This window comes from Streptosporangium longisporum, assembly GCF_039534895.1.
Classification (GTDB): Bacteria; Actinomycetota; Actinomycetes; order Streptosporangiales; family Streptosporangiaceae; genus Streptosporangium; species Streptosporangium longisporum.
This window is the reverse complement of sequence record NZ_BAAAWD010000004.1, coordinates 1-56,233: the sequence shown is the minus strand read 5'-3', so window position 1 is coordinate 56,233 and position 56,233 is coordinate 1. Positions and strand designations below refer to the sequence as shown.

The window sequence follows — 56,233 nt, the reverse complement described above, 5'->3', positions numbered from 1 at the left end:
CTCGGCCACGGTCTCGGGGTTGAGCAGCGGCCGGATGACGATCTCTCCGGTGGCCTTGTCGATGACCACGCACCCGGCGCCCACGGTGTCGGGCAGCACGCCGGGATCGTCCGGCTCCGGCTCGTTCGCCCAGGCGACATAGCCCTCTTTGAAGGCATAAATACGGATGTCGGAGTTGGCGCCCGTGCCACGGACCCCGCTGAAGTACTCCTCCGCCACCGCCCTGGCCTGCTCCGGGTTCACAGCCGCCGCCCCTCCCTGTCGATCACGACGCAGAACACGCCGGTCACCGATTCGTACGGCGGCTCCACCGCCATGTGCCCCCGCTGCGCGTCGATCCAGATCACCTCGCCGTCGAAGTTGACCGCGTTCCACGCGTGGCTGCCCCCGGCCGGCCAGCGGTTGACGATCAGCGCGGCCGAGCCGTGCCCTCCGGCCAGCAGCGCCTGCGCGATCGGGATGTAGGAGTGCCGGCCCTGCCCCACGTACTGGAAGCGCTGCCCCAGCCAGCGTTCCGCCCTGGCAACTCCCCCGGCCTCGCCGCTGAGCAGCGGCTTGCCGACCCGGTCGTACTCGGGTCTCCGGGGTGCGGCCACCGCGGGGACGCCGTACCAGGTGGAGAGCACCGACAAAGCGCAGTCGATCGCGTTGGTGGCGCGGAACGGGTCGTCACCGGACCCGCTCCCGTTGATCAGCCTGATCCACATGCCGCGCGGGTCGGGGAAGCGCCGCGGGGTGCCCTGATCGGTGACCGGGACCGCCTTGAGCATGTCCTCCTCGGTCTGCGGGTCCGGCCTGGCCAGCCCGCCCGCCAGCCCGTACGGCCGGCACTGGTCCAGCCGCGCCGGCCCCCAGCGCATCGGTTCGCGCTCCCGCGGAGCCGCCACCACGGCCGACACCTGGACCTCCAGCTCGAAGTCCCGCCACCGCTGCCCGTCCGCGGTCACCACGGGGTTGTAGACCCCCGCGGGCACACTCCACTCGTTCACGGCTCCCCCGTCACCCGTCATCTGCGAGCCAGATCGTAGGACGGGGCTCACCGGGGCGACGAGGAGTTGACCATTTACAGGCCCCGCCTCCGGCATGGCGTGGGACAACGGCCGGTACCCCGCCGGTGTCCCGATCAGCCGGTCAGCCGGTCAGGCGGTCAGGCGGTCAGGTGACCTCCACGCGGACGGTGTGCCGGCCGGTGGCGCCGTCCGGGGTGATGGGGGCACGGTCGGCGGTCTGGGTGTAGCCGGTGGCGTCGGTGGCGCGGACCTCGATGGTGTGGCTGCCGGGGGTGGCGTCCCAGTCGTCGAGGACCCACTGGCGCCAGGTGTCGGCGGTGGGGGCCTCGGCGAGGCGGGCCTGGCGCCACGGCCCTTCGTCGATACGGACCTCGACGGCGTCCACGCCCTTGTGCTGGGCCCAGGCGACGCCCGCGACGGTGGTCCGGCCGGCCGGGACGGACGTGCCGGGCTCGGGCAGGTCGATGCGGGACTGGGTCTTGATCGGCCCCCTGGCGGACCAGCCCCGGGGCGTCCAGTAGCCCTCGTCCCGGTCGAAGCGGGTGACCTTGATCTCGGTGACCCACTTGGTGGCCGAGACGTAGCCGTACAGGCCCGGGACGACCTGCCGGACCGGGAAGCCGTGGTCGACCGGGAGCGCCTCGCCGTTCATGGCGAAGGCCAGCAGGGCGTCGCGGCCGTCCATCACGACGTCGGCCGGGGTCCCGGCGGTCCAGCCGTCGGCCGACGTGCTGAGCAGCATGTCCGCCCCGCTCTGGACGCCCGCGTCGCGCAGCACCCCGGCGAGGCTGACACCCAGCCAGCGGGCGTTGCCGATGTAGGGGCCGCCGATCTCGTTGGAGACGCAGCAGAGCGTGACGTCGGCCTCGGTGACGGCGCGCTTCATCAGGTCGGCGAAGGTGAGCTCGACGGGCCGGTCGACCAGGCCGTGGATCGTGAGGGTCCAGTCCCTCGGGTCCACCTGGGGGACGACCAGGGCGGTGTCCACCCGGTAGAAGTCGGTGTTCGGGGTGACGAACGGCGACAGGCCCTTGATCCTGAGGTCGGCACCGGCAGGCAGCGGGGCCAGGGGCTTGGCGGGCTTGGGCAGCGCGATGTCGCTGCGCGCCGCGGTCACCTCGGCCCGGCCGGAGAACAGGCGACCGGCGGCCCCTGCGGCCCCGGCGACGGCGACGCCGCCGAGGACGCCGGTCAGCAGGCCGCGGCGGTCGAACGCGCGCAGATCGTTCCCGGCCCGCATGACCGGCGGTACGGACGCGCCCGCGACCGGAGGCGCGGAGGCGCCCGTGGCCTGCGGGGCGGGGGTGCCGGGCCGGTCACCGGTCGGGAGCGGGCCCTCGGTGGCGGAGAGCGGTGCGGTCGCCTCCGGGACGGTCCGCAGGGCCGGGGAGGGCTCCGGGCGGGGCTCGGGCGGGCTCTCCCGCAGGGTGTGGTGGAGATCGTCGGCGGACACCCGGGCGCGGCGCAGAAGCCGGTGCAGGGCGAGCATGCCGGCGCCGACGCCGAGCACCGTCGGCAGCAGGTCGGTCACGCCCGCGCCGGGCCGGGTCAGCACGGCGGCGACCCCGAGCAGGCCGAACGCGGCCAGGCCGGCCAGGCCGTACCGGACGTCACGGGCGGCGGCGACTCCCAGCAGGGCGGCGAGGAGCGCCATCACCACCAGGATCCCGCCGATCAGGACGACCTTGTCGTTCTCGCCGAACGTGCGGATCGCCCATTCCTTGAGCGGCGCCGGGGTGAGGTCGACGGCGGAGTTGCCGACCGCGACGACCGGGAAGGCGGAGGGGTTCACCAGGCCCGCGACGAGCAGGGAGAAACCCACCGCGACCGTCCCGGAGACCAGGCCGATCAGCGCCGCGGCCCACGAGGGCATGCTCCTGTTGCTCTGCATACCCCGACGCTACGCCCTCGGCGGGCCGCCGGATCTTACGCCCCGATTACGTACGGAACGGATGATCTCCCCGGCCCCGGCCCGCAGGCCGGACGATCTTCCCTGCCGGGGATCGCACAGGGCGGTCCTTCCCGGATCTCATGGGCCGTCCTCACGACCGGGACCCCGAGGGTCAGGCGATCTCCTCGGCCAGGATCGGGACGAGCGCGCGGAAGGCGCGGCCCCGGTGGCTGATGGCGTCCTTCTCGGCGGCGGACAGCTCGGCGGTGGTCCGGCTCTCGCCCTCCGGGACGAAGATCGGGTCGTAGCCGAAGCCGTTCGTGCCGCGCGGGGCGTCGACGATCACGCCGTGCAGGGCTCCCTCGGTGACCCGCTCGTGCCCCGACGGCAGCGCCAGGGCGGCGGCGCACGCGAAGTGCGCGCCGCGGTGACCCTCGGGCACGTCGGAGACCTGCGCGAGCAGCAGGGCGAGGTTGGCCGGGTCGTCGCCGTGCCTGCCCGACCAGCGGGCGGAGAAGATGCCCGGCATGCCGTTCAGCGCGTCCACGCACAGGCCGGAGTCGTCGGCGATCGCGGGCAGCCCGGACTGGCGGGCGACCGCGTGCGCCTTGAGCAGGGCGTTCTCCGCGAAGGTCAGGCCGGTCTCGGCGACGTCGCCGATCTCGGGGAACTCCTCCAGGCCGACGATCTCGACCGGGACCGAGGCGTCGGCCAGGATCCGGCGGAGTTCGGTGATCTTCCCGGCGTTGCGGGTGGCGAGCACCACCTTGCGGCCGCTCACGCCAGCGCCTCCCGCTGCAGGCGGGTGAGCTCCGCGCACCCGGCGACGCCGAGGTCGAGCAGCGCGTCCAGGGCGGCCCGGTCGAACGGCTTGCCCTCGGCGGTGCCCTGGACCTCGACGAACTCGCCGGAGCCGGTCATCACCACGTTCATGTCGGTCTCGGCGGCGACGTCCTCGGTGTAGCAGAGGTCGAGCAGCGCGGTCGAGCCGACGACGCCCACCGAGACGGCCGCGACCGAGTCGATCAGCGGGTCGCCGCCGCACATCTTCTTCTTGCGCATCCACGCGACCGCGTCGGCCAGCGCCACGTACGCGCCGGTGATGGCCGCGGTGCGGGTGCCGCCGTCGGCCTGGAGCACGTCGCAGTCGATGACGATCGAGTTCTCGCCGAGCGTCTTGTAGTCGACGCAGGCCCGCAGGGAGCGGCCGATCAGGCGGGAGATCTCGTGCGTCCGCCCGCCGATCTTGCCGCGGACCGACTCGCGGTCGTTGCGGGTGTTGGTGGCGCGCGGCAGCATGGCGTACTCGGCGGTCACCCAGCCCTGGCCGCTGCCCCGGCGCCAGCGCGGCACGCTGTCCTGCACGGAGGCGGCGCAGAGCACCTTGGTGCCGCCGAACTCGACGAGCACCGAGCCCTCGGCGTGGGCGAGCCAGCCGCGGGTGATCGTGACGGGGCGGAGCTGATCGGGAGAACGTCCATCTGCACGGGCCATGCCGTTCACCCTAGGTCATACCGGGCCCCGCTCCGCGCCAGTTCCATCCGCCCGCCGAACCCCCCGCGCGAGGCGTCCGCGAGGACGTCGTCGCGGTCGTTCCAGGGCACCAGGTGGGTCAGGACCAGGGTCTCCACGTCCGCCCTGGCGGCGTGCTCGGCCGCCTGGCGGCCGTTCAGGTGCAGCCCGGTGGGCAGGCCGGGCCGGTCGATGTGGGAGGCCTCGCACAGCAGCACGTCGGCGCCGGAGGCGAGCTTGACCAGCTCGGCGCTCTCGCCGGTGTCGCCGGAGTAGACCACCGACCGTCCCCCGTACGAGACCCTGAACCCGTAGGTCTCCACCGGGTGGTTCATCGGCGCGGCCGTCACCTCGAACGGGCCGGCCTCGAACACGCCGGGCGTCAGGCCCACGAAGTCGAAGGCGGTGTCGAGCGCGGGCTCGTCCGGCATCGCGTAGGCCGAGTTCAGCCGCCGTCGCGCGTCGGCCGGCGCGTACACCGGGATCCGGGGCAGCGGGCCGTGCGGCGAGTAGGTGCGCACCACGTGGTACGGGCACATGTCCAGGCAGTGGTCGGCGTGCAGGTGCGACAGGCAGATCGCGTCCACGTCGTACAGCCCTATGTACTTCTGGAGGGCGCCCAGGGCGCCGTTCCCGAAGTCGAGCAGCATGCGGAACCCCTCGGCCTCCAGCAGGTAGCAGGAGGAAGGGCTGTCCGGGCCGGGAAAGCTCCCCGAGCACCCGACGATCGTTAACTTCATGGCGGCCTCCTACGGTGATTACGGCCGCGCGTCACGGCGCGGGCGCCGGTGGCCGGTGCCCGCCCGCCCTCCTTCGTCCGCCAGGCCCGGCGCTCCCCCTACGGAGCGCCGGGACACCCTCACGCGCGATGCCCGTTACTCGGAACATCCCCTACTGTCGCCACTTCGACCGCCTGGATCTCCGGCCCGAGGAACCGGCGGCCGAGGTCGGCGAAGAGGCCCGCGTCACCGGTGGCGCGGAAACGGTGGACCGGCTCGCCCCCTACGGCGGCCAGACCCCGGTCGTGCAGGATGCGGTACACGTCCTTGGCCGTCTCGTCGGCGCTGGACACCAGCGTGACCCCGTCCCCCACCACGTAGGAGATCGGCCCGGTCAGCAGCGGATAATGCGTGCATCCCAGGATCAGCGTGTCGCACCGGTCGGCGAGCACCGGTTCCAGGTAGCCGCGGACGACGTCGATGAGCTCGTCGCTCATCGTCTCCCCGCGCTCGACGAACTCCACCAGGCGCGGCGCCGCCACCCCGGTGAGCCGGACGTCGGGGGCCGCGGCGAAGGCGTCCTGGTACGCCATCGACTCGATGGTGGCCCTGGTCCCGATCACCCCGACCCTGCCGTTGCGGGTCGCCCGTACGGCACGGCGGGTCGCCGGCTGGATCACCTCGACCACCGGCACGTCGTAGCGCTCCCGGGCGTCCCGGAGCACCGCGGCGCTGGCGCTGTTGCACGCGATCACCAGCATCTTGACGTCGTGCTCGACGAGGTGGTCCATCACCTCCAGCGCGTAGGCGCGAACCTGCGCGATGCTCTTGGGACCGTACGGCTGCCGTGCCGTGTCGGCCACATAGAAGATCGACTCGCTGGGCAGCTGGTCGATGATCGCCCTGGCCACGGTGAGCCCGCCGACACCGCTGTCAAAGATTCCGATACTCGCTTGCGACACAGTTCCCAAGGCTAGGCGACCTGGGACGATCGATCACGGTAAGAATCCTCACAACGCTGATTACCGACGCAGACGTGTACTTTCCATGACATCTTTCGTCGGCCGTCCCGTGGGACACCCCTGCCCCGCACGTCCCTTCCGGTTCCGTGCGGGCCAGGACGCGCAGGCCGGGCTCCGCGCGGGCTCAGGACGCGCAGGCCGGGCTCCGCGCGGGCGAGGTCAGGACCCGCGCGGGCCGGACGGGGATCCGTCAGCCGCGTCCCACGCGGGCCAGCTGGCGGGACTGGGCGACCAGGCGACCGGCCGAGTCCCAGACCTCCACGTCCTCGTCGAACCAGCCGTCGCCGATCAGGCGGCCCGACCCGATCAGGGTCAGCCAGCCGGGGGCGGGCAGGGCGCGCAGGTGCCAGGTGAGGTCCACGGTGGGGGCCCAGCCGCGCTCGCCCGCCGAGAAGACCACGGGCGGCAGGGCGTCCACGGCCAGCGCCAGCACGTACGGGTCCGGGTCCTGCGGCTCGGCCATCCGGAAGTGGGCGCGGGCCTCGGGCCGGCCGGTGGGCTCTCCGGTGAGCCAGCCGATCGTGGGCGGGTCGAAGGCCATCTCCATCTGCGCGTTGAGCGTCATGCCGGACTCGGGCCTGGGGTCGGGCAGCCGGACGCACTCCTCGACGGGCGGCATCGTCACCGACGGGCCGTCCGTCCACCTCGGTTCGGCGCCCGTGAGGGTCGCGGTGGTGACGAGGGCCTCGATGTAGGCCGCGTCGTCCTGCAGCAGGGTCGCCCGCGCCATGGTGGCGGTACGGCCGGTCTTGATCTGCTCCACCCGCACCCGGGCGGGGCCGGGCCTGGCCGCGCGCAGGAACTGGACCGAGGTGGTCACCGGGTGCTCGTGCGGGGAGGCGTCCACCACCGCGCGCAGCAGCACGGCCATCAGGTAGCCGCCGTTGATCGGCCCTCCGATCGAGTACCCCGGGTCGAGACAGACGTCGTACATGGTCTCGTCCACCCGGATGGCCGCCGTCGCCTCGTCGAACTTTGTCATCCACGCTCCCGAACCTTGTTCTAGAGGGGACACTTTACCGATTCCGTACGCCCTCCGCCTCCCCGGCCCCCCGGCCCGGCCCCGCGGGCGGGCCGTCGGGATCGGCGGGACCGTGACACGACCGGAACCGGCGGGACGGCGACGCGGGAGCGCCTTCCCGGTCATCGGCGCGGCACGGCCGGGCAGGTCGGGGCCCCGGGGACGGCCCGCGAGGCGATTTAGACGTACCAAACGTGTAGTTAGTTCAATGCAAGCGGACTGCTAGCAAAGTGCACTAACTTCATCCATATCCGCGAAATCCACATTGTGAGTGAGCATGCCTGCCAACAATCCCCCCGACCAGACGCCCACGCCGGGGCAGCAGCCCGACAGGACGATCGCCTACCGCTGGAATGAGGGTGCGCAGCACAACGACCAGCCGCACACGCAGGCCCACCCGCAGGGCCAGTCCGGATACTCCCAGCCCGGCGGCCGGCAGGGGCAGCCCTACCCGCAGCAGGGCGGACCCTACGGGCAGCACACCCCCGGTCAGTCCGGTCAGCCCTACGGGCAGCAGGGGTACGGGCAGCAGGCGGGCCAGCCGTACGGGCAGCAGAACTACGGCCAGCAGGCCGGTCAGCCCTACGGCCAGGCCGGTCACCAGCAGCAGGGCTACGGCCAGCAGGCCGGTCAGCCGTACGGCGAGCAGACCTACGGCCAGCAGACCTACGGGCAGCAGACGCACGGGCAGCAGGCCTACGGCCAGCAGACGGGTCAGCCCTACGGGCAGCAGAACTACGGTCAGCAGGCCGGGGGCTGGCAGCAGCAGGGCCCCGACTTCCTGAGCGCCGGTCCGCCGGCCGGGCCTCCCGCCGGCAAGAAGCGCAGGGGCTGGCTGTTCGCGGTGATCGCCGCGGTGGTCGTGGCCCTGGTGGGCGGCGGCGGCGTCTTCGCGGCCAGCATGCTCAGCGGCGGCGGCACGCAGCCGCACGACGTCCTGCCCTCCAACGCCATCGGCTACGTGCGGCTCGACCTCGACCCCGCGGCGAACCAGAAGGTGGCGCTGTTCAGCATCGCCCGGAAGTTCACCGTCACCAAGGACTCCTTCACCGGCGAGGACCCGCGCCAGGCCGTCTTCGACATGCTGAAGAAGGGCAACGCCGACGACTTCGGCGCGATCGACTACGCCACCGACGTCGAGCCCTGGCTCGGCGACCGCATCGGCCTCGCCGCCCTGCCCTCGGGCAAGGGCACTGCGGTTCCCGGCGTCGTGGTGGCGGTCCAGGTCAAGGACCAGGACCAGGCCAAGGCCGGCATCGCCAAGCTGATGGGCAAGGAGAAGTACGGCATCGCGTTCCGCGACGACTACGCGCTGCTCACCGCCACCCAGCCCGAGGCCGACCAGGCCGCGACGGCCGCGCCGCTGAGCGAGAACGCCTCCTTCACCGACGACCTGGGCGCCCTCGGCGAGACCGGCGTGCTCTCCTTCTGGATGGACGCGGGCAAGATCGCGGCGCTGGCCCCCGAGCTGGCCACCCAGGACCCCGCCACCCTGAACCAGATCAAGAACGTCCGGGTCGCGGGCGCCCTGCGCTTCGACGGCGAGTACGTCGAGCTCGCGGGCATCAGCCGCGGCGCCCAGAACCTGGACATGGGCACCCCGGAGGCGTCGCGGATCAGCACGCTCCCGGCCTCCACCGCGGGCGCGGTCTCCTTCTCCGGTCTCGGCGAGGTGATCGGCAAGCAGTGGGCGCAGATCATGAAGTCGGCCGACCAGGCCGCGGGCGGGAACGCCGGCTTCCAGCAGTTCGCCGACCAGGCCCAGCAGAAGTACGGGCTGCAGCTCCCCGCCGACCTGGTGACGCTGCTCGGCAAGAACATCACCCTGGCCGTGGACGCAGGCGGCATCGAGAGCAACCAGCCCCGGTTCGGCGCGAAGATCGTCACCGACCCGGCCAAGGCCCAGGAGGTCGTCGGCAAGATCGAGAAGTTCCTCGTCGACTCCGGGGCCGCCACACCGCAGCTCGCCAAGGTCGCCGGTGACGGGACCTTCGTCCTGGCCGGCTCCCAGGACTACGCCGCCGAGCTCGGCAAGGACGGCGGCCTGGGCGACAGCGAGACCTTCCAGCTCGCCGTCCCCGACGCCGACAAGGCCACCTTCGCCGCCTATGTCGACCTGGACAAGGTGGAGAAGCTCTACCTCGGCACCCTGCAGGGCGAGGATCGGGCCAACCTCCAGGTGCTCCGCGCCGTGGGCATGAGCGGCACCCAGTCCGGCAGCGAGGCCAGCTTCTCGCTGAGGCTGCTGTTCAACTAGCCCTCACCGACACCGGAGAACCAAAAAAGGCCGGCCCCCGATCGGGGGCCGGCCTTTTCGCTTCTCTCCGGGCTCAGACCCGCCCTCCCAGGGCCTCCCCGGAGGGGACGGCCCGGCTCGGGGTCAGGCCCAGAGCTGGCCCTCCAGCCGCTCCTCGGCCTCGTCCAGCGTTCCCTCGTAGGCACCGGTGGACAGGTACTTCCAGCCGCCGTCCGCGACCACGAACACGACGTCGGCCCGCTCCCCCGCCTTGACGGCCTTGGCCGCCACGCCGAGCGCCGCGTGCAGGGCGGCCCCGGTGGAGACACCCGCGAAGATCCCCTCACCGTCCAGCAGCTCGCGGGTGCGGCGCAGCGCGTCGGCCGAGGAGACGGAGAACCGCGTGGTCAGCACGTCGGCGTCGTACAGCTCGGGGATGAAGCCCTCGTCCACGTTGCGCAGCCCGTACACCAGCTCGCCGTACCGCGGCTCGGCGGCGACGATCTTCACGTCGGGGACGTGCTCGCGCAGGAACCGGCCGACGCCCATCAGGGTGCCGGTGGTGCCCAGGCCGGCCACGAAGTGGGTGACCGACGGCAGGTCCGCCAGGATCTCCGGCCCGGTCGACTCGTAGTGCGAACGCCAGTTGGCCGGGTTGCCGTACTGGTAGAGCATCACCCAGTCGGGGTTCTCCGCGGCCAGGCCCTTGGCGACCCTGACCGCCTCGTTGGAACCGCCCGCCGCGGGCGAGGAAATGATCTTGGCCCCCCACATCCGCAGCAGCTGGCGGCGCTCCTCGGAGGTGTTCTCCGGCATCACGCAGATCAGCCGGTAGCCCTTGAGCCGCGCCGACATCGCCAGCGAGATACCGGTGTTGCCGCTGGTGGGTTCGAGGATGGTGCAGCCCGGCCGGAGCAGCCCGTCCTTCTCGGCCTGCTCGATCATCCACAGCGCCGGACGGTCCTTGATCGAACCCGTCGGGTTGCGGTCTTCGAGCTTGGCCCAGACCCGCACGTCCTGTGAGGGGGACAGCCGGGGCAGGCCGACCAGAGGGGTCCGGCCGACCGAGTCGATCAGTGAGTCAAAGCGCATGATGTACGGCTTCCGCCTCGGGGTGACATGCCTGGTGGTGCAGGCCGGGACCTGCGGCACGCGCCGACCGGCCCGCGAGGTGCGCGGGACGGGCGGCGTCGCGCTCCGCTAGCGGGAACCGCCGGCCACGGCGGGCAGCACGGTGACCGTGTCGCCGTCGGCGACCGGGGTCTCCAGCCCGCCCAGGAACCGGACGTCCTCGTCGTTCAGGTAGACGTTCACGAAGCGGCGGAGCGCGCCCTTGTCGATCAGGCGCTCCTTGAGGCCGGGGTGGCGGGACTCCAGGTCACCGATCAGCTCCTCGAGCGTGGCGCCCTTGGCGTCCACGGCCTTGGCGCCGTCGGTGTAGGTGCGCAGGATGGTCGGAATGCGAACCTCGATGGCCATCGCGGGTCAATCTCCTTGTGTCGTCATGGGAGTACAGCCCATCGGATCAGAACACCGGTGGGCACCGGGGGATTCCAGCGGAACCGGCCGGCGACACTCGTAGACGACGACGGAGGGCGTGTGCGCGAACAGGAAGTTCTGCACGGGTGCGACGCCCGCGTGCCGTGCCCGGGGACCGGGACGCGAGAGCACCACGTCCTCCTGGCTCGGGGCGGCGATCGACATGCGGACCAGCTTACCCAAAGGGACGATTCACCTCGCGTCCGTACCGGGTGAGGACCCCGCGGGGGTGATCGTCACCTCCTCCTCGCTCACCACCCCGTCGACGATCCGGTACGAGCGGAACTCGGCCTCCTCGCCCAGCTCCTCACGGGTGGAGACCAGCACGTAGTGCGCGTTCGGCTCGGAGGCGTAGGAGATGTCGGTGCGCGAGGGGTAGGCCTCGGTGGACGTGTGCGAGTGGTAGATCACCACCGGCTCCTCGTCGCGGTCGTCCATCTCCCGCCAGACGCGCAGCTGCTCCATCGAGTCGAACCGGTAGAACGTCGGCGACCGCTCGGCGTTCTCCATCGCGACGAACCGTTCGGGAGAGTCGGAGCCGATCGGCCCGGCGATCACCCCGCAGGCCTCGTCGGGGTGATCCGCCCGAGCGTGCGCGATGATCCGGTCGACCAGTTCCCGAGAGATCGTGAGCATAGGGGGAAGTTACCAAAGGGCCCGGACCAGGGTGTCCTGGAGGTAGGTCAGCCAGTCGTAGATGACGTACGCCGGATAGCGAGGGTCGTTCTCCGACATGTCGGCGATCTCGTCGTGCACCTCCTCGGTCACCTCCAGCCGGGTGCCGAGCGCGAGACGCACGTCGTTCAGGGCGCGCATCCACGCCTGCGCCTGCTCCCTGGTCAGCTCGACCCGGCCGGCCTCGGCGCTGTCCAGCATGGTCCTGGCGTCGGCCCGCTTGCCCTCGCGCAGCGTCGCCTCGGTGTAGCGGCGGAACTCCGCGGCGTCCTCCCCGTCCTCGTACGCCGAGGGGAACAGCCGGGCCAGCACCGGGTCGTTGGACTGCTCGGAGGAGCCGATGCCCAGGGCCTTCTCCAGGGGGTCGTCACCGGTCTCGCCCGGCTCGATGAGCCCCAGGATCTGCGTGACCAGCGAGCGCAGGATCGACACCTCGGCGGCGTCGAAGACCGTGATCACGCCGCCTTCCGGGCCCTGCCTGAATCCCGAACTCATCTTCCGCCCACCGTTCCTCGCGGACCGCGTCCGAGACCCGTCCGCCCCTCGGACCCCGTCCGCCCTTCGGATCCCGTCCGCCACAGAGGGCACGGGCGGCACCGGCCCCGCCGTCCGCTCACGAATCCCGCTGGACGGTCGCCCAGAGCCCGTAGGAGTGCATGATCTGCGCGTCGCGCTCCATCTCCTCGCGGGTGCCGCTGGAGACCACGGCCCTGCCCTTGTGGTGCACGTCGAGCATCAGCTTCTCCGCCTTCTCCTTGGAGTATCCGAAGACGGACTGGAAGACGTACGTCACATAGGACATCAGGTTGACCGGGTCGTTCCAGACGATCGTCAACCATGGCAGATCGGGTCGTACGTCGATTGACGGACGCTCGACCTCCGTTGGAGCGGTGCTACCCACATTCACCAGTCTGCCCTACCCCGGGCTTAGTCTTCGACTCGTGACAAAGAGCATGAGCACCGCGTTGCTTACCGATCACTATGAGCTGACGATGCTGGAGGCCGCCCTGAAAAGCGGCGCCTGGAGCAGGCGGGCGGTCTTCGAGGTGTTCGCCCGCCATCTCCCGGACGGGCGGCGCTACGGCGTCGTCGCCGGGACCGGCCGGTTCCTGGACGCCCTGGAGGCCTTCCGCTTCGACGACGAGACGCTGGAGTTCCTGCGCGCGAGCCAGGTGGTCGACGAGCCCACCCTGGAGTTCCTCGCCGGGTACCGCTTCTCCGGGCGGGTCGACGGCTACGCCGAGGGCGAGTGCTACTTCCCCGGCTCACCGATCATGACGGTGGAGGGCACGTTCGCCGAGGCGGTCCTGCTGGAGACCGTGATCCTGTCCGTCTTCAACCACGACTGCGCGATCGCCTCCGCGGCCGCGCGGATGGTCCACGCCGCCGGGACCAGGCCGCTCATCGAGATGGGCTCGCGCCGCACCCACGAGTCCTCCGCCGTGGCCGCCGCGCGGGCCGCGTACCTGTGCGGGTTCTCCGCCACCTCCAACCTCATGGCGGGCCGGACGTACGGGGTCCCGACCACCGGGACCGCGGCCCACGCCTTCACCCTGCTGCACGACTCCGAGGAGCAGGCCTTCCGGGCCCAGCTCGACTCCCTCGGCGCCGCCACCACGCTGCTGGTGGACACCTACGACGTGACCGAGGCCGTACGGACCGCGGTGGAGCTGGCGGGACCGGCGCTGGGCGCGATCCGCCTGGACTCCGGCGACCTCGCCCAGATGGCCCACGAGGTCCGCGAGCAGCTCGACGGGCTCGGCGCCCACAAGACCAGGATCATCGTCACCAGCGACCTCGACGAGTACGCCATCGCGGCGCTGTCCGCGGCGCCGGTGGACGGCTACGGCGTCGGCACCTCGCTGGTCACCGGTTCCGGCTCCCCCACCGCCGCCATGGTGTACAAGCTGGTGGCCCGTGAGGACGCCGAGGGTGTCATGCGGCCGGTGGCCAAGAAGTCGGTGGGCAAGCCCAGCCAGGGCGGGCGCAAGGCCGCCTTCCGCGAGCTGGAACCGGACGGCACCGCCGCCGCAGAGGTGGTCACCGTCTCCGGCGAGCACCCACAGGGCGCCCGCCCGCTTCAGGTCCCGCTGGTCAGGGAGGGCGAGGTCGTCGGCCGCGAGGGGCTCGTGACGGCCCGCGCGCGGCACCGCGAGTCCCTCGCCGAGCTGCCCCCCAACGCCCACCAGCTGTCCCGGGGGTACGCCGCGATCCCGACCGTGTTTGACTAGCCCCATGCCAAGCGCACTGATCATCGTCGATGTCCAGAACGACTTCTGCGAGGGCGGCAGCCTGCCGGTGGGCGGCGGCGCCGAGGTGGCGGCCGCCATCTCCCGGCACGCCGCCTCCCACGGCTACGACCACGTCGTGGCCACCCGTGACTACCACGTCGATCCCGGCTCCCACTTCGCCGCCGAACCCGACTACGTCACCTCCTGGCCCGTCCACTGCGTCGTCGGGACCCGGGGGTCGGACTTCCACCCCGCCCTGGAGGTCGGACGCGTCGAGGAGGTGTTCAGCAAGGGGGCGCACGCCGCCGCCTACAGCGGCTTCGAGGGAGCCGCCCCCGACGGCACGAGCCTGGCCGACTGGCTGGACGAGCGCGGCGTGGACACGGTGGACGTCGTCGGCATCGCCACCGATCACTGCGTCCGGGCCACCGCCCTGGACGCGGTCGCGCACGGCCTCTCCGTCCAGGTGCTGCTGGACCTCACCGCCGGGGTGGCCGCCCCGACCACGGAGGCCGCCCTCGCCGAGCTCGGTTCCGCCGGAGCCCGTCTCACCGGGACCCCGGTGCTCCGCCCGGCCTGAGACCCCTCAGGCGGCGGGCATGCCCAGGAAGAGGATGATCCGGTCGAGTTTCCCGTCCATGACCCCGAAGTCCTGCTTGAGCCCACCGACGTCCTGCTTGACCTCGGCCATGTCCACCTTCAGGACGGCCACGTCCTCCTTGACCTCGGCCATGTCCGCCTTGAGCTCAGCGACATCCTGTTTGACCTCGGACATCTCCAGCTTCAGATCCGCGACATCCTGCTTGACCTCGGTCATGTCCACCTTGAGACCGGCGACATCCTCCTTCAGAACGGCCACGTCCTGCTTGACCTCCGCCATGTCCACTTTCAGACCGGCGACATCCACCTTAAGCTCGGCGACGTCCTGCTTGACCTCCGCCATGTCCACCTTGAGACCGGCGACGTCCACCTTCAGAACGGCCACGTCCTGCTTGACCTCGGACATCTCCACCTTGAGCTCGGCGACGTCCACCTTGAGGCCAGCCACATCCTGCTTCAGCTCACCGACGTCCTGCCTGACCTCGGCCAGTTCTTCCTTCGTGGCGCACTTCGCCACGTCTCGTCGTAGCTCGTCGACATCCTGCTTGGTGGCGAGGGTGTCCATCTTCGCCATGATCTGCTCGAACATCGGAGCCACGTACTCCATGATCTCGGTACGAATCATCTCGGCCGACACGCGTCCTCTTCGAAAGAAGGATCAGGGGGAACCGGTGAGAGGGCCCGGTGTTGTTGCGGCGACAGACTACCAAGGGCCTTCACTCTGAGCATCCGAACGATTACCCGATCGGCATGGATGGGTAAACCCGGCGGACACCAGGCAGGACAGGAGTATTACAGGGAGTGAATATCTCTCACTACCGGTGGTGACCTCACATGTTCGTACTCGGCGTCTCCTGGCTCGTCCTGACCCCGCTGTGCCTGTGGAACCTCTTCCGCGGCGGGAGGCTGGTGCGGATGACGAGCGTGCTGGCGCTGGTCGCGCTGGAGGCGGCCACGATCTGGGCCACCGACGCCGCCCGCCTCCCCTCGCGGACCCCGGTCGTCGCCGCCTCCTCGGCCGCCGTCCAGGGCCAGGCCTCGTCCGCCGCGCCCGGGGCACGGCAGGCGGCCCGGCGGGACGTGCGGGCCGCCTCCTGTGCCGGCTCGGTACCCACGCCACAGCGGGTACGGCCCGCTCGTCAGTGGGACGCGTCGCGGGGCGTGACGCCCTTCTGGACGGACGGGACGGACGGGTGCGCGACCGTGGTCCTGCGCCACCGGAACCGCGCCGTCAGGTGACCGGAAGGCCCGCGATCGCGGTCCGACCCGCCGCCCGAGCCGTCCTTCCCTCCGGTCCGGCCCGGGTCGCCGACCCCGCCGTCCGACCCGTCCGACCCGGTGGCCGGATCAGTGGGAGCGCTGGGTGGCCCAGTGGCGGATCTTGGCGATCCGTTCCTGGATCTGCTCGGCGGACGCCTGCGCGATGGCCGGACCGCCGCAGGACCTGCGGAGCTCGGCGTGGATGACGCCGTGCGGCTGGCCGGTGCGGTGGTTCCAGGCGCCGACGAGACCGTTGAGCTCCTTGCGGAGGGCGGCGATCACCTCGTGCGGGGCGACCTCCGGCTCCTTGGGCTCGGGCTTGCCGCGCCTGGCCTTCAGCTGGTCGGACTGGCGCTTGCTGAGCAGGGTCCGGACCTGGTCGGGCTCCAGCAGGCCGGGCAGGCCGAGGAAGTCCTCCTCCTCGGCGGAGCCGGTCTCCGCGGCGCTGCCGAACTCGCCGCCGTCGAACAGCACCCGGTCGAAGGTGGCGACCGCCTCCAGGGTCTCGAACGGCAACTCGTCACCCAGGACGTCGGGGTTGTCCTTCTTGCGCTGGGCGTCCTCCATCAGGAGGTCGTCCAGCCCCTCCTCGGGCGGCTTGCGGTCGAGCACGTGGTCGCGTTCGGCCTCCATCTCCCCGGCCAGCCCCATCAGGGTCGGCACGGAGGGCACGAAGACGGACGCGGTCTCGCCCCGTTTGCGGGCGCGGACGAAACGGCCCACGGCCTGGGCGAAGAACAGCGGGGTCGAGATGCTCGTGGCGTAGACGCCGACGGCCAGGCGCGGGATGTCGACGCCCTCGGAGACCATCCGGACCGCGACCAGCCAGCGCTGTTCGGAGGCGGAGAACTCCTTGATCTTCTTGGACGCCGTGGGGTCGTCGGAGAGCACGACCGTGGCGCCCTCGCCGGTGATGGTCCGGATGTGGCGGGCGTAGGCGCGGGCGGTCTCGTGGTCGGTGGCGATGACCAGGGCCCCGGCGTCGGGAACGCCCCGGCGCACCTCGGTCAGCCTCCGGTCGGCGGCCCGCAGGACCTGGCGGATCCACTCGCCCTTCGGGTCGAGCGCGGCCCGCCACGCCTGGCCGAGCTGGTCCTTGGTGAGCGGGGTGCCCAGGGTGGCGGCGATCTCGTCGCCCGCCCGGGTCCGCCAGCGCATCTCGCCCGCGTAGGCGAGGAAGATGACCGGCCGCACGACGCCGTCGGCGAGCGCCGGCCCGTAGCCGTAGGAGTAGTCGGAGACGCTGCGCCGGATCCCGTCGCCGTCCTCGGCGTAGGTGACGAAGGGGATGGGGTTGACGTCGGACCTGAAGGGGGTGCCGGTCAGGGCGAGACGGCGGGTGGCCGGCTCGAACGCCTCGCGTACCCCGTCCCCCCAGGACTTCGCGTCACCCGCGTGGTGGATCTCGTCGAAGATCACCAGGGTCTTGCGGGCCTCGGTGCGGGCGCGGTGCAGCGCCGGGTGCATGGCCACCTGGGCGTAGGTGATCGCGACCCCGATGTAGTCGCGGGAGGTGGCGCCCTGACTGTTCTTGAACTCGGGGTCGATCGCGATGCCGACCCTGCTCGCGGCGTCCGCCCACTGCTGCTTGAGATGCTCCGTCGGTGTGACGATCGTCACAGCGCGGATGATCCCCCGCGACAGGAGGTCGCCGGCGATGCGGAGCGCGAAGGTCGTCTTACCCGCTCCCGGGGTGGCGACCGCGAGGAAGTCGCGCGGCTCACGGCGGGTGTACAGGTCAAATGCCTCCTGCTGCCACGCGCGAAGCTTCGGCGCGGTGCCCCAGGCGGCACGGTCCGGATACGAGGGCGGCAGGTGGGATGCGGCGAAAGTGCTCACAGTGTCCCCAGCGTAATCGTCGCCGCCGACAGGACGTGCCGATCGGCCGAGATCCTCGCCAAGGCCCCTCCGGCGTGCTAGGGGCCCGCGAAGCCCTCTCCTGCGGGCCGTACGGCCCGGTGACCTGGGCGAAGGGCCGTCGCAGTGCGGGCCGTCGCGGGCCCGCCTCACCGGGCCCGCGACGAGAAGGACGAGGAGAGGGATCGCCTCTCAGCGCAGGCCCGCGATCACCGTGTTGATCTCGGCCCTGGAGATCGGGTCGTCCGGCTGGGCCATCCCGACCACGACCACCGGCCGGCCACCGCCGACCAGGAACGCCACACGCAGGTAGGACGGCCGGTTCACCACGTCCCGGTACTCGGCGCGCAGCGAGCGGGTGTACCCGGTGCGCGGGCCCACCGAGATCTCGGTGTCGTCCACGACCTTCACCTCGTCGCCGTGCAGCAGGAGCCGCGCGTACAGCTCGCTGAGCTCGACGGTGGTGGCGCGCACGTCGGAGGCGGGCTCCACCGGCATCACCATGACGGTCGTGTTGGCGCCGTCGCCCACGACCGAGGTGAACGCGGTGACCGGTGCCTTCGTGCCCGCGGACCAGCTCTCGGGCAGCGGGTAGCTGACCCCGGCGACCGGATCGGTCACCCGGCCCGGCGGCGTGGTGGGCAGCGCCCACAGGGCCAAGGCGACCACGCCGGCGAGGACGGCGCCGACGGCCGCCAGGGAGAGCAGGACGACCAGCACGCGGCGCAGGCGCCCGGGCTCGCGCTCGGGCGGGGCGACGGGGGTGCCGTACCAGCGGGCCGAGGGAGGGAGGTCGTCACCCGGCTCGGGGATCCGGGGCGGCCAGGTGAGGTGCGAGCGCTCGTCCGGCGGATCCGATCCCCGGGATCGTTCGTGCACGGCGCCTCCTGCAAGCGGTCAGGTCATACCGTCCTACCACGCCCGCCAGGGTGCGGTCTGGCCATGCGCGAGCGCTGGTACGCCAGTGACCAATGAGTCAGGAGATGTCCCGCATCCGGCCGGCCACGACCACTCCGAGCAGCCCGATCGAGGCCATCAGCACGGTGAGCGTGGCGTAGCCGGTGCCGATGTCGTCGTGGCCGATCAGGTTGACGATGACACCGCCGAAACCGATCGTGAGCGCGCTGCCCAGGGTGTCGACGACCTGGAGCGCGGCCGAGTTGGCGCCCTGCTCGGCGTCGGGCGACTGGCGCATCGCGGTGATGTTGACGCTGGTGGTGCCGATGCCCATGCCGAACCCGGCGATCACCCAGGCGGGCACGGTGATCCAGCCGGTGACGCCGGGCACCAGCGTGAGCAGGGTGAGCAGGATGCCGGTGGTGATCGCGGCGGCGCCGATCCGTACCAGCAGGGGGCGGTCGTAGGAGCGGCGGCTCTGCAGGTAGGAGCCGCTGGTCCAGCCCAGGGCGCCGATGGTCAGCGCGATGCCGGCCTGGCCGACGGAGAAGCCGCGGACCTCGGTGAGGACCAGTGGGATGAAGGCGTTGACGCCGAAGAACGCCGAGGCGAGCACCCCGCGCATCATGAGCGTGGTGGGCAGGCCGCGGCCGAACCGCAGGGCGCCCGGGGGCAGCAGCCTCGGCAGCCCGGCGCCGAGGAGCACCACGCCGAGGACGACGGCGGCCGCGCCGGGCAGCGGGGTCTGGTGGAGGCGGTCGGCGCCGTACAGCAGCACCCCGGCGCCGACCGCGGTGGCGGTGGCGGCCAGGGTCATCGCCAGCGGCCGGGAGCGCGGCCCCGCGGGCACGGGAGCGGCGGCGTCGTCGGGGTCCTGTCCGCCGCGCAGCGCGGGCAGGAGCATCACGAGGGCGGGCACGACCAGCGGGACGATGCCGTAGAAGACCCATCGCCAGCCGGCGGTCCCGGCGATGAGGCCGCTGAGGCCGGGGCCGACCAGGGCGGGCAGCACCCAGGCGGCCGAGAGCGCGGCGAAGATCCGGGGCCTGGTCGCCGGGACGTACACGCGCGCGATCATCACGTAGATCGCCACGATGACGGCGCCACCGCCGAGGCCCTGCACGGCCCGCGCCACGATGAACAGTTCCTTGGAGACGGCGGCCCCGGCCATGGCCATGCCCGCGGTGAAGAGCCCCACGCCGAGCAGGAACGGCCAGGCGTGCCCGCGCCGGTCGGACCAGAGGCCGGCGACGACGTTGGCGAGCAGCCCGGCGATGAGGAAGGCCGAGAAGCTCATCCCGTACAGGTCGAGGGCGTCGAGGTCCTTGGAGACGGCGGGCATGACGGTGCCCACGGACATGCCCTCGAAGGCGATCAGCGTGACGACGAGGATGATCCCCAGCGAGGCGGTGCGGTACTCGGGGCCGAAGACCCTGGGGACCTCGTGTGTAGCGTCAGGTGTCTTCGGTACTGTCACCCGTCAAGGGTAGTGTCCGCCTCCGCGGCCCGGTACGCGGCCCACATCTGCCGCATCCGCATGGCCTGACCTGCGGTGAAGCCGGACATGCAGCGGTCGTCGGAGTAGTCCATGAAGTTGTGGACCGGGTCCGGCCCGTCGCCCTCGCAGGTGTCCTTGACCGGCGGGCAGCCCTCGGTGGGACGCCCCTGGGGCGAGGTGTCGGCCACCCCGTCGCCCATCGCCTCGCAGCCCTTCTCGAAGGTGTGCAGCAGCCCGAGCCAGTGGCCGATCTCGTGGACGCCGGTGAACCCGCGGTCGAAGCTGCGCATCGCCCCGCCGGGCAGGCTGCGCCAGTCGACGACCACGCCGTCCAGGGTGGGCGCCTTGGTGTAGCCGTGCGGGTAGGTGGAGTAGCCGAGCACCAGCTCGCCGAGCTGGGCGAGGTAGAGGTTGAGGGTCTCCGGGCCGCCCCGGCGCAGCCGCTTGATCTCCCGCTCGTGGACGACGGGATCGCGGAACCAGGCCGCGTTGACGGTACGGGTGACGCCGTCCAGCCTGAACCGGATCCCGGTGTCGGCCCCGCCGAGCTTCCCGGAGTAGGCGGCGTTGAGCGTGGCGATCTGGTCGCGTACCGCGGTCTCGGGGGCGCCCAGGCGGCCGTCGGTGAGGACGTGCACCCAGGTGGGCACGGTCACCGGGAGCGCGAGCGGCACGGCCGGGCCCCCGGGCGGCGCCGGGACACCGGGTGACTCCGGTGCGGCCGGGCCCGTGGCCTGCGCGGGGACGGCGGGTCCTTGCGGAGGCTCGGGGGCGGCGTGCGCGCGGGGCGCGGCGACGCCCACCGTGAAAAGGCATGCGGAAAGAACGGCGATCGCACGCCGAAACATGGACTCCCCCGACAGATCCAGGCGCTGGTCGTTTCGCCGCCCCCCGGCGACATCCCGACCGTAGCCTCATCCGCGGCGATCACCCACGAGCAACACTCATTCTTTGTCGCCGTCTTCGCCCTTCGGCAGGCCCGAGTAGATCTCCTTGCACTCCGGGCAGACCGGGAACTTCTGGGGGTCGCGGTTGGGCACCCAGACCTTCCCGCAGAGCGCGCGGACCGGAGATCCGCTCAGCGCGCTCTCCATGATCTTGTTCTTCTCGACGTAGTGGGCGAAGCGCTCGTGGTCGCCGTCGCCGTGCGACAGGTCCGGCCGGACGTCGCTCTCAGGGAGAATCTTCGTACTCACCCTGGCGATTTTATGCCCGCGACGGCCCGTCCTGGCCACCGGTGGCCGGGGAGGACCGCCGGAGGGCCGCCGGACCACACGGAACGGACCGCCGGGAGGATCGGCGGGATCACGGGGAACGGGGACACCGCGGGACCTCCGGACCGCACGGAACGGGCCACCGGGAGAATCGCGGGATCACGTGGAACGGGGGCACCGCGGGACCGCACGGAACGGGCCACCGGGAGGGACCGGCGGGTCACGGGGGCCGCTAGTTCATCGAGGGGTCGTCCGGGCAGGTGGCCACGTAGGCGAGCTCGCCTCGCTGGCGGCGCAGCACCGCCCGCCACAGCGACTCGGGATCGTGGTGGAAGGTGTCACCGGGCTCGGACTCCACGACGTACCAGGCGCCCTCGCCGATCTCGCTCTCCAGCTGCCCGGCCGACCAGCCGGCGTAGCCCGCGAAGATGCGCATCTGGGCGATCTCCCCGGCGAGGATCTCCGGGGGCGCGTCGAGATCGACGGTGCCCAGCCTGGACACCGCCGCGATGCCCGCGTGCAGCCGCCGCCAGCCCAGCGGCTCCTGCCCGCTGGGCACCGCCGCCAGCGCCAGGGCGCTGTCGGTCTGGACGGGCCCTCCCTGGAACAGCACGGACGGGCCGGTGACCATGGTGTCCCAGGTGGGAAGCACCTGCGTCACCGAGATGTCGCTGGGTCTGTTGAGCACCACGCCCAGGGTGCCGCCGTCGAGGTCGTGCTCCAGCACCAGGACCACGCTGCGCCGGAAGTTGGGATCCTCCAGCTGCGGGGTCGCCACCAGGAGTCCACCGACGTAGATCGCCTCCGCCATACCTCCATCATGAGGGGTGAACCCCCCTGAGCGCTGCTCCACCCGGCCTTTCCGATGCCCGGACCTCGGCCCACATCACAGGCCGCGCACGCCGGGCCACTCCGCGGAGCGTACGGGCCCGCGACGACACCGGCCGCGGCCCCGGATCCGCGTCCCGGGGACGCGGATCCGGGGGCGAGGTCCGAGGGCGAGGTCCGGGGGCGAGGTCCCGGCGTGCGGTCCGCGGCCCGCTGTCGATCCTCGGTCAGGCCTCGGTCAGGCCTCGGTCATGCCGGTACGCGCCCGGCCACCGGCCGACTCGCGTACCGCCGCAGCGACGGCGGCCGACACGTCCGGGTGGAACACGCTGGGGACGATGTAGTTGGGGCCGAGTTCCTCGGCGGTCACCACGGCGGCCAGCGCCTTGGCCGCGGCCAGCAGCATCTCCTGGCTGACGATCGTGGCCTGGGCGTCGAGCAGGCCGCGGAAGACGCCGGGGAAGGCCAGCACGTTGTTGATCTGGTTCGGGTAGTCCGAGCGGCCGGTGGCGACCACGGCGGCGTGCTCGCGGGCGGCGTCGGGCGAGACCTCCGGCTCGGGGTTGGCGAGCGCGAAGACCACGGCGTCCTTGGCCATCGTGGCGATGTCGTCGCCGTTGAGGATGCCCGGCGCGGACACGCCGACGAACACGTCGGCGTCCTTGACCGCACCGCGCAGGTCACCGGAGTACCCCTCGGTGTTGGTGTGGTCGGCGATCCACCGCAGCGACTCGTCCAGGTCGTCGCGCCCGCGGTGCACCGCGCCCAGGTAGTCGCAGACGATCACGTTGCGCGCGCCCGCGGCGAGCAGCAGGCGCAGCACCGCCGTACCGGCCGCGCCCGCGCCGGCCAGGGCGATGCGGACCTCGCCGAGGTCCTTGCCGACCACGCGCAGCGCGTTGGTGAGCGCGGCGAGCACGCAGATCGCGGTGCCGTGCTGGTCATCGTGGAAGACCGGGATGTCCAGCAGGTCGCGCAGCCGCCGCTCCACCTCGAAGCAGCGCGGCGCCGAGATGTCCTCCAGGTTGATGCCGCCGAAGCCCGGGGCGATGATCTGCACGGTCCGCACGATCTCGTCGACGTCCTGGGTGTCCAGGCAGATCGGCCAGGCATCGATGTCGGCGAACCGCTTGAACAGCGCGGCCTTGCCCTCCATGACGGGGAGCGCGGCGGCCGGGCCGATGTTTCCCAGGCCGAGCACGGCCGAGCCGTCGGTGACGACCGCGACGGTGTTGCGCTTGATGGTGAGGCGGCGGGCGTCCTCGGGGTTGCGGGCGATGGCCATGGAGACCCGGGCCACACCGGGGGTGTAGGCCATGGAGAGCTCGTCACGGTTGCGCAGCGGCACCTTCGACTTCATCTCGATCTTGCCACCGAGATGCATCAGGAAGGTGCGGTCGGAGACCTTGTGGATGACGACGCCCTCGACGCCCTCCAGCTTGTCGACGATCGCCTGCGCGTGGTCGGTGTCACGCGCGGCACAGGTGACGTCGATGCGCAACGTCTCGTGCCCGGCCGTGGTCACGTCGAGCGCGGTGACCACGCCTCCGGCGGACTCTACGGCGTGGGTGAGCTGGCTGACGGCCTTGCCGCCGGCGGGCACCTCCAGGCGTACGGTGATGGAGTACGACACACTCGGCACGGTGGCCACAGCCAATCCGCTCCTTTGCGACTGACTTTGGTTGGGATGACTCCCATCGTGCCACCACCTGCCGGGTCCGCGCGCCCGCTCGGCGTCGCGAACCCGGCGGGAGGTCAGAACAGCGCGCTGGCCAGGTTCCTGCGGGCCCGCACGATGGACGGGTCGTCGCCCGGGAGGGTGTCGAACAGGCCGAGCAGGTGCACCCTGGCCCTGTCGCGGTCGGCTCCCGAGGTGCGGCGCACCACGTCGACGAGGCGGTCGAAGGCCCTGTCCACCTCTCCGGCCAGCATGTCGAAGTCGGCGGCCAGGAGCTGGGCCTCGATGTCGGCCGGGTCGCCCAGGCGGCTCTGCAGGTCGGCCGGGTCGACGTCCTGGGTCCTGCGGATCAGGCCGAGACCGGCCAGGCCGAGCTTGGCGTCCTGGTCGTTCGGGGAGCGGGCCAGCAGCCGCTCGTAGGCGGCCACGGCGCCGTCGAGGTCACCGGCGTCGACGGCCCGCTCGGCGGCGAGCACGTCCGGGTCGACGGGGGGCTCCTGCTCCAGCTCCTGGCCCTGCTCGGGCTCCTCGCCGGGGGGCGGGAGGTACTGGGCGAGGGCCTCCATGAGCTGCGACAGCCAGTCGCGCAGCTGCGGCTCGGTGGGGATGCCGGGCACGACCGCCACCGGCTGCCCCTGGAAGATGGCGTACAGGGCGGGCACGTTCTGCACCCGCAGGGCCTGGGCGATCTGCGGGCTGAGCTCGACGTCGACCCTGGCGAGGGTGAACCGGCCGGCGTTCTCCGCGGCCAGTTTCTCCAGCAGCAGGCTGTACTGCTTGGCCTGCTCGGCACGGGTGACGGTGAGCTCCAGCAGCACGAGGCCATTCATGGAGCGTTCGACGACCTCGGCCGCGAAGTTGGCGTCGTCGACGTCGAGGACCGGCGCCGGAACACCGCCGGTTTCCTGCGCGGCGGTTTCCCGCCGCGCCTGTGCCTCAAGTGCCTGCTTGCGTGCGCCGAGGTCCACGGCGCCGTAGAGCGATCCGGGTCGAGTGAAGTCCGCTGGGCTCATGCTCCAATCCTGCCGTATCCCGGCCGATGCCCCGGTCCGTCGCCGCGGAAGGGCGCCGCCGCTAGAAGCGGGCCGGCTCGGTGTAGACGCCCCACTCGGCGCGCAGCGCGTCGCAGATCTCGCCCAGCGTGGCCTCGGCCCTGGCGGCGTCGAGCATCGCGGGGATCATGTTGCCGTCGCTGCGCGCGACGCGCACCATCTCCGACAGGGCGGCGTCCACCGCCGCCTGGTCGCGTCCGGCGCGGCGCTCGGCCAGGACGCGGTTCTGCTCGCGCTCGACCTCGTGGCTGACCCGGAGGATCTCCAGCGGCTCGTCGATGGAGGCCGTGTGGCAGTTGACCCCGACGATGCGCTTCTCGCCCTTCTCCAGCTTGCGCTGGTAGTCGAAGGCGGCCTCGGCGATCTCGGACATGAACCAGCCGTCCTCGATGCCGCGCAGGATGCCGGAGGTCATCGTGCCGTCCGGGCCCATGTCCCGGATCTTGGCGAAGATCGCCTCGGCCTCGGCCTCCAGCCGGTCGGTCAGCGCCTCCACGTACCAGGATCCGCCGAGCGGGTCGGCGACGTTGACCACCTCGGTCTCCTCCATGAGCACCTGCTGGGTGCGCAGCGCGACCTCCGCGGCCTTCTCGGACGGCAGTGCCAGCACCTCGTCCAGCGCGTTGGTGTGCAGCGAGTTGGTGCCGCCCAGCACGGCCGCGAGCGCCTCGACCGCGGTGCGCACCACGTTGTTGTACGGCTGCTGCGCGGTGAGCGAGACGCCCGCCGTCTGGGTGTGGAAGCGCAGCCACTGGGCCTTGTCGGTCTTCGCGCCGTACACGTCGCGCAGCCAGCGCGCCCAGATCCGCCGGGCGGCGCGGAACTTGGCGATCTCCTCGAAGAAGTCGATGTGCGCGTCGAAGAAGAACGACAGGCCGGGGGCGAAGACGTCCACGTCCAGCCCGCGCGACAGGCCCAGCTCGACGTAGCCGAACCCGTCGGCCAGGGTGAACGCCAGCTCCTGCGCGGCCGTGGAGCCGGCCTCGCGGATGTGGTAGCCGGAGACGCTGAGCGGCTTGTACGCCGGGACGTCGGAGGCGCAGAACTCCATCAGGTCGCCGATCAGCCGCAGGTGCGGCTCGGGGGCGAACAGCCACTCCTTCTGCGCGATGTACTCCTTGAAGATGTCGGTCTGCAGGGTCCCGTTGAGCTTCCCGACCGGCACCCCCTGCCGCTCGGCGGCGACGACGTACATGCAGAAGATCGGGACGGCCGGGCCGCTGATCGTCATCGAGGTGGTGATGTCACCGAGCGGGATGCCGTCGAAGAGCAGGTCCATGTCCAGGGCGGAGTCGATCGCCACGCCGCAGTGCCCCACCTCGCCGAGCGAGCGCGGGTCGTCGGAGTCGCGCCCCATCAGCGTCGGCATGTCGAAGGCGACGCTCAGCCCGCCGCCGCCCGCGCCGAGGATCATCTTGTAGCGCTCGTTGGTCTGCTTCGCGTTGCCGAACCCGGCGAACTGCCGGATGGTCCACGCCTTGCCCCGGTAGCCGGTGGGGTGCAGGCCGCGGGTGAAGGGGAACTCCCCGGGCCAGCCGATGCGCTCCATCCGCGGGTCGGCGCCGCCGGGCCCGTAGACCGGTTCGACGTCGAGCCCCGACAGGGTCCGGAACTCCGCATCGCGCTTGCGCGCCCCGTCGAACCGCGCCTGCCAGCGCGCCCGCCCCGCCTCGACCTGCTCGGCGTCCATGGCCAACCCCCTTGTACGGCATATGGCTTCAATCCGGCTTGTGGCCTCCCCAAGATACTAGGACGTCCTACTAATTCTTGGCCAGCGATCCGCCCACCCCTTCGATCCGCCCTCAGGGAAACGCCCTCTCATCCCACCCCGGGGACCCCACCCCGGGGACCGCCCCGTGAGTCCGCGCCGGCGACTGGACCGAGGAGCGAAGGAGCGAGGAACGAGCGGATGAGTGACGAGGGAAGGAGCCGGATCAGAGCGGACTCACCGCGACGCGCCAGCGTCGCCATCAACACCAAAATCCCCCGCCGCCACCCGCAACGTCCTGAACAGCTCGAACATCTGCCCGAGCTCCTCCTCCCCGTACGCGGACATGGCGAAGTCGGCATCCATCAGGTCGGCGGTCGCCAGCCGGACCACCTCGCGGCCCCGGTCGGTGATCTCGGCCAGCACTCCCCTGCCGTCGCGCGGATTGGGCAGGCGGCGTACCAGCCCGGCGCGTTCCAGGCGGCCGACGGTGTTGGTCACGCTCGTGGGGTGCACCATCAGGCGCTCGCCGATCCGCGACAGCGGCAGTGCCCCCGTCCTGCTGAAGGTCAGCAGCACCAGGGCCTCGTACCTCGCGAAGGTCAAGTCATATGGTTTGAGCAGCGTGTCCAGTTGCGACAGCAGGATCTGGTGCGCTCTCATGATCGATGTGACGGCGGCCATGGCCGAGGAGGGCCCGAAGTGAACGCGCCACGTCGAGGCGGCGCGTTCGATGGGGTCAAACGGGAGATTCAGCTGACCTGTGCCCACAGGGCTACGGTAGCGCGGCCTCACGCCGGTCCGTCCGGACGCGCAGAGTCACCGCACTGATGGCTTCACCAAGAACCCGGGCGCCAAACATCACGCTCCGTTATGGTTCCCACATCGAATGGTGAGGCCGTGGCCAAGTGGCCGCGATGATCTCAGTCCGGCCTGCGGGGGACGCGAGCCGGACCGGCGCCGAGGGGACCGGCGCCCACACATTCACGGCACATTCACGGCACGGGGGGTGTCTTGATGAACGACAACGTGACGGCGTCCGAACGCCGGACCGATACCGGTCACACCGACGCGGCGTGGGTTCCCACCACGCCCGCCGGTGCGTGAGCGCAGGGGCGTTTCGCGCGAGGAACTCCGGCAGAGCGGGCTGATGGCGGTCGCCATCCTGCTCGTGCTCGGGGTGGCCGCGGCGTGGAGCGTCCTGGTTCCCGGTGTCAGCGCGTGGGAGAACATCATCGTCGCGGTGATCGGCTCGCTCCGGCTGACCGGCCCGGTGGCGGCGGCCTTCGCCGCCTGGGTGGCGGTGCGCAGGCGGCGCGGGGCGGGCGGCCGGGCGATGACCCCGTGGCAGGCGGTACGGGCGCCGCTGGCGATCCTGGTGGTGGCCGGGGGGGCGTTCACCGCCACCGTGATGGTCCTGGCGGTCAGGACCATGATGACCGAGCAGGCCGGGCGGCTGCTGCCCAGCGGCCTGGTGATGGGCGCGGCCGGGCTGGCGCTGTACGTCGTGATCGGCTGGGTGACCGGCTGGCTGATGCCCTGGACGATCACGCCGGTGCTGTCCGGGCTCGGCTGCTACAGCCTGTTCACCTGGCTGTCGCAGGGGCCGGCCTGGGGCGACCGGCTCGCCCCCGCCACCCGGGAGCCGTACGACCCGTTCCGGGGGCTGAACGCTGCGGCGTTCACCGACCAGACGCTCTGGCTGGTGGGGATCAGCGCGGCGTTGCTGCTCGGCTGGGCGGCGGTGGTGACCCGCCAGGCGCTGGTGCTGGCCGCCGCGCTGATCGCGGTGCTGGCGGCGGGGACCGGGATGGCCAGGCTCTTCACCGAGCAGCAGCCGGTCTCGGCGCAGCGGGTGGTCTACAGCTGCCAGGAGTGGCCGATCATGGTCTGCGTGCACCCGGGGATGCGCGCCGGGCTGCCCGAGCTGAGCGCGGAGTTCGTCAAGATCGCGGCTCGGCTGGCGGGGACCCCGGGCGAGTTCTCCCGGGTCGAGCAGCACTCCCGCGACGACGAGGCCCCCCTGTCGGCCGGTGTGATCGCGATCCACGTGGACGACCTGGCCGCGGGGTTCGCCGAGAAGGCGGCCGACGAGTTCGTCGGCGGCCTGGCCTCGCGGTGCGACGCCACCCCGGCCGCGGGGTACCGCGACATCGTGACCGCCTGGCTGAGGGGGGAGCCGCTTCCGGGCGGGCCGCTGGCCGAGCACCGGTACGCCGCGGCGTGGTTCTCCGGCCTCACCGACGTCCAGCGACGCGACTGGCTCCGGCTCTACTACACCGACTTCACCGGCTGCAGGCTGCAGGGCACCCACTTCGGGGGGCAGACGGGCCAGGCCACCAGGACGGGGCAGACCGCAGGGGACGGCCAGGCCGACCGGTCCGGCCAGGCGGGGCAGGGAGCGGGGGGCGCCTCGATCGGGCCCGAGCCGAGTCCCGGACCGGCCCACCGGGCACCCGGCGGGCCGCCGCCGCCACCGGCCGGCACCCCGGCGGCCCCGTGGAGTCTTCCGCACGCCGAGGGCGCCACGGTACCGTCACCCCGGGGCTGACAAGATCGGCATAGGCTCCGGGTGAGAAGACCGCCGTCCGGGGAAGGAGAGCGCTGTGAAAGCCTCCCAGGAAGCTCCGCCCGGCACGCCACCGGCGCCGCCGCGCAGGCGTCGCTGGCCGCTCCTCGTCACGCTCCTCGTCGTCGCGGTCCTCCTCGCGGTGGGGGCCCGTCTGGCCTGGTCGTCGCTGAACCCGTTCGGCGAGGCCACGGTCGACCGCAGCCAGCCCGTGCTGCTGGAGTCCATTCACAACCTCAGCCGCTTCGAGGCCGCCACCGGCAACTTCCAGGTGGTGGTCGACCTGGAGAAGGACGCGGCCTTCCTGCCCGACGCGGTCAAGGGCAGCCGCACGCTCTTCGTCGGCGCGGGCAGCGTCGACTCCTACGTCGACTTCGGCGGTATCGCCCAGGGCGCGCTGACGGTCTCCCCCGACCGCACCGAGGTCACGGTCAGGTTGCCCCGTGCCCAGCTGGAGAAGGCGAACCTGGACAACAAGCGCTCCTACGTCTACGCCCAGCAGCGCGGCCTCTTCGACCGGGTCGAGGACCTGCTGTCCTCCTCCCCGAACGACCAGCGGGAGCTGTACATGCTGGCCGAGAGGAAGATCACCGAAGCCGCGGTGGCCAGCGACCTGCGCAAGCGGGCCGACCAGAACACCAAGATCATGCTTGAGGGCATGCTGAAGGGGCTCGGTTTCACGAAGGTCGTCGTCAAGTTCACCGACGAGCCCTGACCCCGCCGTACCCGTGGCCGGTGCCCCGGTGGGCCGGACGTCCGCGCAGGCCGTGACACCACCGCCCTCCGGCCGGGACCGCGGTGCGAGAGCGGTCCCGGCCGGAGGGCCCGGGGTCAGCCGCTGGCCTCCATGAGCTCGTCCGCCGCCGTGTAGGGGTCGAGTCCCGCGTCCAGGACCCGGGTGGCCAGGGCGTCCAGGCGCCGGTCCCCGTGCAGGTGCGCGAAGCGCGAGCGCAGCGCGGCCAGGGCGATCGCCTCGATCTCGTCGCGGGCCCTGGCGTGGCGCCGCCGGACGAGCTCGCCCGAGGACTCCAGGTACGCGAGGTGGGCGTCGAGGGCGTCGGCCACCTCCTCGGCCCCCTCCCCCCGGTAGGCGACGGTCGGCACGATCGGCGGTCTCCAGGGCCGTTCGACCAGGGCGAGCATGTTGCGCAGCTCGCGGACGGTGGCCTGGGTCCCGTCGCGGTCGGCCTTGTTGACCACGAACACGTCGGCGATCTCCAGGATGCCCGCCTTGGCCGCCTGGACGCCGTCGCCCATCCCGGGGGCGAGCAGCACGATGGTGGTGTCGGCCAGCGAGGCGATGTCCACCTCGGCCTGGCCGACCCCGACGGTCTCCACCAGGACGACCTCGCACCCGGCCGCCTCCAGGACGCGCAGCGCCTGCGGCGCGGCCCACGACAGCCCGCCCAGGTGCCCGCGGCTGGCCATCGACCTGATGAACACGTCCGGATCGGTGGCGTGGTCCTGCATCCGGACCCGGTCGCCCAGCAGCGCCCCGCCGGTGAACGGCGAGGACGGGTCGACGGCGAGCACGCCGACCCGCAGGTCCCGCTTGCGGAACGCCTGGACGAGCATCCCCGTCGAGGTGGACTTGCCGACGCCGGGCGAACCGGTCAGGCCGATGATCCGGGCCCGCCGCGGCCGGTCCGCGCAGAGCAGGGCGGTGATCTCGCGGAGCCGCGGGGAGCCGTTCTCGACCATGGAGATCAGCCGGGCCACCGCCCGGGGCCGGCCGGCCCTGGCCATCTCGACCAGGTCGGAGACCTCCACGGTCAGACCGAGGGGACGCGCAGGATCAGGGCGTCGCCCTGGCCGCCGCCGCCGCAGAGCCCGGCCGCGCCGAGACCGCCGCCGCGGCGCTTGAGCTCGTGGGCGAGGGCCAGCACGATGCGTGCCCCGGAGGCGCCGATGGGGTGGCCGATCGCGATGCCGCCTCCGTTGACGTTGACCTTGTCGAGCCCCACGCCGAGTTCCCTGGCCGACTGCAGGACGACCTGGGCGAAGGCCTCGTTGATCTCCAGCAGGTCCAGGTCGCCGACCGAGAGTCCCTGCTTGCCCAGGGCGTGCTTGATCGCGTTGGCGGGCTGGGAGTGCAGCGAGTTGTCCGGGCCCGCGACGTTGCCGTGCGCGCCGATCTCGGCCAGCCAGGTCAGCCCGAGCTCCTCGGCCCTGGCCCTGGACATCACGACCACCGCGCAGGCGCCGTCGGAGATCTGCGAGGCCGAACCGGCCGTGATCGTGCCGTCCTTGGCGAACGCCGGCTTCAGGCCCGCCAGGACGTCGACGGTGGTGTCCCCGCGGACGCCCTCGTCGGCGGAGACGATCACCGGGTCGCCCTTGCGCTGCGGGATGGCCACCGGGACGATCTCGTCGTCGAACGTCCCGTTCTTGATCGCGGCGGCGGCGAGGGCGTGGGAGCGCGCCGAGAACTCGTCCTGCTCCTCGCGGGTCACGCCGTGGCGGGTGTTGTGCCGCTCGGTGGACTCGCCCATGGCCACCTGGTCGTAGGCGTCGGTGAGGCCGTCGACGGCCATCGAGTCGACGACGCCGGCGCCGCCGTACTTCACGCCCCTGCGCATGCCCGGCAGCAGGTGCGGGGCGTTCGACATGGACTCCATGCCACCGGCGACCACGATGTCGAACTCACCGGCCCGGATGAGCTGGTCGGCCAGGGCGATGGCGTCCATGCCCGACAGGCAGACCTTGTTGATCGTCAGCGAGGGGACGGTCATCGGGATGCCCGCCTTCACGGCGGCCTGACGGGCCGGGATCTGGCCGGTGCCGGCCTGCAGCACCTGCCCCATGATCACGTATTGCACGGCGTCGGGGGCGACGCCGGCGCGCTCCAGCGCGGCCTTGATCGCGATGCCGCCGAGCTCGGCGGCGGACAGTCCGGACAGCGAGCCGAGCAGGCGTCCGATGGGCGTACGAGCTCCGGCGACGATGACGGAACCAGACATAACAGGGGCCTCCCTGGCGGGATGTTGGGCGACTTTGCCACCATACCCATGAGTACCTCAGCGACCGCCATGGAGGAACACCCCATGTTCATGCGCATCGACCATGTGGGAATCGCCTGTCACGACCTTGAGGAGAGGATCGCTTTCTTCCAGCGGACCTTCGACCTCACGGTGGTGGCCCGCGAGATCAACGAGGAGCAGGGCGTCAAGGAGGCCATGCTGCGCATCTCCGACGGGCAGGGGGGCGGGTCGTACATCCAGCTCCTCGAACCGCTCGGGCCCGACACGCCGGTCGGCAAATTCCTGGCCAAGCGCGGGGAGGGGGTGCATCATGTCGCCTTCGGCGTCCCGGACGTCGCGCGGGCGCTGGAGGAGGTCGGCTCCCGGGGGGTGCGGCTGCTGGACGAGACGCCGCGCCACGGCTCGATGGGCTCCTCCATCGGATTCCTCCATCCCAAGGACGTCGGGGGCATGCTCACCGAGCTCGTACAGGCCGCGGAAGGACAGCCGGAGACCACGCAGGAGGCAAGAAACGCTGATACGTAACAAGTCACTCATAAAGCCGGACGAGACAGCCAACTCGGCACCGGCGGAGTACGCTGGCGTACCACCGGACGTGGATCCCGCCCCGGCTCCCGCTTCGGATGCCTGAAACCCCCGTCCGGCCCGTGTAGCCGTCTCGACAACCCAGGATCGAGCCTCCATGCAGTCCGACATCGACGCCCAGCTCAACAACTTCTTCGAGGACGCTCCCGCTCGGGAATTCGACGTGGTGCTCCGTGGCTTTGACCGGCACCAGGTGCACGACCATCTGAAGCAGGTCGACGGCGAGCTGCGGCAGGCCCGGGAGCAGGTTCAGGCCCTGCAGCGGGAACTGTCCGACTCGCAGAGGCAGCTCCAGGAGCAGGAGCGCCCGACCTACTCCGGCCTCGGCGCCCGGATCGAGCAGTTGCTCCGCCTGGCCGAGGAGCAGGCGACCGAGCTGGTGCAGGCCGCCAGGTCGGAGGCGAACGAGATCAAGGCGGCGTCCAAGGTGGAGGCCGCCGACCTGCGCGCCGCCGCCGAGAACGAGGCCGCGGAGAAGCGCGCCCTCGCCACCCGCGAGGTCGAGGAGATGCGCACCAGCGCGGAGCGCGACGCCGAGGAGATCCGCTCGACCTCACGCCGCGAGGCCGACGAGCTGACCGCCACCACCGAGCGCGAGGTCTCCAAGCTGCGCGCCACCGCCGACCACGAGGTGGCCGAGAAGCGCGCCGACGCCGAGCGCGAGATCGCCAAGCTGCGCACCACCACCGAGCGCGAGGTCGCGCAGCTGCGCGCCTCGACCAAGCGCGAGCGCGACGAGGTCCTCACCACGGCCAAGCGCCAGGCCGACGAGATGCGCGCCCAGGCCCAGCGGGTGCTGGAGGAGTCCGAGGCCAAGCGGGCCCAGGACGAGGCGGAGTTCGAGATCCAGCTCGCCGCCCGGCGCGAGGACGCCGAGCGCCAGGAGGCCGAGCGTCACGCCACCGCGCAGGCCGCCACCCAGAAGCTGGTCGCCGAGGCCGAGCAGCGGGCGGCCACCGCCGAGCAGCGGGCCACCCAGGCCACCCAGCAGGCCGAGCAGACCCGCCGCGAGGCGGACACGCACGCCAAGCAGCTGCTGGCCAACGCGCGCAAGAACGCCGACCAGGTCGTGTCGGAGGCCAAGGCGAGCGCCGAGTCCATCGTCTCCGAGGCCAAGGCCGAGTCCGAGCGCAGCCGCTCGGTCGCCCAGCGCCAGGTCGACGAGCTGACCCGCCAGCGCGACAGCATCACCAGCCACCTCGCCCAGCTGCGCCAGCTCCTCGGTGGCGCGCCGCTGCCGCCCGCCGAGCCGGAGCCCGCGATCGCCGCGGCCCCGCCGAAGCCGGCCATTCCGGCCGCGAGCGCCAACGGTGCCGAGAAGCCGGTCCCGGCTCCCGCAAGGGCCGAGACCAAGGACGACGACGCGGAGTGGTGGCAGGAGTAGGGCGGCCGACGGCTCGGGGCGTTGACGACGGCTACCGGAGAGCCTGGCGACCATCGCGGTCGCCGGGCTCTCTTCCTGTGCACCCCGCCCGATCCCTCCGGCGTACGGGACCCGTGCCGGTTCCCGCGCCGTTCAGCGGCGGGGTGATCCCCCGCCGAGTTCCGCGACGAAGGCCGACACCGCCCGGTTGAACGCCTCGGGCTGCTCGATCGCGCTGAGGTGACCGGCCTTCTCGATCACCGCCAGCCGCCCGTCGGGGGCGGCCTCGGCCATCGCGTCCGCGACCGCGACCGGGGCGATCTCGTCCTCCTCGCCCACGATCACCAGGACCGGCGCGTCGAGCGCCCGCAGCGTGTCGAAGGAGTCCGGGCGGGCGGCCATGGCCCGCTGCGCCCAGGCGACGGCGACCGGGTGCGCGGCCTGGACCAGCCCGCGCACCCGGCCGGAGACCATCGCCCTGCGCTCCAGCGTGGTCCGCCCGAGCAGGCCGGGCAGCACCTTCTCCACCAGGACGGACGTGCCCTCCCGCAGCACGTCGTCGGCGATCCGCTCGCGGCCGGACCTGGCCTCCTCGGGGTCGGCGCTCGCCTTGGTGTCGGCGAGGATCACCCCCAGCAGGCGGTCGGGGTGGCGGCGGCACAGGGTCATCGTCACGTAACCGCCCATGGACAGGCCGCCGACGACGGCCCGGTCGATGCCCTCGCGGTCCAGCAGCCGGGCGACGTCGTCGGCCATCACGTCCAGGGAGGGCTCGTCCTCGCCCAGCACCGAGCCGCCGAAGCCGCGCAGGTCGGGTGTGATGACCTTGCAGACGTCGGCCAGGCCCTCCCGCTGGGCCAGCCACATGGCCGAGGACAGGGGGAAGGCGTGAAGGAGGACGACCGGAAGTCCCTCACCCGCCGAGCGTGTGTACAGCTGCACGCCCCCCACCGTATTCCCGCGGCCCGTCCCCGGCACCCCCTGATCGCCCGCCGTTCCCGGCGGCGGGGTGATCGCGCCGCCGGTGAACGGGACGGTCCCGCCGATACGGTCACGAAGGTCCCGGCGCGGGCCCGGACCGGGCGGTACTACGGGCCCGCGACCTCGGCGGGCCGGTCGGCCTGATCCGCCTGACCCGTCTGACCGGGCTGGCCCGTCTGGTCGGCCTGACCCGTCTGATCGGGCTGACCTGTCTGGCCGGGCTGGTCGAGCTGGCCTGTCTGGTCGAGCTGGCCGGGCTGGTCGGCGACCTCGGTGGGCAGGGGGTGGGCCGCCGGGTTCACCCGCCGGACGATCTCGTCGAGCACGATCCGCACGTACGGCTCGCCGACCCACAGGTGCTTGGCGTCGTCCACCCCGACGACCTCGGCCTGCGGCACCCGGGCGAACCGCTCGTGGGCCTCCTGCGGGCGGAGGTAGTCGTCGAACTCCGGCACCAGCGCGACCAGCGGCCGGCCGAACCGCGCCCAGGCATCGAGGTCGGCGTCGCCCGCCCGGCGCAGCGGCGGGGAGAGCAGGATCGCGCCCTGCACCAGCGGGTCGTGCCCCCACCTGAGCGCCAGCTCGGTGCCGAAGGACCAGCCGACCAGCCAGACCCGGGGCAGGTCGTGGAAGTCGGCATACTCCAGCGCGGCGGCGACGTCCAGGCGCTCGTCCTCGCCCTCGGCGAAGGCGCCCTGGGAGGTGCCCCGCTCGGAGGTGGTGCCGCGGGTGTTGAACCGCAGCACGGCCAGGTCCGCGAGAGCCGGAAGCCGGTTGGCCGCCTTCTTGTACACGTGGCTGTCCATCATGCCGCCGTGGGTGGGCAGCGGGTGCAGGCAGACCAGCGTGGCCACCGGGGGCCGGTCGGCCGGGAGGGCCAGCTCGCCGACGAGGGTCAGCCCGTCACCGGTGTGCAGCTCGATCGGCTCCCTGCGCGCCGGCAGCACCGTGGAGGCCCTGATCTCCATGTCTCTCCTCAGATCCGCGTCGTCGGTCGTTCAGTATCTGCTGCGGCCGGGGCCGTGCCTGAGCCGGTTGCGCCAGCACGCGCTGTGCCAGTGCCTGCGCTCGTCCTCGCCGCCGGGCCAGGCCGGCCAGCTCACCACGTGCGGCACGCGCGCCCCGATCTCCTGGTCGCAGCCGGGACAGCGGTAGACCTTGTCCGCCGCGCCACCGGTGAGCCTGCGCACCCGCCACTCGCCGTCGGGCCAGTCCTCGGTACGGTCCAGGCCGGGCACGAAGGCGCCCACCGGGCGTGCCGCCCCCTTGCCGTCGCGGTCGAAGGGACCGGCGCGGCGTGCCCTGCGGGGGCTCACGGCCGGTCTCGGAAGCTCCGGACCCCGGCCGCGACGAGCTGCTCCAGCAGCGGCGCGGGCGCGAGGAACGGTTCGCGGTACTCCGCGTAGAGGGCGCGCAGCCCGTCGCGGACGGTCTCCAGGCCGAGCGCGTCGATCGTCTCGAACGGGCCCTGCCGGTAGCCGCAGCCGAGCCGCATGGCGACGTCGATGTCCTCGCAGGTCGCGTATCCGGAGTCGTACATCCGGACGGCGTCGTTGAGGTACGGGTACAGCAGCGCGTCGACCACGAACTCGGCCCGGTCCCGGCACGGCACCGGGACGCGACCGGCGGCCCGGACCAGGCCCTGCACCGCGCGCGCGCGACCCGCGGGTCGGTCAGCACCGTGGAGGCGACCTCGGCGACGCCCTCGCCCACCAGGTGCACCCCGACCAGGCGCTCGGGGTGCGGCAGCCGCGGGGCCAGCTCGATCACCGGGACGCTGGACAGGGCGAGGACCGCCTCGGCCTCCTCCACCGGCGTGATCGTGATGCCCTCATCGGCCAGGCGGGCGGCGAAGGCGTCGCCTCCCTCGCCCAGGACCGCGACCCGCTTCGGCGAGGGCCCGTCCGCGGACGGGTCCGAGGTTCCCGGGGTTCCGGAGGTCCCGGGGGTGCCGGAGGTGTCGGCGTGCTCGCCGGGCCCGTAGAAGCCGCCGCCCGCCTTGCGGCCGAGCAGACCGGCCGAGATCCGCTCGCGCAGGATCGGCGCGGGCGCGTGGCGGCGGTCGCGGCTCTCCTGGAACAGCACGCTCAGCACCTCGTAGGAGGTGTCCAGGCCGATCAGGTCCAGCAGGGCGAAGGGGCCCATCGGCAGCCCCGCGCCGAGCCGCATCGCGGTGTCGATGTCGTCGCGGCCGGCCAGGCCGCTCTCCAGCAGGACGGCGGCGTGGTTGAGGTACGGCAGCAGGAGCCGGTTGACCACGAACCCGGCCCGGTCGCCGACGGTGACCGGGGTCTTGCCGAGCCGCCGCGCCAGGTCCGCCACCTCCTCGGCCAGCCCCTCGTCGGTGACCATCGTGTGGATCACCTCGATCAGCTTCATGACCGGCGCGGGGTTGAAGAAGTGCATGCCGATCACCCGGCCCGGCCGGGTGGTGGTGGCCGCGATCGCGGTGATCGAGAGCGAGGAGGTGTTGGTGGCGAGCACCGCGGACGGCTTGCAGATGCGGTCCAGGTCGGTGAAGACCGCCCGCTTGAAGTCCATGACCTCGGGGACGGCCTCGATCACCAGGTCGGCGTCGGCCAGGTCCTCCAGCGAGGTCGTCAGGGTCACCCTGCCGAGGATCTCCGCGCGGGCCGCCTCGGTCAGCCTGCCCTTGGCGAGCGCGCGTCCGGTGGAGTCCTCCAGGTGACCCCGCCCCCGTGCCAGCGCCTCGGGACCGGCCTCCACGCCGATCACGGAGATCCCGGCGCGGGCGAAACACTCGGCGATCCCGGCGCCCATCGTGCCCAGACCGACCACACCGACCGTCACGAACGTGCTCGTCATCACTCTCCCCACCCTGCCCGCGGAACCCGCTCCGCGTGGCGGACGACCTGCTCCGGCATCGCCACAGTGTCCCAGAGAGGTACCGGCTACCCCAAAAGCCGGTTCCCACCAGTGAACAACACGCGACTACTTGAACGCTGGTTGAGTATCCATTACCGTTTGAGAACATGAGCAGAGGAGGAGCCGTGAAGGAAGAGCTGACACCCCAGGAGGCGCTGCGCCGGATCGGCGAGGTCGACCGGCGCGCCCGGCGCCCGGCGCGCGTCGCCGGGCTGATCTACCTGATCGTCGGCCTGGCCACGATCGTGTACTGGCCGGTCATGAACTTCGGTCCCGACTGGTCCAAGCTGACGGTCGGCCTGCTGTGGCTTCTCCTGACCGTCGCGTCCACCTGGTATCTCGGCAGCATGAGCGTCGAGGACCGCGAGGTCACCTGGGCCGGCAGGCCGACCGGGCCGGTCACGGTCACCTACGTCGGCGCCGTCGCGGTCGTCTTCCTGGTCGGCCTGCTCCTCGTCCCCGACGATCCGGGGACCGGCTGGAAGGCGGCACTGGTCGTGCTGGCGGCCTGCGCGAGCCTGCCTCCCCTCTACGCCGCCTGGCGGGTGCTGCGGGCGGCGCGGTGAGCCACGCGAACGGCACGAACGCGGCGGGTGGCGCGGGTGGCGTGGAAAGCACGACCGGCGCGGGTTCACACCCCCGTCACGAGCTCGACGACGTCATCCACGCGCCCGTCCGGCTCTCGGTCATGGCCGCGCTGGCGGTCACCGACCGGGCCGAGTTCCGCTTCCTGCGCGACACGATAGAGGTCAGCGACTCCCTGCTGTCCAAGCACGTCATCACCCTGGAAGAGGCCGGCTACGTCCGCGTGGAGAAGGCCTTCGTGGGTAAGCGCCCACGCACCTGGCTGGCCCTCACCGACGAGGGCCGCCGGGCGTTCCACGACTACGTCTCCGTGCTGAGGCGTCTCACCGATGGGTCCCCCTCATGATCGAAATTGACGACCTGCACAAACGCTACGGCGACACGACCGCCCTGGACGGGGTGACGTTCTCGGTGCGGCCGGGCGAGATGTTCGGTTTCGTCGGGGCCAACGGCGCCGGCAAGACCACCACGATGCGCATCCTGATGGGCGTGCTGACCGCCGGCTCGGGCACCGTGCGCCGCGACGGCCGGGAACTGACCTTCGAGCACCGCCGCAGGTTCGGCTACATGCCCGAGGAGCGCGGCCTCTACCAGAAGATGAAGGTCGCCGAGCAGATCGAGTACTTCGGAAGGCTCAGCGGCATGGGCGCGGGCGAGGCCAGGAAGGCCACCGGCGACCTGCTGGAGCGGCTCTCGCTCACCGAACGCGCCGGTGACGCGGTGGACACGCTCTCGCTGGGCAACCAGCAGCGCGCGCAGCTCGCGGTGGCGCTGGTGCACCGGCCCGAGGTGCTGGTCCTGGACGAGCCGTTCTCCGGGCTGGACCCGCTGGCCGTCGACGCGCTGGCCGAGGTGCTCACCGAGCGCTGCCGCACGGGCGTGCCGGTGCTCTTCTCCAGCCACCAGCTCGACCTCGTCGAGCGGCTCTGCGACTCGGTCGGCATCATCTCCGCGGGCCGCATGGTGGCCAGCGGCACGACCGAGAGCCTGCGCGACCGCGGCGGGCGCGGCCTGCTCAGGGTCGTCGTCAGGAACGCGGCCCCGGGCTGGACCGCGACCCTGCCGGGAGAGGTCACCGAGAGGGGCGACGAGGTGCTCCTCGCGGGCGTCGACGGCGACGGCCAGGAGGTCCTGCACCTGGCGATCAAGGCCGGGAGGGTCGAGCACTTCGGCTGGCAGCGGCCCACGCTCACCGAGATCTTCCGGGAGGCGGTCGCATGACGCGCCCGGCCACGACCGGCACGAACACGACGACCGCGGGTGCGACGCCCGCGGGTGAGGGGACGGTGCGGCGATGAACGGGCTCTGGCTGGTCGCGCGACGCGAGATCGTCACGCGCGCCCGTACGAAGGCGTTCGTCATCAGCCTGGTGGTGAGCGCCGTGCTGGTCGCGGCGGTCGCCTACCTGCCCACGCTCTTCTCCGGGCCCGACTCCTACACCGTGGGACTCGCCGGGACGCAGTCGCAGGCGCTGCGACCGGCCCTGACCGGCACGGCCGAGGACATGAAGATCACCGTCCGGGACCTGCCCGACGAGAAGGCCGCGCGCGCCGCGCTCACCACGGGCGACCTGGACGCCGCCGTGGTGGACGGCCGCAGGGTGCTCGCCGACGGCGAGGTCGACCGCGAGCTGGGCCTGCTGCTGGAGAACGCCAACAAGACCGTCCAGACCCAGAGGCAGCTGGCCGACGCCGGCCTCGATCCGGCCAAGGTCACCCAGGCCATGCAGGTCGCACCCCTGGAGCAGGTCTCGGTCGGCGCCGACGCCCGTTACGCGGGCGTGCGGACGGGCATCGCGTCCCTGCTGGTCATGGTGCTGTTCTTCCTGCTCATCTACTCCTCCATGTACGTCGCGATGGGGGTGGTCGAGGAGAAGGGCAGCCGGATCGTGGAGATCCTGCTGACCTCGGTCCGTCCCTGGCAGCTGCTGGGCGGCAAGATCGTGGGGCTGGGCGCGCTCGCGCTGGCCAACCTCGTCGTGATCATCGTGGCGGGTCTCGGCGCGGCCGCGGCCACCGGCCTCGCCGCCGACCTGCCCCCGGGCATGACGGGCATCGTGCTCAGTGCCCTGTTCTGGTTCGTCCTGGGTTACGCGTTCTTCGCGGCGCTGGCCGCGGCGCTCGGGTCGCTGGTCTCCCGGCAGGAGGACGCCAACAGCGTCCTGACCCCGATGACGATGCTCATGATGGTCACCTACCTGGTGGCCTACTACGCGGCCGTCCAGCCCAACGGCCCGGTGGCCCGCATCCTGTCGCTGGTGCCGCCGTTCTCCTCCATGGTCATGCCGGTACGGATGGCCGGGGGCCAGGTGCTGGCCTGGGAGATCGCCGTGGCGGCGGTCCTGATGCTCCTGGCGACGGTGGGCACGCTCATGCTCGGCGCGCGCATCTACCGGCGCGCGGTCCTGCGCACCGGCGGGCGCGTCAAGCTCTCCGAGGCGATGCGCTGACGACGCCGCGCTGAGGGCGACTGACGGCGACGCACCGACGAACGCCGCGGAGAAGACGAACACCGCGGAGAAGCGGCGGGCCGCCCTGCCGGCCGGACGGATCACGGGGATCCGGGGACCGTCCGGCCGGTAGGGTTCGGTCATGCGTCTGGTCATCGCGCGGTGCAGCGTGGATTACGTCGGAAAGCTCACCGCCCATCTTCCGATGGCACCCCGGCTCATTCTCATCAAGGCCGACAGCAGCGTCTCCATCCACGCGGACGACCGGGCCTTCAAGCCGCTGAACTGGATGAACCCGCCGTGCAGGCTCCGCGAGGAGGAGGGCACCTGGACGGTCACCCACGGCAAGACCGGCGAGCAGCTGGTCCTCACCATGGAGGAGATCATCCACGACACCAGCCACGAGCTGGGCGTGGACCCGGGCCTGATCAAGGACGGGGTCGAGGCCCACCTGCAGGAGCTGCTGGCCGAGCACATCACCACCCTGGGAGCGGGCTGGACCCTGGTGCGCCGCGAGTACATGACGGCCATCGGGCCGGTCGACATCCTCTGCCGCGACCACACCGGCGCGTCCGTCGCCGTGGAGCTCAAGCGCCGCGCAGGCATCGACGCCGTGGAACAGCTGACCCGCTACCTGGAGCTGATGAACCGCGACCCGCTGCTCGCCCCGGTCAGCGGCGTCCTGGCCGCGCAGAGCATCGCCCCGCAGGCCAAGACACTGGCCACCGACCGTGGCATCCGCTGCGTGACCCTCGACTACGACGGGCTGCGCGGCATCGAGCGCAACGACACGCTGTTCTGAGCGTTCCGGGCGTTCCGGGCGTCGAGGAGACCGCGGATCACGCCCGCCCGGCGGGGACGTTCCCACCGGTGCGGGCGTGACGGGAGTGCGGGCTCAGGCCCCCGCGGCGCGGACGTGCCGGGCGGGGCCCGTGGTCACCAGCCGCCGTAGGGGACGGTGATCACTTCCATGCCGTGCCTGTCGGGGTCGAGGAAGTAGAAACCCCGTCCGCCGTCGTTGTGGTTGATCTCGTTCGGGCGGGAGAGCCGGGGATCCGGGTAGTAGGTGACCCCGGCCGCCTTGACCCGTTCGAGGATCTCGTCGAACTCGTCCTCGCCGACCAGGAACGCGTAGTGATGCTCCGTGATCGTCTCCTGGTCGCTGGTCGCGAAGTCCAGGGTGACGCCGTTGGCCGTCTCCACCGGGAGGAACGGGCCCCACTGCCTGCCGACCTTCAACCCGAGGACGTAGGCCAGGAACTCGGCGGAGACCTGCCGGTCCCGGGAGAAGACGATCGTGTGATTGAAATGAACCGCCATGCTGAAATGCCCCCAAAGGCATCCCGGACACCTCGTGCGCCTCACCCGACCGGTGACGACGTTTGATGCCCTCGCAGAGGATACAACGCCGGCCACGGCGAGGCACACGCCCGATCGCGCTCGCCGCTGACGTCCCCCGCCGTGTCCCCCGCCGTGTCCTCCGTTCGGTGGACAACCGGCTCCGTCGAACGTTGGTCCCGCCGCGGCCCCGCCGGCGCGAGGCTGGGGACATGAGCACAGCGGTGAGAGTCAGAGGCCTGACCAAGCGCTACGGCGACGTGCAGGCCGTCGCCGGTATCGACCTCGACATCCACGCGGGCGAGGTCTTCGCGATCCTCGGCCCGAACGGGGCCGGGAAGTCCACCACGGTCGAGATCCTGGAGGGGCACCGCACCAGGGACGCCGGTGAGGTCAGCGTCCTGGGCGTCGATCCCGGCAGCCCCACCCGGGCGTGGCGGTCGCGGATCGGCATCGTGCCGCAGACGGCCGAGGACGTCGCCGAGACGACCGTACGGGAGACCGTCCGGCACTTCGCGCGCTACTACCCGCGGTCCAAGGACCCGGACGAGGTGATCGAGCTGGTCGGGCTGACCGGGAAGGCGAACAGCCGCATCCGGCAGCTCTCCGGTGGCCAGCGGCGCCGGGTGGACGTCGCGCTCGGCGTGATCGGCGCCCCCGACCTGCTCTTCCTGGACGAGCCGACCACCGGGTTCGACCCGGAGGCCCGCAGGCGGTTCTGGGAGCTGATCGAGGGCCTGGCCCGTGACGGCACCACGATCGTGCTGACGACCCACTACCTGGACGAGGCCGAGGCACTGGCCGGCCGGGTGGCGGTGGTCTCCGCGGGACGGATCGTGGCCGAGGGCGATCCCGCGTCCCTGGGCGGCAGGGCCACCGCCAAGGCCGTGGTCGGCTGGTCCGAGGAGGGCGAGCGCCGCTTCCTGGAGACGGACACGCCCACCACGACCGTCCTGGAGCTGACCGGCCGCTTCGACGGCGAGGTCCCCGGGCTGACCGTGACCCGGCCGTCCCTGGAGGACGTCTACCTCGGCCTCATCGGCACCCCGGCCTGACCCCCGTCCCCTTCCCGAACGGCTTCCCGGCCGTCGGACCCGCGCGTCGGCCCAACCGTGCCGACCGACCCGCAAAGGTGCTCCCCCGGATGAACCAGACCCTCGCCCGCCCCGCCGCCCCGCCCGTCGAGACGCGCCAGCCCTCCACCGTCCACCTGGGACTGGCCCGGGCGGCCCTGGAGACCAGGATGTTCTTCCGCGAGAGGGACGCGGTCATCTTCACCTTCGCCTTCCCGATCATCATGCTGGTGCTCTTCGGCTCGATCTTCTCCAGCCAGGTCGAGGGAACCGGCCTGACCGTCTCCCAGCTCTACGTGGCCGGGCTGATCGGCACCGCCGCGATGACGGGGTTCCAGAACCTCGGGATCACCATCGCGATGGACCGCGACAACGGCACGCTCAAGCGGCTGGCCGGAACGCCGCTGCCACGGAGCGCCTACTTCATGGGCAAGGCCCTCACCACCCTGTTCGTCTCCTTTTTCCAGGTCGTCATCCTCCTGGTCATCGGGGTCACGCTGTTCGACCTGCAGCTGCCGTCGGAGGCGTTCAGGTGGTTCACCTTCGCCTGGGTGTTCGTGCTCGGCGTGGTCGGATCGTCGCTGCTCGGTGTCGCGATCAGCGGCCTGCCCCGCTCCGCCAAGAGCGCCGGTGCGGTGATCACGCTGCCGTTCACGGTGCTGCAGTTCATCTCCGGGGTGTTCATCCCGGTCTTCACGCTCCCGTCCTGGCTGGTGAACATCGCCTCGCTCTTCCCGCTCAAGTGGATGTGCCAGGGGTTCCGGTCGGTCTTCCTGGGTGACGCCGGTGCCACACTGGAGCTTGCGAACTCCTACGAGCTGGACCGGGTCGCCCTGGTTCTGGGAGCCTGGACCGTCGGAGGACTGGTGCTGTGCCTGATGACGTTCCGCTGGAAGAGCCGTCGCGACGGATGAGAGCCGACGACCGCGCCGAGCCCCTCCTTCGGGGGGCGGGGGTGCACGCGTGGCGATCGCTTCGCGGGTGGGAGGCGCTCCTGGTCATCGGGACGCTGCTGCCCACCTGGTTCGCGGTCACCTCCGACGCCCCGGCGCAGGTGAAGCTGGTCGTCGGGGGCTGCCTGCTGGCGATCCTCCCGCTCTACCTGCTGCTCGGCCGCCCGGCGATCCTCTCCCGGGACCGCCCGCGCGAGATCGCCTACATCGTCGTCATGATCGCGCTCTTCACCCCCGCCGGGCTGTTCGCGCCGGACGCGACGTTCGCCCTGTTCGGGCTCTGCCCGCAGTGCTTCATCGTCTTCCGTGCCCGGCAGGCGATCGTCGCCGTGATCGCGCTGAACCTCTCCCCGACCGTCCGCTACCTGTTCCTGACGTCGGAGCCGTTCAACTTCCTGATGGTGATGACCATCATCATCTTCTTCTCCAGCATCTTCGGCGTCTGGATCGAGAAGATCACTACGCAGAGCGAGGACCGAGCCATGCTCATCGAACAGCTGGAGAGCAGCCGGGCCCAGGTGGCCACGCTCTCGGCCGAGCGCGGGGCCCAGACCGAGCGCGAACGGCTGGCCGGGGAGATCCACGACACCCTGGCCCAGGGCTTCACCAGCATCATCATGCTGATCCAGGCGGCCGAGGCGCAGCGGGACCCGTCCCGGCACCTGGCACTGGCCGTCCAGACCGCGCGGGAGAACCTCGCCGAGGCCCGGCTGCTGGTCACCACGCTGAGCCCGGCCCCGCTGGACGGCTCCACCCTGGACGAGGCACTGGAGCGGCTGACGGGCCGGCTCGGCGAGGAGACGGGGTTGTCCGCCCGCTTCGAGGTGTCGGGGACGTCCCGGGCGCTGAGCGCGCCGGTCGAGGTGGTGCTCGTCCGCGTCCTGCAGGAGGGTCTGGCCAACGTGCGCAGGCACGCGGCCGCCGAGTCGGTCGCCGTGTCGATCTCCTACCGGGAGGAGTCGGTCCGCCTGGAGGTGCGCGACGACGGGCGCGGTCTCGACCCGTCCGTCTCCCGGGGGTACGGCCTGCGCGGCATGCGCGGCCGCGTCGAGCAGGTCGGCGGGACCGTGGCGGTGACCGGCCCGCCGGGCGGCGGGACCACGCTGGAGGTGATCGTCCCCACCGGCCCGACCGGCACGACCGGCCCGACCGGCACGACCGGCCGGACCGGCACCACCGAACGACCCGGCATCACCGAACGGCCTGACACGGCCGAACGGCCTGACACGACCGGCCGTACCGGCACGGCCGGATGCGCCGAGCGGGCCGGCACGACCGGCCCGGTCCGCGCGGCCGGGCGGGCCGACCGGCTCGGCGGGAGAGGGTGACGGATGCTCCAGGTGATGATCGTCGACGACCACCCGGTGGTCCGTGAGGGGCTGCGGGGGATGCTGGAGGCCGATCCCGGGATCACGGTCGTGGGCGAGGCCTCGTCCGGGGACGAGGCGGTCGTGCGGGCCGCGGCGATCCGCCCCGACGTGATCCTGATGGACCTGCGGATGCCCGACGGGGACGGGGTGAGCGCCATCCCCCGCATCCTGGCCGACCGGCCGGAGAGCCGGGTGATCGTGCTGACCACCTACGAGACGGACACCGACATCGTCCGGGCGGTCGAGGCAGGTGCCGCGGGATACCTGCTGAAGGACACCTCCCGGGCGGACCTGCTGGCCGCGATCCGTTCCGCGGCGCGCGGGGAGACCGTGCTCTCCCCGTCGGTGGCGACGAGGCTGGTCACCCGGATGCGGGCACCGGTGACCGAGTCGCTCTCGCCGCGCGAGACCGAGGTGCTCTCCCTGGTGGCCAGGGGGATGACCAACGCGGAGATCGGCAGGGCCCTGTTCATCAGCGAGACCACCGTCAAGACCCACCTGCTGCGCACCTTCGGCAAGCTCGGCGTCTCCGACCGCACCGCCGCCGTCACCACGGCCATGGACCGGGGCCTGCTCACCCGCTGACGTCCCTACCGTGAGGGCTCCCGCTCCCGGCCGACCGCGCGGGACGGACATCGAGCCACCGCAGGCACCGGACGAGCCGGACGGGCCGGTCCCGGTGTACCGGACGGCGGCATCGGGTCTATCGTGAGCGCACCGTGTCCGCACGGCTCGTCGCGTCTCGCGGGTGGCGGGCGTCCCGCCCTGGTGGCGGGCGTCCCCGCCGCCGAAGGCGTGCCGCCCGCGCGGGCATCCGCCACGGCGCAGAGGAGACGACCTTGACCACGGTGACCGGACAGCGCACCTTCGACTCCCTGGACCCCGCCACCGGCGCCGTCGTCGGCACCCATCCGATCCAGGACGCCGCCGCGGTGCGCGCCGCCGTGGCCGAGGCGGAGGTCGCCGCCGCCTGGTGGGCGGGGCTGGGCCCGGCCGGGCGCAGGCGGCGGCTGCTCGACTACAAGGCTGTCCTCACCCGGGACCTGTCCAGGATCGCCGACGTGGTCCACGCCGAGACCGGCAAGCCCAAGGGGGACGCCGTCCTGGAGGTCGTCCTGGCCGTCACCCACCTGGACTGGGCCGCCAGGAACGCCCACCGGGTGCTCGGGCGGCGGCGGGTCTCCCCCGGCCTGGTCGGGGCGAACATCGCGGCCACCCTGGAGTACCTGCCGCTGGGCGTGGTCGGGGTGATCGGGCCGTGGAACTACCCGGTGTTCACCCCCATGGGGTCGATCGCCTACGCGCTGGCCGCGGGGAACGCGGTGGTGTTCAAGCCGAGCGAGCTGACCCCGGGCGTGGGGGTGCTGCTGGCCGCGCTGTTCGCCGAGGCCGTACCGGAGCACCGGGTCCTGCGGACCGTGACCGGGCTGGGCGAGACCGGTGCGGCGCTGGCCTCCGACCCCGGGGTGAGCAAGATCGCCTTCACCGGCTCGACGGCCACCGCCAAGCGGGTGATGGCCGCCTGCGCGACGAACCTGACGCCGATGGTCGCCGAGTGCGGCGGCAAGGACGCGCTGATCGTGGACGCCGACGCCGACCTGCCCGCCGCGGCGGACGCGGCGCTGTGGGGCGCGCTCTCCAACGCGGGCCAGACCTGCGTCGGGGTGGAGCGGATCTACGTGGTGGACGCGGTCTACGACGCCTTCATGAGGGAGCTCACCGACCGGGCCGGGCGGGTGCGGGCCGGTCGCGACTACGGGCCGATCACCATGCCCGCCCAGATCGACGTCATCCGGCGGCACATCGACGACGCGGTCGCCGGCGGCCGGGCCGTGGTGGGCGGGGCCGGCTCGGTGCGGGCGCCCTTCGTCGACCCGGTGATCGTCGAGGACGTGCCGGAGGACTCCGCCGCGGTCCGCGAGGAGACGTTCGGCCCCACGGTGACGGTGAAGCGGGTCGCCGACGTGGAGGAGGCGCTGGAGAAGACCAACGCCACCGCGTACGGGCTGGCCGGGACCGTCTTCTCGGGGAACGCCCGGCGGGCGGTGGAGCTCGCCCGCCGGATGCGGGGCGGGATGACCGCGATCAACTCGGTCATCTCCTTCGCGTCGATCCCTGCGCTGCCGTTCGGCGGGGTCGGCGACTCGGGGTTCGGCCGGATCCACGGCGCGGACGGGCTACGGGAGTTCGCCCGGCCCAAGGCCGTCTCCCGCCAGAGGTTCGCACTGCCCGGGATGAACCTCACCTCGTTCACCCGGGGCGAGAAGGAACTTGACCGGCTGATCAGGCTTGTCACCTTCTTGCACGGACGACGTAAACAATAAAAACCACCCCTTCCACAAAAAGGATCTTGCACCCATAATGGTTAATTCTGGGGGCCAGGATCATGAGGTGGAAGTGATAAAGCGAATGTCCGTCAACCTCACACCGACCCGTGGGAGCTTGACATGAACGGACGGTCATATCGAGGAATGTCGCCGGAGGAGCGTCTGGCGGAACGCCGGGAACGCCTGATCGCCGCGGCGTACGTCCTCTATTCCGACCCCGGATTCCCAGAGACCACGATCGAGAGATTGTGCGCGCGGGCGCGCATCTCCAATCGCGCCTTCTATGAATGCTTCTCCGGGCGCGAGGAACTGATGCAGGCCCTGCACGCACGGTGCATTCAGGAGACCCTGGAGTCGATGTACAAGGCCATCGACCAGGTTCCGGACACCCTGGCCGACCGGGTCGAGGCCGGGGTGACCGAGTACATCCGCTTCGTCACCGAGGACAGGCGCCGGGCGCGGATCCTGCACATGGAGGTACGCCGGGCGGGCGACTGCCTGATCACCTCCCGGCAGCTGGGCGTGGCGGGCTTCGTCGACGCGATCAAGGCGAACGTCGCCGACCTGCCGGAGGCCACCAAGGCCAACCAGCACCTGCTGGCGCTGGGCATGATAGGAGCGGTCCAGGAACTGCTCATCGAGTGGGTCCTGTCCGACGACCCCCCGCCGGTCGAGAGCCTGATCAGCACCGCGATCCACATCTTCCGGCGGTCCTTCGTGACCTGAGGCGGACCGCGGCCCCCGGAGATCCGAGGGGGACGCGTGACCTACCGGGGCCCGGCGAGACCGGAACGGGCCCCGGGGACGAACCCGGGACGAACCGGGACCGGGCGGGAACGCCGGGCCGGCCGACCAGACCAGGCCCGATCAGGCCCGACCAGGCCGTCGCCGTCGATCAGGCCATCGCCGCCACCGGGAGCTCCACGGTGAGGACCCGGTTGAGGCGGGTCACCGCCAGCACCCGCATGATCCTCGGGGGCACGCCCCTGAGGATGAGGCGGCGTTCCGCGCTCAGGGCCCGGCGGTGCGTGCCCACGAGCACGCCCAGACCGGTGGCGTCGATCATTTCCAGTTCGGAAAGATCCACTATCAGATCGCCGTTCCCGGTGTCGACCGCCTCGTGCAGCCGTGGCCGCACTCCGGCGACGGTTCCCACGTCGAGACGGTTTCCGACATCGACCACCTGGGCCTGGGAATTGCCGGGGACGCGCATGCCTCCTCCTCACGCCTGACCGCGCTGCGGACGCGGCCGGGCACAGCGGCGGTGCGTCATCCTGACCGACGGATCACGCACCGCATTCGTACGACGTCACGGCATGCAAGAAGGCGCGAACCTCCTCCACCATCACATTCACCCTTCCTACCACCATGATGGTTCCTTGCCCGAAATGCGAAATAAAACGCGGCTCGTAACGGATTCCTTGACGATCCCTTGACCGGCCGGCCCCGAACAGCCCCGGCCAGGGAACGGGACCCCCTACGGGCGGGGAGGCAGCGCCGGGCGCCCGCGGGACGGCCGGGTGGCCCGGTCGGGCGGGGCCGCGGCCGGGCGCTCGTCCAGCGCGGCCAGCGCGAGCCGTACCGCCTCCTCGATCTGCGGGTCCCGTCCGGCCGCCCAGTCCTCCGGGGCGATGTCGACCTCGACGTCGGGGTCCACCCCGTGGTTCTCCACCCCCCAGCCGAGCCCCTCGAACCAGAAGGAGAACCGGGGGACGGTGATGTGCGAGCCGTCGACCAGCCGGTGGGGGTCCTCGATGCCGATCACACCGCCCCAGGTCCGGGTGCCCACCACCGGGCCGAGCCGGTGGAGCTTGAAGGCCGCGGTGACGATGTCGCCGTCGGAGCCGGCGCTCTGGTCGGTGACCGCGACCAGCGGACCGCGCGGCGCGTCCTCGGGGTAGGTGATCGGCGCCATGCCCCTGGGCAGGTCCCAGGCGATGACCCGGCGCAGCAGCTTCTCGACGACCAGCTCCGAGGTGTGGCCGCCCCGGTTGGCCCGCAGGTCCACCACCAGGCCCTCGAAGCGCATCTCCCGGCGCATGTCCCGGTGGAACTGCGCCCAGCCCTCGGCGACCATGTCGGGGATGTGCAGGTAGCCCAGGCGCCCGCCGCCGAGCTCCCTGACCCGCGACCGGCACCCGGCCACCCAGTGCTGGTAGCGCAGCCGCCGGTCGTCGCGCAGCGGCGTGACCACCGCCCGGCGGCCACCGTCCAATGTCAGCTCGACGGGCTTGTCCGCCGCCCCCACCAGCAGGCGCGCCGGCCCCTGCGGCGGCACCGGACGGCCGTCGACGGCCAGCAGCGCCTCTCCCGGCCGCACGCCCGCCCCGGGGACGGCCAGCGGCGAGCGGGCGTGCACGTCGGAGGACTCGGGCGGCAGCACCCGGTCCACCCGCCAGCGGCCGTCCTCGCCCCTGGACAGGTCGGCGCCGAGCAGCCCGACCGGTTCGGACGCCGGATGCCCCCACGGGGCGGCGTAGACGTAGGCGTGCGAGCTGCCCAGCTCCCCCATGACCTCCCAGAGCAGGTCGGCGAAGTCGTCGGCGGTGGCGACGCGGTCCACCAGCGGCCGGTACTCCTCCAGCACGCCGTCCCAGTCCACGCCGGCCATGTCCTCGACCCAGAAGTCGGCCCGCATCCTGCGGCCCATCTGGGCGTAGGCGTGCCGCCGCAGGGCCCGCGGGTCGGCGGTGATCCGGATCCTGGACAGGTCGACGGTCGTGTCGTCGCCGTTCTTGCCGCCCGGCTTGCCGTCGGCCGGGCGGACCGTGAGCGTGCCCTTGTCGCTGACGACGAGCTGGGTGCCGTCACCGCTCACCCGGTACCAGTCGAGCTTGTCGACGACCTCGTCGCACGTGCGCTTGAGGAGGTCGTAGCGGTCGAGAGCGGGGCGGGGCGGCTCGCCCCCCACCTGGTCGCGGTCCTCGCCGAGCTCCCCGGCCAGCGGCTCGCGCAGCCAGGTGAACCCGCCCTTGACCGCCCGCAGGTCCGAGTAGCGGCCCTCGGGCACCGGCACCTGGACGACCCTGCCCCCGATGCCCTCCAGATCCACGGTGATCGCGCTCTCCGCCTCCCCGCCCTCGTCCTGCCGGGCGCTGGAGGCGGCCCGGCCCTCGGCGCTGGGCGCGAACGGGGAGGGCGTGGTGGCCGACAGCGGCACCAGGTAGGGCCGGTAGCCGAAGGGGAAGGACATGTCGAAGGAGTGCGCGTCGTAGACCGGGTCGAACCCGCGGCGCGACAGGAACGCCAGGTAGTCCCCGGTGAACGCGGGCGAGACGTCCGTGAAGCGCCCGTCGGTGACGTCGGTCACGGTCCGGTCCGCCACCCGGGCCAGCCTGATCCGGCGCAGCTGGGGGCCGTCCGGGTGCGACCAGGCCAGCCAGGCCGAGTCCGGCGACCAGGCGAGGTCGCGGATCTCGCCGTCCGCCCTGGCCAGCTCCACGACCTCCCCGGAGGCCACGTCGACCAGGGACAACCGGCCCGTCCCTGGCGGTCGCCGCGATCGTGTTCCCGTCGGGCGCGACCGCCAGGTCGCCGACCTCGCCCAACCGGCCCACGGCGATCCTGCGGCCCTCGCCGCCCCCGGCCGGGACGATCTCCAGCCCCTGCGTCCCGCCGTCGTCGGCGACCCAGACCACCCGGTCGTCACCCAGGACGCGGGGCAGCGCCGCCGACAGGCCCGAGCTGAGCTGCCGGGCCGGGCCGTCCCGGTGGGTGAGCCAGTGCACGCTCCCCTGGACCTCCACCGCGCTGGCCCGCCCGGTCGCGTCCACGGCGAGGTCGTGCAGCCGCCGGGAGACGTTGACCCGGTAGGGCCGCGGCCCGGCCAGCGGGGGAGCCCGGCGTGACGTCGAGCCTGCGGGCCTCGGCATCGAGGCCGTCCAGCAGGTACAGGTCACCGGCGCTCTGGTAGACGATCCTGGTCCCGTCGGTGGCAGGGTGGCGGACGTAGAAGGTCTCGTGGTCGGTGTGACGGCGCAGGCCGCCGCCGTCCGGCTCGCAGGAGTAGAGGTTCCCGACGCCCTCGTGGTCGGAGAGGAACACCAGCCGCCCGCCGACGAGCATCGGGGAGGCGAGGTGGCCGTTCAGACCGGTCAGGATCCGGGTGAAGTCCCCCTCCCCCCCGCCGTACCCACAGGCGTCCCGCCGTGCCGCCCCGGTAGCGTTTCCAGACGGCCGGGTCGCGCGACAGCCCTCCGGTCAGCAGCGCCACCGTGATCCCGGCGTCCCCCGCGCCGTCCCCCTCACGGTTCCTCTCGCCGTCCGCCCCGGTGTCGTCCCCCGCGCCGGGACCGCCGGGGGGCCCGGGCGATCGACAGGTCGTTGACCGGGCCGTACGGCAGCCGCTCGGCGCCTCCCCGCTCGTCGAGGCGGTGGGCCCACACGTGCGACGCGAAGGCGCCGCCGGTCGCGCTGATCGCGAGGATCCCGCCGTCCGCGGTCCAGCCCCGGGTGCGCGTCCGCGCGTCCCCCCAGTAGGTCAGCCGCTCGGACGCCCCCGACCCCAGATCGGCCAGGTAGACCTCGGGAGCCCCGTCCCGGACACCGGTCCAGGCGATCCGGTCGCCGCCGGGCGAGAGGTAGGGGTGGCTCACCGGAGCCCGGTCCGAGGAGAACCTCCAGGCCCGGCCCCCCTCCACCGGGGCCGTCCAGACGTCGTCGTCGGCGACGAACGTCAGCGTGTCACGGGAGAGGTGGGGGAATCGCAGGTAGAAACCAGAAACCATCGGTGAATCATATTGTCCGGGTTGAAATTAAACAGCGCGATTCCCGGCCGATACGCTGAAACGATGACGCGAGCTGACAGAGACAACCCGGTGGTGCTCTCCAAGATCTACACCCGTACCGGGGACGACGGCACGACCGCGCTCGGTGACATGAGCCGGACCCGCAAGACCGACCCGCGCCTGGCCGCCTACGCGGACGTGGAGGAGGCCAACGCGGCGATCGGCGTGGCCCTGTCCGCGGGCTCCCTGGCCGAGGACGTCACCGCCGTCCTGGTCCGGATCCAGAACGAGCTGTTCGACGTCGGGGCCGACCTGTGCTCCCCGGTCGTGGAGAACCCCGAGTTCCCGCCGCTGCGCGTCGAGCCCTCCTACGTCGAGTGGCTGGAGGCGCGCTGCGACGAGTTCAACGAGCGCCTCACGTCGCTGCGCAGCTTCATCCTGCCCGGTGGCCCCCCGGCGGTGGCCGCGCTGCACGTGGCCAGGACCGTGGTCCGGCGGGCCGAGCGGACCGTCTGGTCGGCGCTGGGAGGCCCACGACGACGTCAACCCGCTGACCGCCACGTACCTCAACCGGCTCAGCGACCTGATGTTCATTCTCTGCCGCGTGGGCGGCCGGGGGTGAGGAGATCCTCTGGAAGCCCGGCGGAACCCGCTGAGGGCGATCCTGGGGCCCGCCACGGCCCGTCCCGGCGTCCTGGCCGGAGGGAGTGCCGCTCAGGCCACGTCGAGGTAGGCGCTGGGCGGGGCGGACTCCAGCCAGGCGGACGAAACCCGTCAGGGCCCGGTACCCCATGGCGAGCTCGTAGGCGCTGTCCCCGCTGCGGCACTCGATCGCGGTCACGCCCTCGATGAACCCGTAGAACTCCCCCGGGCCCGACCTTGCGACGCCCGGAAACGACAAGGCCGCGCCTCACGATGACGTGGCGCGGCCTTGGCAGCAGACCTATGAGCGGGATCCAGTTCAGGTGCCCGTCGGCGTAGCGGGCCACACCGACCCGCCACCCTCGCTCCTTGGACAGGGAGCGGAGACAACACAGCACCGATCCTCGCGAGCGGGTCAGGACGAGCACGCGCAGTGCCAGCAGGGCGACGAGGGCGGCGAGCAACCCCACCACGATGAGTACGTCCGTTATCACCATGTCTGCTCGCCCCCAAGAACCCCGTACCGCTAAGAAGCAGAATTTATCCGACTTCTTCCCCGGCCGCGCGCAACCTGGCCCTGGCGCGCTTGGCTCCGGCGGGTCGCGTCCTCTTCTTCCTGGCCGGACTCGACCGAGGACTGAGCCCGCTCCAGCGCGCTCTTGGCCCGCGCGACGTCGACCTCGGAGCCGAGTTCGGCTAGCTCCGCCAGGATCGACACCTCGTCGTCGGCCACCGAGAGGAAGCCTCCGTGGACGGCGGCGACCAGATCCGACTCGCCGTCGCCCCGCTTGACCCTCAGCAGGCCGCCCTCGACGAGAACGCCGATCACGGGCGCGTGTCTGGGCATGATACCGATCTCGCCGTCGACGGTCTTGGCGATGACCATGTCGGCCTCGCCGGACCAGATCTCCCGTTCCGGCGAGACGGACGCCTACTCGCAGCTTCGCCACGTTCTCTCCAGTTCCTTATCGAACCAGGCACCGGTGCGGCCGAGACCGCACCGGTGCCGAAGGCGACTAGCGGGCGAGTTCCTTGGCCTTGGCGACGGCCTGGTCGATGCCGCCCACCATGAAGAACGCCTGCTCGGGCAGGTGGTCGTACTCACCGGCGCACAGACCCTTGAACGAGGCGATGGTCTCGTCCAGCGGGCACGTTCTCCCCGGGCTGGCCGGTGAACGACCTCGGCGGCCGTACATCGGGTGGCGACAGGAAGCGCTCGATGCGGCGGGCCCGGTTGACCGTGACCTTGTCCTCCTCGGAGAGCTCGTCGATACCGAGGATCGCGATGATGTCGCTGCAGTTCCTTGTACTTCTGCAGGATCCGCTTGGTCTCCTGGGCCACGCGGTAGTGCTCCTCGCCGACGATCAGCGGGTCGAGGATCCGCGAGGTGGAGTCGAGCGGGTCCACCGCGGGGTAGATGCCCTTCTCCGAGATCGGCCGCGAGAGCACGGTCTGCGCGTCGAGGTGCGCGAACGCGTTGTGCGGGGCCGGGTCGGTGATGTCGTCCGCGGGGACGTAGATCGCCTGCATCGAGGTGATCGAGTGACCGCGGGTCGAGGTGATGCGCTCCTGGAGAAACACCCATCTCGTCGGCCAGGGTCGGCTGGTAGCCCACCGCGGACGGCATGCGGCCGAGCAGGGTGGAGACCTCGGAGCCGGCCTGGGTGAACCGGAAGATGTTGTCGATGAACAGCAGCACGTCCTGCTTCTGCACGTCGCGGAAGTACTCCGCCATCGTGAGCGCGGAGAGCGCGACCCGCAGACGGGTGCCCGGGGGCTCGTCCATCTGGCCGAAGACGAGGGCGGTGTCCTTGAGGACGTCCGCCTCCTCCATCTCCAGCCCACAGGTCGTTGCCCTCGCGGGTGCGCTCGCCGACGCCGGCGAACACCGAGGTGCCACCGAAGTTGCGGGCGACCCGGCGGATCATCTCCTGGATCAGGACGGTCTTGCCCACGCCCGCACCGCCGAACAGGCCGATCTTGCCGCCCTGCACGTACGGGGCGTGAGCAGGTCGATGACCTTGATGCCGGTGGTCAGCATCTCGGTCCGCGACTCGAGGGTGTCGAAGGAGGGCGAGGGGCGGTGGATGCCCCAGCGCTCGGTGATCTGGAGCGAGGAGGTCTCGACGTCCAGGGACTCGCCCAGGGTGCTCCACACGTGGCCCTTGACGACGTCGCCGACGGGGACCGAGATGGCCGCGCCGGTGTCGGTCACCGGGGCGCCACGGGTGAGGCCGTCGGTGGGCTGCATGGAGATGGCCCGGACGAGGTTGTCACCCAGGTGCTGGGCGACCTCGAGGGTCAGAAGGCGGGTCTGCCCCTGAAGGGCGACCTCCACGGTGAGGGCGTTGTAGATCTCGGGCATCGCCTCGACGGGGAACTCCACGTCGACGACGGGACCGGTGACCCGCGCGACGCGTCCCACGCCGGTCTCAACAGTCTGTGCGGGTCATTTCACTCTTTCCCCGCTGCGGCGTCAGCCAGCGCGTTCGCGCCACCGACGATCTCGCTGATTTCCTGGGTGATCTCGGCCTGGCGGGCCTGGTTCATCTGCTGGGTGAACACGCGGATGAGCTCGTTGGCGTTGTCCGTCGCCGACTTCATGGCCCGGCGGCGGGCGGCGTGCTCGGAGGCCGCCGACTGGAGCAGCGCGCTGAAGATGCGCGACTCCACGTACCTCGGCAGCAGCGAGTCCAGCACCTCTCCGGCGGTGGGCTCGAACCTCGAAGTACGGCAACGGCGTGTCGGGCTTCTCCGGGGTCTCCTCGACCGCCAGGGGAAGGATCCGCTTGACCACGACCTCCTGCGTCAGCATCGAGACGAACTCCGTGGAGACGATGTGGATCTCGTCCACCCCGTCCTCCGCCGAGAACGCCTGGATCAGCGTCTCGGCGATCCTCTTCGCGTCGGCGTAGGAGGGGTTGTCGGAGAACCCGTCCCAGTGCCCGCCCATCT

53 protein-coding genes and 6 pseudogenes (1 of these 59 cut by a window edge) are annotated in these 56,233 nt (G+C 71.8%); 20 read left to right on the top strand and 39 right to left on the bottom strand.

The genetic code is table 11. The features are described from left to right. The 8 genes from ABD832_RS03390 to ABD832_RS03355 form a co-directional block, all read right to left on the bottom strand. On the bottom strand, positions 1-243 hold the 5' portion of the coding sequence (locus tag ABD832_RS03390) for a hypothetical protein (protein ID WP_344888091.1). It extends 27 nt beyond the left edge of the window; the window shows 243 of its 270 coding nt (coding positions 1-243); the start codon lies at positions 241-243; the stop codon falls past the left edge of the window. Beyond that, positions 240-989 carry a toxin glutamine deamidase domain-containing protein gene (locus ABD832_RS03385; RefSeq protein WP_344888088.1) on the bottom strand — a complete coding sequence of 250 codons (750 nt, stop codon included), beginning with the start codon at positions 987-989 and terminating at the stop codon, positions 240-242. The genes ABD832_RS03390 and ABD832_RS03385 overlap by 4 nt, the downstream gene beginning before the upstream one ends. 166 nt (positions 990-1,155) lie before the next feature. Next, complete coding sequence (locus ABD832_RS03380; protein ID WP_344888085.1) at positions 1,156-2,901, bottom strand: molybdopterin-dependent oxidoreductase; 1,746 nt, start codon at positions 2,899-2,901, stop codon at positions 1,156-1,158. 172 nt (positions 2,902-3,073) lie between these two features. After that, positions 3,074-3,682 carry an RdgB/HAM1 family non-canonical purine NTP pyrophosphatase gene (rdgB, locus tag ABD832_RS03375; protein WP_344888082.1) on the bottom strand — a complete coding sequence of 203 codons (609 nt, stop codon included), beginning with the start codon at positions 3,680-3,682 and terminating at the stop codon, positions 3,074-3,076. Then, complete coding sequence (gene rph, locus ABD832_RS03370) at positions 3,679-4,395, bottom strand: ribonuclease PH (protein ID WP_344888079.1); 717 nt, start codon at positions 4,393-4,395, stop codon at positions 3,679-3,681. The genes rdgB and rph overlap by 4 nt, the downstream gene beginning before the upstream one ends. Positions 4,396-4,400: 5 nt before the next feature. Beyond that, complete coding sequence (locus tag ABD832_RS03365) at positions 4,401-5,153, bottom strand: MBL fold metallo-hydrolase (protein WP_344888076.1); 753 nt, start codon at positions 5,151-5,153, stop codon at positions 4,401-4,403. Between the two features lie 119 nt (positions 5,154-5,272). Further along, a complete protein-coding gene (gene murI / locus ABD832_RS03360) occupies positions 5,273-6,094 on the bottom strand; it encodes a glutamate racemase (RefSeq protein ID WP_344888073.1) in 822 nt (273 codons plus the stop codon). A gap of 250 nt (positions 6,095-6,344) precedes the next feature. Then, a complete protein-coding gene (locus ABD832_RS03355; protein ID WP_344888071.1) occupies positions 6,345-7,136 on the bottom strand; it encodes a thioesterase family protein in 792 nt (263 codons plus the stop codon). Between the two features lie 316 nt (positions 7,137-7,452). On the opposite strand from ABD832_RS03355, the gene ABD832_RS03350 reads away from it, so the two are divergent. After that, entirely contained in the window at positions 7,453-9,432 is a 1,980-nt protein-coding gene (locus ABD832_RS03350; protein ID WP_344888068.1) for a DUF3352 domain-containing protein, read from the top strand. A gap of 123 nt (positions 9,433-9,555) precedes the next feature. Here ABD832_RS03350 and ABD832_RS03345 read toward each other — a convergent pair whose 3' ends face one another. From ABD832_RS03345 to clpS, 5 genes are all read right to left on the bottom strand, one after another. Next, positions 9,556-10,503 (bottom strand): PLP-dependent cysteine synthase family protein, encoded by a 948-nt coding sequence (locus ABD832_RS03345; protein WP_344888065.1) that lies wholly within the window; start codon positions 10,501-10,503, stop codon positions 9,556-9,558. 108 nt (positions 10,504-10,611) lie between these two features. After that, on the bottom strand, positions 10,612-10,890 hold the full coding sequence (locus ABD832_RS03340) for a MoaD/ThiS family protein (RefSeq protein WP_344888062.1): 279 nt from the start codon (positions 10,888-10,890) through the stop codon (positions 10,612-10,614). A 252-nt stretch (positions 10,891-11,142) separates the two neighbouring features. Then, positions 11,143-11,586, bottom strand: a complete 444-nt coding sequence (locus ABD832_RS03335) for a M67 family metallopeptidase (RefSeq protein WP_344888059.1) — start codon at positions 11,584-11,586, stop codon at positions 11,143-11,145. A 9-nt stretch (positions 11,587-11,595) separates the two neighbouring features. Continuing rightward, on the bottom strand, positions 11,596-12,120 hold the full coding sequence (locus ABD832_RS03330) for a DUF2017 domain-containing protein (RefSeq protein WP_344888056.1): 525 nt from the start codon (positions 12,118-12,120) through the stop codon (positions 11,596-11,598). A gap of 118 nt (positions 12,121-12,238) precedes the next feature. After that, positions 12,239-12,526, bottom strand: coding sequence for an ATP-dependent Clp protease adapter ClpS (gene clpS, locus ABD832_RS03325; protein WP_344888582.1), 288 nt, complete (start codon positions 12,524-12,526; stop codon positions 12,239-12,241). Positions 12,527-12,566: 40 nt separating this feature from the next. Here clpS and ABD832_RS03320 point away from each other — a divergent pair, with 40 nt between their 5' ends. Continuing rightward, entirely contained in the window at positions 12,567-13,856 is a 1,290-nt protein-coding gene (locus tag ABD832_RS03320) for a nicotinate phosphoribosyltransferase (RefSeq protein ID WP_344888053.1), read from the top strand. Between the two features lie 4 nt (positions 13,857-13,860). Next, a complete protein-coding gene (locus ABD832_RS03315) occupies positions 13,861-14,436 on the top strand; it encodes a nicotinamidase (RefSeq protein WP_344888050.1) in 576 nt (191 codons plus the stop codon). 6 nt (positions 14,437-14,442) lie between these two features. Here the strand turns inward: ABD832_RS03315 and ABD832_RS03310 are convergent, their stop codons facing one another. Beyond that, positions 14,443-15,093 (bottom strand): hypothetical protein, encoded by a 651-nt coding sequence (locus ABD832_RS03310; protein WP_344888047.1) that lies wholly within the window; start codon positions 15,091-15,093, stop codon positions 14,443-14,445. A 197-nt stretch (positions 15,094-15,290) separates the two neighbouring features. Here ABD832_RS03310 and ABD832_RS03305 point away from each other — a divergent pair, with 197 nt between their 5' ends. Continuing rightward, on the top strand, positions 15,291-15,695 hold the full coding sequence (locus tag ABD832_RS03305) for a hypothetical protein (RefSeq protein WP_344888044.1): 405 nt from the start codon (positions 15,291-15,293) through the stop codon (positions 15,693-15,695). Between the two features lie 108 nt (positions 15,696-15,803). Here the strand turns inward: ABD832_RS03305 and ABD832_RS03300 are convergent, their stop codons facing one another. From ABD832_RS03300 to ABD832_RS03255, 10 genes are all read right to left on the bottom strand, one after another. Further along, positions 15,804-17,555 (bottom strand): DEAD/DEAH box helicase, encoded by a 1,752-nt coding sequence (locus ABD832_RS03300; protein WP_344888041.1) that lies wholly within the window; start codon positions 17,553-17,555, stop codon positions 15,804-15,806. Positions 17,556-17,765: 210 nt separating this feature from the next. Further along, positions 17,766-18,452 carry a hypothetical protein gene (locus tag ABD832_RS03295; RefSeq protein WP_344888038.1) on the bottom strand — a complete coding sequence of 229 codons (687 nt, stop codon included), beginning with the start codon at positions 18,450-18,452 and terminating at the stop codon, positions 17,766-17,768. Positions 18,453-18,549: 97 nt separating this feature from the next. Then, a complete protein-coding gene (locus tag ABD832_RS03290; protein ID WP_344888035.1) occupies positions 18,550-19,947 on the bottom strand; it encodes an MFS transporter in 1,398 nt (465 codons plus the stop codon). Further along, positions 19,944-20,771 (bottom strand): zinc metalloprotease, encoded by an 828-nt coding sequence (locus ABD832_RS03285; RefSeq protein WP_344888032.1) that lies wholly within the window; start codon positions 20,769-20,771, stop codon positions 19,944-19,946. The genes ABD832_RS03290 and ABD832_RS03285 overlap by 4 nt, the downstream gene beginning before the upstream one ends. Positions 20,772-20,912: 141 nt before the next feature. Further along, on the bottom strand, positions 20,913-21,164 hold the full coding sequence (locus tag ABD832_RS03280) for a DUF3039 domain-containing protein (RefSeq protein ID WP_344888029.1): 252 nt from the start codon (positions 21,162-21,164) through the stop codon (positions 20,913-20,915). A 250-nt stretch (positions 21,165-21,414) separates the two neighbouring features. After that, positions 21,415-21,993 carry a YqgE/AlgH family protein gene (locus ABD832_RS03275; protein ID WP_344888026.1) on the bottom strand — a complete coding sequence of 193 codons (579 nt, stop codon included), beginning with the start codon at positions 21,991-21,993 and terminating at the stop codon, positions 21,415-21,417. A gap of 255 nt (positions 21,994-22,248) precedes the next feature. After that, positions 22,249-23,661, bottom strand: coding sequence for an NAD-dependent malic enzyme (locus ABD832_RS03270; RefSeq protein ID WP_344888023.1), 1,413 nt, complete (start codon positions 23,659-23,661; stop codon positions 22,249-22,251). A 104-nt stretch (positions 23,662-23,765) separates the two neighbouring features. Further along, positions 23,766-24,701: a tetratricopeptide repeat protein gene (locus ABD832_RS03265; protein WP_344888020.1), complete on the bottom strand. Its 936-nt coding sequence runs from the start codon at positions 24,699-24,701 to the stop codon at positions 23,766-23,768. Positions 24,702-24,762: 61 nt separating this feature from the next. Then, positions 24,763-26,430 (bottom strand): coenzyme B12-dependent isobutyryl-CoA mutase large subunit, encoded by a 1,668-nt coding sequence (icmA, locus tag ABD832_RS03260; RefSeq protein WP_344888017.1) that lies wholly within the window; start codon positions 26,428-26,430, stop codon positions 24,763-24,765. Positions 26,431-26,685: 255 nt separating this feature from the next. After that, entirely contained in the window at positions 26,686-27,243 is a 558-nt protein-coding gene (locus tag ABD832_RS03255; RefSeq protein WP_344888014.1) for a MarR family winged helix-turn-helix transcriptional regulator, read from the bottom strand. Positions 27,244-27,547: 304 nt separating this feature from the next. On the opposite strand from ABD832_RS03255, the gene ABD832_RS03250 reads away from it, so the two are divergent. Beyond that, positions 27,548-28,999: a hypothetical protein gene (locus tag ABD832_RS03250; protein WP_344888011.1), complete on the top strand. Its 1,452-nt coding sequence runs from the start codon at positions 27,548-27,550 to the stop codon at positions 28,997-28,999. 55 nt (positions 29,000-29,054) lie between these two features. After that, positions 29,055-29,732 carry a DUF4230 domain-containing protein gene (locus tag ABD832_RS03245; RefSeq protein WP_344888008.1) on the top strand — a complete coding sequence of 226 codons (678 nt, stop codon included), beginning with the start codon at positions 29,055-29,057 and terminating at the stop codon, positions 29,730-29,732. 116 nt (positions 29,733-29,848) lie between these two features. On the opposite strand, the gene meaB is transcribed toward ABD832_RS03245, so the two are convergent. Both meaB and ABD832_RS03235 read right to left on the bottom strand, forming a co-directional pair. Next, positions 29,849-30,787, bottom strand: a complete 939-nt coding sequence (gene meaB / locus ABD832_RS03240; RefSeq protein WP_344888005.1) for a methylmalonyl Co-A mutase-associated GTPase MeaB — start codon at positions 30,785-30,787, stop codon at positions 29,849-29,851. 2 nt (positions 30,788-30,789) lie between these two features. After that, the gene (locus ABD832_RS03235) at positions 30,790-31,977 is read right to left on the bottom strand and encodes an acetyl-CoA C-acetyltransferase (RefSeq protein ID WP_344888002.1); all 1,188 of its coding nucleotides are present in this window, start codon (positions 31,975-31,977) and stop codon (positions 30,790-30,792) included. An 84-nt stretch (positions 31,978-32,061) separates the two neighbouring features. On the opposite strand from ABD832_RS03235, the gene mce reads away from it, so the two are divergent. Both mce and ABD832_RS03225 read left to right on the top strand, forming a co-directional pair. Further along, positions 32,062-32,523, top strand: coding sequence for a methylmalonyl-CoA epimerase (mce, locus tag ABD832_RS03230; protein ID WP_344888579.1), 462 nt, complete (start codon positions 32,062-32,064; stop codon positions 32,521-32,523). A 157-nt stretch (positions 32,524-32,680) separates the two neighbouring features. Then, entirely contained in the window at positions 32,681-33,967 is a 1,287-nt protein-coding gene (locus tag ABD832_RS03225) for a DivIVA domain-containing protein (protein ID WP_344887999.1), read from the top strand. A gap of 132 nt (positions 33,968-34,099) precedes the next feature. Here ABD832_RS03225 and ABD832_RS03220 read toward each other — a convergent pair whose 3' ends face one another. The 4 genes and pseudogenes from ABD832_RS03220 to ABD832_RS03205 all read right to left on the bottom strand — a co-directional run. Further along, complete coding sequence (locus ABD832_RS03220; RefSeq protein WP_344887996.1) at positions 34,100-34,888, bottom strand: alpha/beta fold hydrolase; 789 nt, start codon at positions 34,886-34,888, stop codon at positions 34,100-34,102. A gap of 308 nt (positions 34,889-35,196) precedes the next feature. Further along, positions 35,197-35,895: pseudogene (locus ABD832_RS03215) on the bottom strand (alpha/beta hydrolase); the annotation flags it as partial. Between the two features lie 344 nt (positions 35,896-36,239). After that, positions 36,240-36,467 carry a 3-hydroxyacyl-CoA dehydrogenase family protein gene (locus tag ABD832_RS03210; RefSeq protein WP_344888576.1) on the bottom strand — a complete coding sequence of 76 codons (228 nt, stop codon included), beginning with the start codon at positions 36,465-36,467 and terminating at the stop codon, positions 36,240-36,242. Between the two features lie 500 nt (positions 36,468-36,967). After that, positions 36,968-37,708, bottom strand: a pseudogene (locus ABD832_RS03205) (3-hydroxyacyl-CoA dehydrogenase family protein); the annotation flags it as partial. A gap of 230 nt (positions 37,709-37,938) precedes the next feature. Between ABD832_RS03205 and ABD832_RS03200 the strand changes: the two are divergent. The 5 genes from ABD832_RS03200 to nucS all read left to right on the top strand — a co-directional run bounded on the left by ABD832_RS03200 (position 37,939) and on the right by nucS (position 41,649). Further along, on the top strand, positions 37,939-38,379 hold the full coding sequence (locus tag ABD832_RS03200) for a hypothetical protein (protein ID WP_344887993.1): 441 nt from the start codon (positions 37,939-37,941) through the stop codon (positions 38,377-38,379). Positions 38,380-38,420: 41 nt separating this feature from the next. Continuing rightward, on the top strand, positions 38,421-38,744 hold the full coding sequence (locus tag ABD832_RS03195; protein WP_344887990.1) for a winged helix-turn-helix domain-containing protein: 324 nt from the start codon (positions 38,421-38,423) through the stop codon (positions 38,742-38,744). Further along, complete coding sequence (locus tag ABD832_RS03190) at positions 38,741-39,619, top strand: ABC transporter ATP-binding protein (RefSeq protein WP_344887987.1); 879 nt, start codon at positions 38,741-38,743, stop codon at positions 39,617-39,619. The genes ABD832_RS03195 and ABD832_RS03190 overlap by 4 nt, the downstream gene beginning before the upstream one ends. Before the next feature lie 73 nt (positions 39,620-39,692). Then, positions 39,693-40,847: an ABC transporter permease gene (locus ABD832_RS03185; protein WP_344887984.1), complete on the top strand. Its 1,155-nt coding sequence runs from the start codon at positions 39,693-39,695 to the stop codon at positions 40,845-40,847. 142 nt (positions 40,848-40,989) lie between these two features. Then, on the top strand, positions 40,990-41,649 hold the full coding sequence (gene nucS / locus ABD832_RS03180; protein ID WP_344887981.1) for an endonuclease NucS: 660 nt from the start codon (positions 40,990-40,992) through the stop codon (positions 41,647-41,649). 134 nt (positions 41,650-41,783) lie between these two features. Here nucS and ABD832_RS03175 read toward each other — a convergent pair whose 3' ends face one another. After that, complete coding sequence (locus ABD832_RS03175; RefSeq protein WP_344887978.1) at positions 41,784-42,167, bottom strand: VOC family protein; 384 nt, start codon at positions 42,165-42,167, stop codon at positions 41,784-41,786. Positions 42,168-42,397: 230 nt separating this feature from the next. Here ABD832_RS03175 and ABD832_RS03170 point away from each other — a divergent pair, with 230 nt between their 5' ends. The 6 genes from ABD832_RS03170 (at position 42,398) to ABD832_RS03145 (ending at position 48,634) form a co-directional block, all read left to right on the top strand. Next, a complete protein-coding gene (locus ABD832_RS03170; protein WP_344887975.1) occupies positions 42,398-43,240 on the top strand; it encodes an ABC transporter ATP-binding protein in 843 nt (280 codons plus the stop codon). A gap of 89 nt (positions 43,241-43,329) precedes the next feature. After that, a complete protein-coding gene (locus tag ABD832_RS03165; protein WP_344887972.1) occupies positions 43,330-44,172 on the top strand; it encodes an ABC transporter permease in 843 nt (280 codons plus the stop codon). Between the two features lie 41 nt (positions 44,173-44,213). Further along, complete coding sequence (locus ABD832_RS03160) at positions 44,214-45,539, top strand: sensor histidine kinase (protein WP_344887969.1); 1,326 nt, start codon at positions 44,214-44,216, stop codon at positions 45,537-45,539. Positions 45,540-45,542: 3 nt separating this feature from the next. Then, entirely contained in the window at positions 45,543-46,166 is a 624-nt protein-coding gene (locus ABD832_RS03155; RefSeq protein ID WP_344887966.1) for a response regulator, read from the top strand. A 263-nt stretch (positions 46,167-46,429) separates the two neighbouring features. Beyond that, entirely contained in the window at positions 46,430-47,905 is a 1,476-nt protein-coding gene (locus ABD832_RS03150; protein WP_425582567.1) for an aldehyde dehydrogenase family protein, read from the top strand. Between the two features lie 123 nt (positions 47,906-48,028). Beyond that, a complete protein-coding gene (locus ABD832_RS03145) occupies positions 48,029-48,634 on the top strand; it encodes a TetR/AcrR family transcriptional regulator (protein ID WP_344887960.1) in 606 nt (201 codons plus the stop codon). Between the two features lie 169 nt (positions 48,635-48,803). Here ABD832_RS03145 and ABD832_RS03140 read toward each other — a convergent pair whose 3' ends face one another. From ABD832_RS03140 to ABD832_RS03125, 4 genes are all read right to left on the bottom strand, one after another. After that, complete coding sequence (locus ABD832_RS03140) at positions 48,804-49,121, bottom strand: STAS domain-containing protein (protein ID WP_344887958.1); 318 nt, start codon at positions 49,119-49,121, stop codon at positions 48,804-48,806. A gap of 264 nt (positions 49,122-49,385) precedes the next feature. Continuing rightward, positions 49,386-51,383, bottom strand: a complete 1,998-nt coding sequence (locus tag ABD832_RS03135; protein WP_344887955.1) for a S41 family peptidase — start codon at positions 51,381-51,383, stop codon at positions 49,386-49,388. 170 nt (positions 51,384-51,553) lie between these two features. Next, entirely contained in the window at positions 51,554-51,973 is a 420-nt protein-coding gene (locus tag ABD832_RS03130) for a hypothetical protein (RefSeq protein WP_344887952.1), read from the bottom strand. Positions 51,974-52,152: 179 nt separating this feature from the next. After that, positions 52,153-52,635, bottom strand: a complete 483-nt coding sequence (locus ABD832_RS03125) for a hypothetical protein (RefSeq protein WP_344887949.1) — start codon at positions 52,633-52,635, stop codon at positions 52,153-52,155. Between the two features lie 63 nt (positions 52,636-52,698). Between ABD832_RS03125 and ABD832_RS03120 the strand changes: the two are divergent. Beyond that, positions 52,699-53,291, top strand: a pseudogene (locus tag ABD832_RS03120) (cob(I)yrinic acid a,c-diamide adenosyltransferase). Between the two features lie 273 nt (positions 53,292-53,564). On the opposite strand, the pseudogene ABD832_RS03115 reads toward ABD832_RS03120, so the two are convergent. The 4 genes and pseudogenes from ABD832_RS03115 to ABD832_RS03100 all read right to left on the bottom strand — a co-directional run. Further along, positions 53,565-53,774 (bottom strand): annotated as a pseudogene (locus tag ABD832_RS03115) (DUF2550 family protein); the annotation flags it as partial. Positions 53,775-53,803: 29 nt separating this feature from the next. Next, on the bottom strand, positions 53,804-54,163 hold the full coding sequence (gene atpC, locus ABD832_RS03110; protein ID WP_344887946.1) for an ATP synthase F1 subunit epsilon: 360 nt from the start codon (positions 54,161-54,163) through the stop codon (positions 53,804-53,806). 130 nt (positions 54,164-54,293) lie between these two features. Further along, positions 54,294-55,703 (bottom strand): annotated as a pseudogene (gene atpD / locus ABD832_RS03105) (F0F1 ATP synthase subunit beta). A 29-nt stretch (positions 55,704-55,732) separates the two neighbouring features. Further along, positions 55,733-56,233: pseudogene (locus ABD832_RS03100) on the bottom strand (F0F1 ATP synthase subunit gamma); the annotation flags it as partial.

Bases quoted from the DNA above. Each gene is read 5' to 3' on its own strand.
- ABD832_RS03355 (WP_344888071.1), bottom strand. From the start codon at position 7,136: ATGACAAAGTTCGACGAGGCGACGGCGGCCATCCGGGTGGACGAGACC.
- ABD832_RS03210 (WP_344888576.1), bottom strand. From the start codon at position 36,467: ATGTACGACTCCGGATACGCGACCTGCGAGGACATCGACGTCGCCATG.
- ABD832_RS03140 (WP_344887958.1), bottom strand. From the start codon at position 49,121: ATGCGCGTCCCCGGCAATTCCCAGGCCCAGGTGGTCGATGTCGGAAAC.
- ABD832_RS03265 (WP_344888020.1), bottom strand. From the start codon at position 24,701: ATGAGCCCAGCGGACTTCACTCGACCCGGATCGCTCTACGGCGCCGTG.
- ABD832_RS03335 (WP_344888059.1), bottom strand. From the start codon at position 11,586: ATGCTCACGATCTCTCGGGAACTGGTCGACCGGATCATCGCGCACGCT.
- rph (WP_344888079.1), bottom strand. From the start codon at position 4,395: ATGGCCCGTGCAGATGGACGTTCTCCCGATCAGCTCCGCCCCGTCACG.
- ABD832_RS03225 (WP_344887999.1), top strand. From the start codon at position 32,681: ATGCAGTCCGACATCGACGCCCAGCTCAACAACTTCTTCGAGGACGCT.
- ABD832_RS03155 (WP_344887966.1), top strand. From the start codon at position 45,543: ATGCTCCAGGTGATGATCGTCGACGACCACCCGGTGGTCCGTGAGGGG.
- ABD832_RS03125 (WP_344887949.1), bottom strand. From the start codon at position 52,635: ATGGTTTCTGGTTTCTACCTGCGATTCCCCCACCTCTCCCGTGACACG.
- ABD832_RS03350 (WP_344888068.1), top strand. From the start codon at position 7,453: ATGCCTGCCAACAATCCCCCCGACCAGACGCCCACGCCGGGGCAGCAG.
- ABD832_RS03305 (WP_344888044.1), top strand. From the start codon at position 15,291: ATGTTCGTACTCGGCGTCTCCTGGCTCGTCCTGACCCCGCTGTGCCTG.
- ABD832_RS03175 (WP_344887978.1), bottom strand. From the start codon at position 42,167: ATGGCGGTTCATTTCAATCACACGATCGTCTTCTCCCGGGACCGGCAG.
- ABD832_RS03235 (WP_344888002.1), bottom strand. From the start codon at position 31,977: ATGTCTGGTTCCGTCATCGTCGCCGGAGCTCGTACGCCCATCGGACGC.
- ABD832_RS03145 (WP_344887960.1), top strand. From the start codon at position 48,029: ATGAACGGACGGTCATATCGAGGAATGTCGCCGGAGGAGCGTCTGGCG.
- mce (WP_344888579.1), top strand. From the start codon at position 32,062: ATGTTCATGCGCATCGACCATGTGGGAATCGCCTGTCACGACCTTGAG.
- ABD832_RS03170 (WP_344887975.1), top strand. From the start codon at position 42,398: ATGAGCACAGCGGTGAGAGTCAGAGGCCTGACCAAGCGCTACGGCGAC.
- ABD832_RS03130 (WP_344887952.1), bottom strand. From the start codon at position 51,973: ATGCTCGTCGGCGGGCGGCTGGTGTTCCTCTCCGACCACGAGGGCGTC.
- ABD832_RS03315 (WP_344888050.1), top strand. From the start codon at position 13,861: ATGCCAAGCGCACTGATCATCGTCGATGTCCAGAACGACTTCTGCGAG.
- ABD832_RS03345 (WP_344888065.1), bottom strand. From the start codon at position 10,503: ATGCGCTTTGACTCACTGATCGACTCGGTCGGCCGGACCCCTCTGGTC.
- ABD832_RS03330 (WP_344888056.1), bottom strand. From the start codon at position 12,120: ATGAGTTCGGGATTCAGGCAGGGCCCGGAAGGCGGCGTGATCACGGTC.
- icmA (WP_344888017.1), bottom strand. From the start codon at position 26,430: ATGGACGCCGAGCAGGTCGAGGCGGGGCGGGCGCGCTGGCAGGCGCGG.
- ABD832_RS03380 (WP_344888085.1), bottom strand. From the start codon at position 2,901: ATGCAGAGCAACAGGAGCATGCCCTCGTGGGCCGCGGCGCTGATCGGC.
- nucS (WP_344887981.1), top strand. From the start codon at position 40,990: ATGCGTCTGGTCATCGCGCGGTGCAGCGTGGATTACGTCGGAAAGCTC.
- ABD832_RS03275 (WP_344888026.1), bottom strand. From the start codon at position 21,993: ATGGCGGAGGCGATCTACGTCGGTGGACTCCTGGTGGCGACCCCGCAG.
- ABD832_RS03190 (WP_344887987.1), top strand. From the start codon at position 38,741: ATGATCGAAATTGACGACCTGCACAAACGCTACGGCGACACGACCGCC.
- atpC (WP_344887946.1), bottom strand. From the start codon at position 54,163: ATGGTCATCGCCAAGACCGTCGACGGCGAGATCGGTATCATGCCCAGA.
- ABD832_RS03340 (WP_344888062.1), bottom strand. From the start codon at position 10,890: ATGGCCATCGAGGTTCGCATTCCGACCATCCTGCGCACCTACACCGAC.
- ABD832_RS03185 (WP_344887984.1), top strand. From the start codon at position 39,693: ATGAACGGGCTCTGGCTGGTCGCGCGACGCGAGATCGTCACGCGCGCC.
- ABD832_RS03365 (WP_344888076.1), bottom strand. From the start codon at position 5,153: ATGAAGTTAACGATCGTCGGGTGCTCGGGGAGCTTTCCCGGCCCGGAC.
- ABD832_RS03165 (WP_344887972.1), top strand. From the start codon at position 43,330: ATGAACCAGACCCTCGCCCGCCCCGCCGCCCCGCCCGTCGAGACGCGC.